The organism is Ectobacillus panaciterrae DSM 19096, assembly GCF_000430785.1.
Lineage (GTDB): Bacteria > Bacillota > Bacilli > Bacillales > Bacillaceae_G > Ectobacillus > Ectobacillus panaciterrae.
The window spans coordinates 1-57,671 of sequence record NZ_AUMR01000018.1 but is presented as its reverse complement, the minus strand read 5'-3'; the positions used below and the strand labels follow the sequence as shown (position 1 = coordinate 57,671).

The window sequence follows — 57,671 nt, the reverse complement described above, 5'->3', positions numbered from 1 at the left end:
TTCTAAGCGCTCTCACTTCTCTAAGCGTTCTTGTTTCTCCAAACGCTCTAAGCAGTCTAAACGCTCTAAGCAGTCTAAACGTTCTAAGCAGTCTAAACGTTCTAAGCAGTCTAAACGCTCTAAGCAGTCTAAACGCTCTAAGCAGTCTAAACGCTCTAAGCAGTCTAAACGCTCTAAGCAGTCTAAACGCTCTAAGCAGTCTAAACGCTCTAAACGTTCTAAGCGCTCTTGGTAGTAAAATAGACCGCCTGTTGGCGGTCTATTTTAGTAGGTAAACAACTATTTTTATATAAAATGCAAACAACCTATCTCCGCTTTACATATTTTATAGAGAAAGTGTACTTGCTAAGGCAAGTTTTATAATTAATTATTTTATGGAGGTTTTTTCATGAAGAACTATGACCAAAACCGTATCCGTCAGGCTGCAAATGATGTGCAAGAAGCCGGCATGGGTGAATTTATGAGACAGGAACCATATTCTTACAGCGGTCGTTCTCACCGTTCTCGCCGTTCTGATCGTTCTCGCCGCTCTCGCCGCTCTCGCCGCTCTCACCGTTCTGATCGTTCTCGCCGCTCTCACCGCTCTCACCGTTCTGATCGTTCTCGCCGTTCTCGCCGTTCTCGCCGTTCTCGCCGTTCTCGCCGCTCTCACCGTTCTGATCGTTCTCGCCGTTCTCGCCGTTCTCGCCGTTCTCGCCGCTCTCACCGTTCTGATCGTTCTCATCGCTCTCGCCGTTCTCATCGTTCTCACCGTTCTCACTTCTCTAAACGCTCTTGCTTCTCCAAACGTTCTCACTTCTCTAAGTGCTCTTGCTTCTCCAAACGTTCTCACTTCTCTAAGTGCTCTTGCTTCTCTAAACGTTCTCACTTCTCTAAGTGCTCTTGCTTCTCTAAACGTTCTCACTTCTCTAAGTGCTCTTGCTTCTCTAAGCGTTCTCACTTCTCTAAACGCTCTTATCCGAAAAAAAATAACCGCGTGCACTTCATCAACGTATTTCCTAATGAACCGAAACACACAAAATGCAAAGCCGAAGAGCATGTTCAATCCGATAAAACGAAACGCAGTGAACCAAAACATTCTCACAGCCCTTTCCGTTTCCCTTGGTAAGAAAAAAGCTGTCACTCGACAGCTTTTCATTTTATCATCCATTCTAAAAAAATCATGCATACGGCGCTCAAAAAGTACAGCATGACCAAGCCCGCTCCCAGCCAGCTTACAAGTCCCATACGGACAAGAATAGACGATGCTTTCGTTTGCTTCCCGTCTTTTACGAAAAACGAGCTTCCCCAAACGCTGAACCAGCCTGTATACACAAATAAAAACGCTGCAAACATCATATGAAAATACCATCGCCACGAAAACGATGAAAAGGGAAGAAAATGAATTGCGTTCCACTCCTTTTGCTTTCTAACAATGTATATGCAACCGTATGCCTATATAAGTCCACTTTGTTATTCCGACATATCCATATCTATCGTTTGCCACGTAGAACAAAAGGGAAACTGTGCTCGCTCCCTCCCGGCAAGTTGTACCGGTTTGCATAAGGTCCTTTTCCTTTTGCAATTACAAGCAAGCTGTTTTCTTTCGTACAAATGCCGTACACGCCAATATGGCAATGGAAAGATTCTTTCATAACAGTTTCTTGAAAAATAAAACACGGTCTTGCCCGCGTCCATCGTAATTTTCGTGTACTGATATGCCGTTAATAGCTTTTGTTCCTGTCCGAATTTCAAATCCCATTTTCGTATGATAAGCGATCGAGCCTTTATTAACTGGGGAAGTCACGCATCCAACCGTTTGACATCCTATATTTTGAACGGCTTCAAAAAAAGTTTCATAGAGTGCTTTCGCTATGCCCTTTGAACGGTAATCCGGATGAACGCCGACAAAATGGATGTATGCTTCGGCTTTTCTCGTCTGCGATACAAAGCCGATTACGAATCCCGCTATGTTACCATCCTTTTCACACATAAAACTCGTATTCTGGAAATGCTGAAAAAACAGCTTCGGCAGCATATCCGCCATATTGCGGCCGCCCCACCAATCGTTTAAAACCGTTATAATCGGAATATAATCTTCTTCTTGTACATTTCGAATGTTCATGGCTTCTTCTCCTATTCAAAAAACTCCATATGAGGCTTCGTGCTTTTATAATATCGGATACGATCTTTCAAATTGCCTGTATGAAACTCGAATTTATGGCCGTCAGGATCGGTGAAATAAAGGGACTCCAAGTCTCTTTCGTCACGCTCTCTGCCCTTTAAAATATATACATCATGCTGCTTCAGCTTTTTCTCTAGAGTATGCAAGTCTTCATTGTTAATTGTAAACGCAATGTGCGTATATGATTGGTGAATTTCGTTTCTCGGAATATGCTCTTCCACATTTAAAGCAATCCATATACCGCATAACTCAAAATACGCAAGCGTTCTGCCCTTTACAAGTAATTTAGCTCCTAAAATGTTCTCATAAAATGAAATCGACTCCTCCAAATCGGAAACAGATATACATATATGATTTAAGCCTTGAATCATGCTCTCCCTCCCCAACGAGAAAATTATACCATTTTATACTTTTTTACATATAAAAAGTGCGCACCCACGGGCGCGCACTTCCTATTGCATTACTTCTTCGTAATATAAGCCCACTTATAACTGTAATCGCCGCCGAAGTTATGGTCTATTACATTTTTAACAGTCGGCTTTTGCAAGTAAGCGAAGCTGCGTTGGTAAATAGGAGAAATTGCTGCATCATCAAATAGGATTTTCTCTGCATCCTGCATTGCTTTCCAGCGTTTCGCTTCATCTGTTAACAGCTCGCCTTTCGCTTTCGTTACTAACTCATCATATTTCTTGTTGGAGTAAGCCATTTCGTTGAACGCGCTGCCTGAAGTGAACATGTCGATGAACGTCATTGGATCTGGATAATCCGGACCCCACCCTGAGAAGGAGAACGCATAATCTAGTTTTTTCTCAAGATCGAGCTTTTGCTTGAACGGCTGCTGCTTGATATTAACTGTTAAGCCAGGGAGATTCTTTTCTAATTCGGATTTAATGAATTCCCCAACTTTTTTGTTAGTGTCATCATCATAGTTTAATAGCTCAAGTGTCAGTTTATCTTGACCAAGCTCTTTCTTTGCTTCTTCCCAAAGCTTTTTCGCTTTTGCCGCATTATCTTTTCCGTCACGGAAGTTGCCGTTTCCTGTACGGAAATCCTTGCCGTCCGGTCCTTTCACGAAGCTCTTCGGCACTAGGAAGAAACCAGGCTCAGAACCGTTGTTCAGGATTACATTTGCAATTCCCTTTTTATCATAAGCAAGATCAATTGCTTCCCGAACCTTTTTGTTTTGGAAAACAGGGTTCTTTTGGTTATATCGAATAAAATACAAACGGGAATCTAAGCGCGTTTTAAAGTCGGCGTTATTTCTGTATTTATCTACCAATTCTGCAGACAAGAATACGCGGTCAACTTGTCCGCTTTCATATAAGTTAACAGCAGTAGAAGTTTCTTTTACTACAGATGTATTGATTTCTTCCAATTTTACAGTATCTTTATCCCAGTAGTTCGGGTTTTTCTTCAGTTGCCAGCCTTGTTCATGCTTCCAGTCGCTCATTACGAACGGACCGTTATATAGCGTTGTATTCGCTTCCAGCGCGTACTTGTCTCCTTGCGCCTTCATGAACTTCTCATTTTGCGGGAAGTATGTCGGGAACGTGGTAAGCTCCAAGAAATACGGGACCGGATGATCCAGTTCAACCACAAGTGTTTTGTCATCCTTTGCCGTTACGCCAAGCTGATCGAGCGGAAGCTCCTTTTTATTGATTTTTTCGGCATTTTTCACATCAAACAAGATGAATGCGTATTCGGATGCTGTTGCCGGGTCTACCGCACGGCGCCAAGCGAATACGAAATCTTGCGCTTTTACAGCCTCTCCATTTGACCATTTCGCATCGCGAAGGTGGAACGTATATGTCTTTTTGTCAGAGCTGACGTCTACGCTCTTAGCCATCCCTGGAGTCGGCTTATTGTCTTTATCAAGACGGTACAAACCTTCCATGGAGTTTACGAAAACTTTAAACGATACATTGTCCGTTGACTTGGAAGTGTCCATAGATGGAATTTCCGCTGTTTCCGTAACATTCAATACTTGCTTGTCAGCCATTTGCCCAGAACCAGCCTTGTCATCCTTATTTTTTTCTGTTGTGGATGCTTTGTCACTGCTTCCGCATGCTGTTAAAAACATGCTTGTTGATAGAATTGCTGCTGTTAAAACCGTTACTTTTTTCTTCATGCCCTATGATGCCCCCTCCGATTGATTATGTACGGTAGAAGTGTTTTAAATTTTCAGATAATAAAAATACTTAAATCCGGCGGACAACTTCTACTCAATTTGTATTATACATAATATTTCGATAATTTTAAATGTTATTTTTCTAAATTTTTAAAACTTTTAAAATTTTATTTTAAAATAAAACCGTGCACCTTCACTGTACGATTTATCTATATAAGCAAATTATAATTTCAACATTTCCATGTGCTATGTGCAACCAAAAGGGAATATTGTATGCCTCTCCTCTCTGGTTTGTCCTTGCATGAACCACTGCAAAGATTTGACCGCTTCTGCACGTCTTTTAATCTCTCCCCACTATCAAAAGACAGTTTTTTATTCACTTGTATATATACTCACTTGTAGCTGTAGTTGCCGTCAAATGTATGCTTATACACATTTTTCACATATGGTTGTTTTTGAGTATTTTTAATGTCAAACATAATGTATGTATATTCGACTCCGAAATTCAGATCTACAGCGCGCTTCCATGCATATCCGAAACCCTTCGCCGTCATTGGTTCACCGTTTGACCACTTTGCATCCTGCAAATGGAGCGTATATATTTTTAACCACCCTCACTTCATAGGAGAATGCAGTTCCCAGAATCGTTTCATCATTTATTTCTTCCTTGCTAGTAATCCCGCGTTTCACACAACAGCATTACTATACAAATATTATGAATAAACATAAAATGATTATATAATGAACTTTAATTTTTTTATAAAAATACAATATAGATATTTTAATATTATAGTTATATAAGTCCAATTTGTTATTCCGACATATCTATCGTTTGCCACGCAGAACAAAAGGGAAACTGTGCTCGCTCCCTCTCTATGATTTACCCCTGTGTGGGCCACGAAAAGGGTTTGACCGCTTCTACGCTTAGTCGGATGCTCTCTCCCCCCTAAAAGAAAAGTTTTTATGTCGATTTTTTTAGTTGCATTTATATAAATAAAAAAGAGTTATTCTCAGAATAACTCTTTACATAGCTTGCTTTTCATTTTCATTCTCTAATCCATCTTTAATTTCAAAAGGATTTTCCACCTGAAATATATCATCCATGAACTGCATAAGTCGTGCTTCGTCTTGTATATTCCCATTAATTTCAAGTGTATAAGGATCGATTGCATGCAAATGGTAATCTACTAAAAACTCAATGACTACTTTATCATGCTTCCGATCCTTTGTATAACCATGAAATACAACCAATTCTAATCCGTCCGACGCACGTTCATACTCCCAATGCTGCTGCTGAAAAAAATCGTCAAATGACTCTCCAATTGTATAAAGGGGATATTTATACAAAGAGCCGTGACGTACAGACTGAATAATATCTGTGCTGGTGGGAAAGAGAAAGCGACTTAAAAAAGCGGCGCTGATAGCAGCTGCAATCATGAACGAGCAGCCGATTTTGCTTGCACCTCCCTTTTTTCGCCGGGCCAGAGGTTCCTTAGGATCAAACCCGCTCTTCGCCTGTAAGCGAATATGCCTATCATAAAGGGTATTGGCAAAAAAGCCGAAAAACAGCATACCTAAAAAAAACATGAAAAAGGTCGCTTTCTTTATATTAATAAAAGGCAGTGCATCATTCCATCCCGCATAATAAGCTGCGCCATCTGTCAGCAACAGAAGCAGTAAAAACAAAAAAGCAGGCATGTAATGCTTTCGATACCCAAACCATGCTACGTGAAACAATGCTGCCCAGCCGTTCCAGCTCAGTTTTGTTCTATAAGCGTCTTCTCTTTCATCTGCAAATGTCTGCCGTTCCTTTTCCCCTTTACCGCGATTCATGCAAATCACCTCGATTCTCTCTTTCCCGGCTTCAAGAGAGTTTTCTACTTCTTTGTTTTCGAGATGATTAACGTTTTTCCTTTATTTTGATTCCTTCATGTCTCAATAACCATTCTTTTCGCCAAAGTCCGCCTTCATAGCCTACCAGTGTTCCGTTTTTTCCAATAATGCGATGACACGGCACAATGATGGATATTGGATTGCGGCTGTTTGCACCTCCGATCGCCCGTACCGATTGCGGATTCCCGACTTCATTTGCCATATCCAAATAAGAAGCAGTTTTCCCAAATGGCACGGTCGTCAGCGCCTTCCATACTTTCTGTTGAAAACTCGTTCCCTTCGCTGCCAGAGGAACAGTGAATTCTGTTCGTTTGTTATGGAAATACTCATCCAGCTCCTGTACGCATTGCTCGACTAGCTGGTGAGGCACAGCTTCTCCTAGTTCATCCACAAACATAACAGACGTAATGCCAGTCTCTTCGCCCGTTACTTCAATCCATCCCAATTCACTTTTATAGTAAGCGCGATACATCCTATCACTCCATTTTTCGTTTGCTTTCATTTTACCACACGGCCATTTCATTCATATTTTGAAAAGAGATGTGTATTCCTCATTTTCTTTCGACAATATCTATTATGGGAACCTGTACTGCTCCTAACATAGAAAAACCGGGAAGGTGCCTTCCCGGTTTTTAACATTTGCTTTTTATATTTCCTTTTCCAAATAAGTCTTCTACTTCTTGCTTTAACAGAACATACAAAGGAAACCCCGGAATGCGTTTTCCCAACTCCGTAACAAGCGAGCAATAATACCACTTTTGCTTGTCTTTTCCTCGGTTAAAGCGGTTCCATACTGCTTCGCCGCATACTTCAAATTCTTTGACAGTAGAACGAATATTATGTAATTTGTCAGCACATGTAATCATACAGCCTTCAGCGGAAATATGCTGCAGCTTATCAATCGTGTACTGCTTTCGCTCTTCCCAGCTTTTTTCCTTATCATGCTCAGAGCATTCTTCGACAAGCCGCGCAACAGTCTCTCCAAACTCTCTCTTTACATCTTCGTATGACAGTGAAGTATCCTCCACCGTATCATGAAGAAGTCCTGCTACAACAACGTCCTGCGTGCATCCAGATTTCGCTAAAAGCATTGCTACTGTATACGGATGTGTAATATAAGGTGTTCCATTTCCCTTTCGCTGTTGCGCCTTATGCGCAACAGTTGCCACTTCCACCGCTTTGCTCCACACATCTACTGTATTCCTGTCCATTCTCTCACCTCTTCTCCTTTACAGAAAAACCAACAAAGCAGATTTGTTGGTTTTACATATTTGCCATTTCACGGGATTCATATATATGTATACCTGTTTTGTCCAAAAGAGCTGTCTCATACATTGCCTTTGCCACCTGTTTCACTTCAATAGGCTTATACTTTTCTAAAACACCCTTATATAAAAACGGCAAAACGCCTGAAATCTTTTCTGCCATTTTCTCGCCAAATCGGAACTCCTCACGGTCGCCGAGCAGAAGAGAAGGTCTGAAAATATGAATTCCCTGTATTGAGAGCTGCTTCAATTCAGCTTCCACTTTTCCTTTTACCTGTGAATAGAAAAATAATGATTTCGAATCTGCTCCCATGGAGGAAATGACAAGAAAATTGCGGACTTTGTGTTGTTCTGCTAATTTTGCAGCACGCATCGTATACTCATAGTCCACTTTCATAAAATTTTCTTTCGTTTTTGCTTTTTTAATTGTCGTCCCTAGACAGCTGTACACATCATCTGCTGCAAAGAGAGCTTCATATTGCTCCAGTATATGAAAATCAACTATTTTTTGCTGTAGTTTCTCATCTTCCCATTCCATTTCTCTTCTTACAAGGATGGTCACAGATGTATAATGCGGGGAATCCAGCAGCTGCTGTACAAGCTCCTGTCCGACCAGACCGCTTGCTCCCAATACTAATGCAGTTCGTTTTTTCATAATGATACCTCTTCATTATATACGTATTCACTTCAAGTATAATAGAAGAAAACAGCAATAGGCAACTTCTTTTCAAATATAAGGAAAAACTTCATTCGCTGCTTATGCATACTATAAATAAAAGCTCTTGCTATGCAAGAGCTTCTTTTTAATTACTCAAATGAAGGTGCCTCTTCTAAAGGGGTAACAGCACTGGCATCGCCCAAGTTACGAATCAATTCTCGTAAAAAAGCAATAACAAAACTAAGCGGAAAAACCACTGCACATATAATCATAATAGCTTCGAATAAGTAATCCATATGTTCTCCCCCCTATAACTCCTCTGTTCACTATATGAAGGAAGAAAACATTTATATGCCAAAACCTTATACAGTAGCACCGATATTTTCAAAACTTTTGGTACACATATTGTGTTTTAGGAGCGGCCACTTTTTCTATTTTCTGCAGCTGCACAATGGGCAGCAATGTATCAATATAAGTTGTCTTTCCCAATGTACCCGTTACTTGAATCCATTCTCCTTCTTGGAGTGAAGACGTATTCAGACCAACTGCCAACATGCCAAGCACAGATGCGTCTGCTACACAACACGTAATCCCATATCGTGCAATAACAATCTTGTCTTTGCCAAGGTCTTCCTCCCGATGCACAAATCCCGTGAAGCTGATCTGTTTTCCTGCAAACCCTTCTACGTCTTGTCCAATTACATCCATAGCGGAAATATAGTTATCATCATTTACCTCTATACTGCTAGACCCTAGCAATTTCCGTTCTAAATTTTCATAATAGCCTTTCGGGGGCTGCTGAATAGTTTGAGGAGGCTGTTCCTCTGTATCGGATAAGAGTCCCGCTACGCTTTTATCAGGTGCGGCAGCTTGTTGCACACCAGTAAGCGTAACCCCTCGCTTTGCTGCTACTTTCCCATCAATTGCTGCACCAGAGAATAAAAAGGCGCTGACAATCGGCAGTAAAAATAGAGCATATAAACTGATAGATCCAATCGTCGTTTTCGGTAATGAATGGTTGCCGCATTCACAATGATACTGTTTCATTTCGCCGCTCCGCAGTATTTGCATGCTCCCAAGAAGCAGAGAAACGAATAATGTAAAGCCGATAAATTTCAGCATCTTCGGCGCGATGAAATTTTCGATATCTCCTGTAATCAGAAGTTTGAACAGAAGCATGCCGAACCCGAGCATAATAATGCCCCTTATATACATATGGAAGCTTTCGCGATCTCTCATTTTGCTTCCCTCCTCATCACATTGCAATTTGAACAACGGCGTAAACTACCATGATTACTATGAAAATAAAACTCAACACAAATCGTTTCTTGAAATAAGCCAATAACATCAATGTATTTTTAAAATCGAGCATTGGTCCAAACACGAGAAATGCGAGTATAGACCTGGCAGGAAATGCATGATTGAAAGAGGCGGCAATGAAAGCATCCGCTTCCGAACAAAGGGAAAGCACATAACCGAACGCCATCATCACGAGCGGCGACAAAGCAGTATTGGAAGCAAGATGTGTCAAAGTTTCGCGATCGAAAAAAGTTTGGAACAAGCTTGCTGCAAAAGCCCCTATTAACAAGTACTTTCCTGTGTCAAAAAACTCGTCTGCCGCATGATACATCGTTCGTTTAAAACGCCCTCCATGCAGGTGCTCCGCTTGATCTTGTACTTCGTGCTCACGCAGCACTTGTTGATTTTTAAATAATACATACATCACAATACCGATTAGTACGGCAACTAAAAATGCCAATCCCATTCGATAATAAGCGATATGAGGAGTTGTCCGAAACGCAAAATAAGTAGAAGCAAATACAACCGGGTTTAAAATCGGTGCACTCACTAAAATGACTATACCTACGTGAAGCGGCATTCCTTTTTGCATTAGACGGCGCACAACCGGGATAATCACACATTCACACATCGGAAATATAACCCCTACTAAGGCAGCAGGAACGATAGCCAGAACAGGAGATTTCGGAATCAGCTTTTTAATCGTATGCTCTGATATAAAAGTTTGAATGCATGCCGATACAAAGACACCCATGAGAACGAATGGGATTGCCTCAAAAAAAATGCTTAAAAACATGACAGTAACATTACGCCAATCTGACGGAACCGCATCTTTTAACGAAGCTAGATTCGTAAAGTCTACAGCAAAAAATAAAAATAGAAACATTGCAATTAAGAGCCAGCCTATTACATCCCGTGATATACGAGAAAGAAGCACAATGATCCCCCCATAACTCTTGAATAGTAAAAATATATGCTTGTCCCCTTCTCATATACCTTTCTTTTTTACTTGTATCTTACAAACATACACATTAAAATGATATATCATGTTAAAATCGTAATAATTTCGTTTTAAAAGGAGAATGTATATGTACGAATGGATTATCGTTGGCGGCGGTATACAAGGTGCGACTGTCGCAGCATTTTTATTGAAATGCAACAAAGCTTCCGCTGATACTTTACGAATTATTGATCCGCATGACCAGCCGCTTGCAAATTGGAAGCGCGTTACAGATTATATAGAAATGCCTTACTTGCGCTCTCCTTCTGTCCATCATATTGATGTGCATCATATGAGCTTACAAAAGTATGTAAATCAACGAAACGATATCCCCTGGAACCATGCGTTTTACGGCCGGTATAAACGTCCGTCACTGAGTGTATTCAACGAGCATTGTGAACAAGTCATAGAAGAAACGCAAATATATAAAACTTGGGTGCAAGGCAGAGTAACCAATATAAGACGCGAAAGTAATGCATGGCTTGTTTCAACACCTGAACAATCTTTAAAAGCGAAGCGGGTTGTACTTGCCTTTGGTGTTACGGAGCAGCCATTGTACCCAGATTGGGCAAAGTCTATGAAGGAGCAAGTTCCGGATTCTCTATTCTACATTTTCGATTTATCTTTCACCGCACAATCAAATTTACGATTACCCGTTACCATTGTCGGCGCCGGCATTACGGCAGCGCATTTAGCTGTGAAGCTAACGGCACAATTTCCCGGTCAAGTTACTATGATTAAGCGGCATCCGTTTCGTGTTCACGATTTTGACAGCGCCCCTGGCTGGCTCGGCCCTAAGTATATGCATTCTTTTCTGAAAATACAGGATTATAAGGAACGCCGCTCGCTTATTAAGAATGCTCGCCATAAAGGTTCTATGCCGTCTGAGCTTCATTCCAAGCTGCTTCATTTGGAGCGGCGCGGTGCTTTACACATTATAAACGATGAGATTGAAGGAGCATCGCGTGAAAATGAAAAGATCTGTTTACATTTGAAAGAGAGCGGCGCGCATGCTGCATCTACAGTCATACTCGCAACAGGATTCCAGCCTGCTTTGCCGGGAAAAGAATTGCTGCAGCCTCTTATTGAGCAAGAACAGCTTCTATGTGCCGAATGCGGATATCCGATTGTATCCCCTTCTCTTGAATGGACAAAAGATTTATATGTAGCTGGCGGTCTTGCTGAGCTTGAAATCGGTCCGTCTGCACGAAACATATCCGGTGCCCGCAGCGCTGCCGAGCGAATTGTTAATAGTTTATAACTTTTAAATCGTAATAATTACTAAATATTGCGCGTATAAAAGTTTAGTAGTATACTGTACAAGTACTTTTAAATCGTAATGATTTTGTTTTATTAATTAGGGGGACTTAAACTATGAAAATACCTGTTACGGTGTTAAGCGGCTATCTCGGCGCCGGAAAAACAACATTGCTCAATCATATTCTGGCAAACCGCGAGGGTCTAAAAGTTGCCGTGATCGTAAACGATATGAGTGAAGTGAATGTGGATGCAGCGCTTGTAAAACAAGGCGGTTTCTCCCGAACAGAGGAAAAGCTTGTAGAAATGCAAAACGGTTGCATTTGCTGTACGCTCCGCGAAGATTTGATGGTTGAAGTAGAGCGCTTGGTTGATGCCGGCGATATTGACTATATCGTCATTGAATCATCAGGTATCAGCGAGCCTATACCTGTTGCCCAAACCTTTACTTACATTGATGAAGAAGTCGGGATTGATTTATCTAGGAAGTGCCGCCTGGATACAATGGCAACGGTAGTGGATGCAAATCGTTTCTGGGATGATTATGCATCTGGGGAAAGCCTGCTGGATCGCCAGCAAGGCACAGGAGAAGACGACACGCGTGAAGTAATTGATTTATTAATCGATCAAATTGAATTTGCGAACGTCATCGTGCTTAATAAGATTGATTTACTGAATGAAGAGGACGCTGCTGAACTGGAAAACCTGCTTCGCAAACTGAATCCGGAAGCAAACATTATCTGTACTGCATTTTCTCAAATAGACTTGAAAGAAATCTTAAATACTCATTTGTTTGACTTTGATCAAGCGAGTCAAGCAGCCGGCTGGATAAAAGAACTGAACGAAGAGCATACACCTGAAACAGAGGAGTACGGCATTTCTTCTTTTGTATATCGGAAAAAGCTGCCGTTTCACCCTGCCCGCCTCATGAATTGGTTAGAAAATTGGCCGATAGATGTCGTTCGCGCAAAAGGTTTTTTCTGGCTTTCATCACGTAATGATATGACAGGCCTTCTCTCCCAAGCAGGCTCTTCCATTACGATTCAAGGTGCTGGCGAGTGGGTTGCTGCTTATTCGGTAGAAGAGCAACAGCAAACGCTGGCCGAAGATCCGGACATTTTAAAACGCTGGGATACTGTATATGGCGATCGCATGACAGAGCTTGTGTTCATCGGAATTGACATGAATCAAGCGGAAATTGAAACATCTCTGGATGCTTGTTTGTTAACCGAAGAAGAAATGCAGCTGGATTGGTCTGTATTTGAAGATCCTCTTCCTGCATTTACTTACGAAAGTTAAGGAAATAGAACGTTTCACAAACCGAAATGATTCTGATATAATTCCGTATGGATGAACTTACTGCGAAGGGACGAGAACAAAAATAAAAACAGTTTCCGCTTTACTTTCTGCCAGGCTAGCGGTCTCCGTTTTCTTTGCAGGCTGCGAGTACGGATACTGTCCCGAAGAAAAGGGACGCAAACGATACGTTGCAAGTATGTACTACCATCTTTCCATTAAAAGACTATTTCAAGCTCATGCAAGAAAATATCGACGCTTTAAAACTGCCACAAATTCATGAAAAACAGTCCTCCGCGGAAGTGGAGGACTGTTTTTCATTATCGCATAAACCTTCCCAAACAGGTTACATTAAACCTATATTTAGCAAAGGAGGACTTATCATGGCAAAAGGGAAAAAGAAAAAAGCGCATCAGCATGCAGCAAATCATCAGTCAATTGATACACCTTCACCTATGACAAAGAAAGAGCAGCGCGGTGTACAAGATTCCAAACAATAGAAAAAGACGGGGCATCCCGTCTTTTTCTTTATACTTCTTGTTTTTCAACTGTCCAGCCAAATGGATCCTTCATCTGACTCCAATCCCTTTCCATTTCATCCTCTGTAAGTAGACATGCATCCAGAGAATCTGTAATTAGCAATAATAAAAAGCCTGTATCACACAGGCTCTATTCTCTCACACATTCAAGAAAATGCGTTTCAAACCACTCTTTATTTAAATTTTTTCCAATCATGACAATTTCGCTCACACGCTTTTCCCCTTCTTTCCACTCCCGATCGTAAGAAGCTGCAAATAACGTGTGAACACCTTGAAACACAACGCGCTTGTCTATTCCTTCTACGTATAAAATTCCTTTGTAGCGATATAAATGCTCTCCCAGTTCTTGAACGACAGCCGTCATCCACTCATTGATTTTCATCATATCAAGCGGTCTTTCTTCACGCAGTACAAATGATTTTACGCCTTCTAAATGGTTATCTGTATGCGTCCGGATATTCAGTTTTTCTTGTAATTGGAACGTATGAATGTGAAGCAGCTTTTCAATTTCAACCTCGCAATTTGCAGTTGGAACGATTTCCGCAGTCGGATTTATGCTTTGCAGCAGTTCAGTGATGTGTTTCTGCTGTTCTCCTGAAACAAGATCTATTTTATTAAGCAGAACCGTATCAGCAAATGCGATTTGCTCCTGCGCCTCCAAACCTTTTGTCAGATGCTTTTCAATATGATAAGCGTCGACTACCGTTACCACTCCGTTTATTTCATAAGCGCTTTGAATAATCGGGTCTAAGAAGAAGGTTTGAATAATGGGACCTGGGTTAGCGAGACCGGTTGTTTCAATGACAAGTCCCTCAAATTCTGCTTTCCCCTCTTTTTTTGCTTGCAGCAAATTCTTTAATGCGACAAGTAAATCTTCACGCACTGTACAACAAAGACAGCCGTTCGTCATTTCCATGATTTCTTCTTCTACATTTACAATCAATTGGTTATCAATTCCGACCTTGCCGATTTCATTTACGATAACAGCCAGCTTTTGATTATGCTGCTCTGACAAAATACGGTTCAGCAGCGTTGTTTTTCCTGAGCCAAGAAAACCGGTTAAAATCGTAACCGGAATTTTTTTATGCGAACGCAAGATGAATTCATCTCCTCTATGTATACTTGTCTTCCTATTATAACAGAATTGTATAATACGTAGAGATAAGCAATGTATTACCTTTTATCATGTTTTATATGCTATGATAAAAACGAAATATTACGATTTACATAATTGAAAGAGGTTATCATAAATTGCAGCTTCCAGAAGCGGCGCCCTCAATCATGCAGATGCTAAACTGATAGTGTCTTATGATGCGTATGCTTCGCTTTCTTACGTAAAAGAAAATGAAGGAGCCTAAGCGCTTGCTTAGGCTCTTCTTCTATGTGATGCTTACCAGCTGGATTTTTTAACTCCGGGAATTTGTCCTTTATGGGCTAATTCCCGAAACTTAATTCTGCTCATACCGAACTTGCGCAAATATCCGCGCGGGCGGCCTGTTACACGGCAGCGATTGTGAAGACGCGTAGGAGAAGCATTGCGCGGCAGCTTACCTAATGCCTCGTAATCTCCTTTTTCTTTCAGTTCAGCTCGTTTCGCTGCATATCGCTCGACGATTTCTTGCCGTTTCAATTCGCGGGCTACCATTGATTTTTTTGCCATTGGACTCTCCTTTCTAAACAATTATGATTTATAAAACGTAATAATTACGTTTTATAAATCATAATTTTACTCGCATCTGCATCCTGTGTCAACACTTATAGAAATCAGCTTGCGCAAAGCAATTCTCGAGCTGCTTTTAAAACCATTTCGGGTTTAAGTTGCGTCCGATTACAACCATTTCGCTTGTTCTGTTTTCATTATCCTTCCATTCGCGGTCGGCCTGCCCTGCAAACAGCATATGTATACCTTGGAACACCACGCGGCAGCTTGTTTCCGCTACTGAGCGAATGCCTTTATAGCGGGGCAAATCTTGTCCCATTTAAAATAAGAAAAGAATTGTTTCTATGAGCAATCCTTCATTTTCGAAGTAAAGCTACACAAATTTGCATATTCCCATGAAAAAACAGCAATGTATTGCTGTTTTTTTATCCAATAATTTACTTTCTCTTATCCGGCTTGCTCGTTACTAAATAATGTTTTTCAGATATATACAAATCATATTCAAGTTCACGTTTCAAGTAGGGACGGAGTTTCATTGCGCAAATTTTTTTCTCTTCAGCCCCTTCTACTGTAGGAAATGTTTCTTTCTCCATTACATATTGATCGACCGCACGCTGCGCCGCATCTATTTCTTTCACAAGCTCCAAGTTGTCATCTATATTCGCAAACACTTCTAATGTCTCTTTCGTAATCAAATATGTATTTGTAGGCAAAGCAGGCAAATACGGTTTTAGCATTTTGTAGTTAACAGTATAATCTTCATTTACAAGCACAGTATAAGCAACATTTGTATTCTGCTCTAAAAATTTTGCCATTGCCAGCTCAAGCTCTTCCTTTGTAATGTCTCTCTCTTCTTTTCCTTCTTTAAAAAAGCGGAACATAATTTCCCCCCTTTCTATTTCCATTATACCATAAAAAACTTTCAATTCTGAAAAATGTTGAGAAAGAAAAAACTCGCCAAGTTTTACTTGACGAGCGCTTTCTATTATTTCAAAAAGGCACTTAACATCCAAACATGCTTTTCAAGCGCTGTATGGATTGCTAACAACATATCAGCAGTTGTCTCGTCCTCTGCTTCATTCGCAATATCCATTCCTTCTTTCAGCTCTGAAATCAGTGCTGAGAAATCATTTACAAGCGTACGAACCATCTCTTCTGCTGATTCATTGCTTGTACTTTCTTGAATCGTAGAAGTTTCTAAGTATTCCTTCATTGTCGCAAGCGGCTGTCCTTTCAGCGCCAAAATGCGCTCAGCCAGTTCATCAACATATGTTGCAGCCTCATTGTACAACTCTTCAAATTTTACATGCAGTGTGAAGAATTGCGGTCCTTTTACATACCAATGAAAATTGTGCAGCTTTACAAATAATACGTTCCAGTTTGCTACTTGTTTATTTAGCACGTTCACTACATTTGTATCTACTCTATTATCCATTCTTCATCCACACCCTTCATTGTTTATAATAATTATTATTTAATTATTACACTTACATTATAACATCATTTTGAGAAAACTCAAGGAATACAACTATACTGTAACCAAATTTTAACAACTTTAATATTTCCCTTAACACAAGAAATTAATAAAAAAAGCGGTCAAAAACTTGACCGCTTTTCCTTATTCCTTCTCAATAGGTTTCTTCCAAACTCCGACTATAACTGCTGTTACAATAGAACCGATTAAAATTGCGAGAATATATAGAAGCGGCTTGTTCACAAGCGGGATGACGAACATTCCTCCGTGAGGTGCTGGCAACGTAATGCCAAAAGCCATTGTAATTGCTCCCGCCACTGCAGATCCCGCAACGCAGCTTATAATCACGCGGAGCGGATCCGCCGCTGCAAATGGAATCGCGCCTTCTGTAATAAAGGATGCACCCATGAAATAGTTTGTAATACCGGATTTCCGTTCTGCATCTGTAAACTTTGCTTTAAAGAAGGTTGTGGCTAAAGCGATTCCAAGCGGAGGCACCATGCCTCCTGCCATAACTGCAGCATGCGGGCCGAAGTTATGCGCTTCAATCGCCGCCAAACCGAATGTGAAGGCTGCTTTGTTGATTGGGCCGCCCATGTCCACTGCCATCATGCCGCCTAAAATGATACCTAATAAAATAGCATTTGCACCGCTAAGTCCATTCAGCCAATTTGTCAGTCCTTTGTTAAGAGCTACAACCGGGTCATTCACAACAAGAATCATAATAAGACCAGTAAACAATATACCGAACAGAGGATATAATAGTACAGGCTTGATTCCTTCAAGCTGCTCAGGTAAAACCGCGAATCCTTTTTTCAATAATACAACGATATAACCTGCCAAAAACCCTGCAATCAAACCGCCAAGAAATCCTGCGCCGGCTTGAGCGGCCAAATACCCCCCGACCATACCCGGCGCAAAGCCCGGACGATCCGCAATACTGCTTGCGATAAAGCCTGCCAGCACAGGAACGATGAAGAAGAATGCGCCTTTTCCCCCCCCGATTGCCATTAATGTTGAAGCGATTGGCCCTTTTGCTTCAATACCTCCGAAGAAAAATGCCAACGCAATTAAAATACCGCCGCCGACAACGAATGGAAGCATATTGGATACGCCATTCATCAAGTGCTTATAAAATCCGGTGCGCTTTTCTTTCGTTTCTCCTTTAGCAGCCTCTCCCGTCCCCTGATAGACAGGAGCATCTTGCTTCACTGCACGGTCAATCAGCTCTTCTGTTTTACGAATCCCAGCTGCAACAGGAACTTGAATGACATGTTTTCCTTTAAAGCGATTCATTTCCACTTGCTTATCTGCCGCTACAATAATTGCGACTGCATCACGAATCTCTTCCGGTGTCAGTTCATTTTTCACCCCGGTGGAGCCGTTTGTTTCTACTTTTATATCTACGCCCATTTCCTTCGCTTTTGCTTTTAAAGCGTCTGCAGCCATATACGTATGAGCAATCCCTGTCGGACAAGCTGTAACAGCTAATACCTTTCCTTTCGTACTTACAGGAGCGGGTTCTTCCTCTTTTGTTACTTCCTGCTCCTTTTCATCTATGAGCTGCAGTACTTCCTCTTCTGTTTGCGCTTTCATTAGCTTAGAACGGAATTCCGTATCCATGAGCAAGGTAGACAAGCGCGATAATGTCTCTAAGTGAGCGTTATTAGCGCCTTCACTAGCAGCAATCATAAAGAATAAATGAGCAGGCTGACCGTCTAACGACTCATAGTTTACGCCTGATTCTGATTTGGCAAAGCAAATGGAAGGCGTTTTTACAGCTGCTGTTTTTGCATGAGGGATTGCGATTCCTTCCCCGATGCCTGTCGTACTTTGTGCTTCACGAGCCAAAATGGCTTCTTTAAATTGTTCCTTATTATGCAGACGTCCTGCAGCTGCCAGTTTTTCTGCTAGCTCCTCGATCGCTTCAGGTTTGGATGAAGCTTGTAATTGAATAATAATTGTATCTCTTTTAAGCAATTCCGTAATTTTCATAGTTAACCCTCTCTTCTATAAGGATTGCACTTCTACTTGAGGTAACAATTCTTCTATTTTTTCTTTTGCAGCTAAATCCGAAGAAAATGCTGTAGCGCTTCCGGTTGCAACTCCGAACCGAAATGCTTCTATTACATTCTCTGTTTGTGTATATGTTCCGAGAAAACCTGCTACAAGCGAATCTCCCGCCCCTACAGAATTAATAACTTCTCCTTTTGGAACGTTGGCAAAATATGCATGTTCTTTTGTAAGCAAAAGCGCACCATCGCCTGCCATGGAAACGATAACGTGCTGAGCGCCCATTTCCGCGAGCTTTTTCCCGTACAGTACAGCGTCCTCTATGCTGCGAATTTCTGTATCAAACAGTTCTCCGAGCTCATGATGATTCGGCTTTATAAAAAACGGCTCGTGTTTTACAACATTAAGCAGTGCCTTTCCGCTCGCATCTACCGCTGCTTTAACGCCGCGTTTCCTGCACTCCTTTATTAGCTGTTCATACAACGAAGCGGGTAAAGATGAAGGAATACTGCCTGCGAGTACAAGGATATCGCCTTCATGTAAGGTACGAATTTTTCCTATTAAAATCTCCAGCTGCTCCTTCGAAATAGCCGGACCGTTTCCATTGATCTCAGTTTCTTTTCCGGTTTTTAATTTAATATTGATACGGGAATCTCCGTCGACTTCTATAAAATCTGTTTCGACCTGCTCTTTTTCTAACTCCTTTTGAATAAAGCTGCCGGTAAATCCTCCGACAAATCCAAGCGCCTTTGCAGGAACACCGATTCTCTTTAAAATCCGGGATACGTTAATCCCTTTTCCCCCGGGATATTTCGCTTCTTTTTCTATGCGATTCAGTTCATTCAGTACAAAGTCATTTACTTCAACTATATAGTCCACTGACGGATTTAACGTTACAGTGTATATCATGCTGTCACGACCTTTATCTTTGTTTTGTTGGCATAGGAAGCTCTTTCACTTTCTTCTATATTAGCTGTAATAATAGAAGCCGCTCCCAGCTCTTCAATTTTCGCGAATGAGACCTCTGAAAATTTGCTGCCATCCGCTAAAACATAGGATGTATTAGATAATTGCAAAGCAGTCTTTTTCAGCAATGCTTCTTCAGGATCCGGAGTAGTATATCCATAAGTTGCGTGTATGCCGTTTGCCCCGAGAAAGCAAAGATCAAAACGGTAGCGAAGCAATCCTTCTAAGGCAGCGCTGCCAATGAGTGCCCGCGTATTGCTCTTCATCATGCCGCCAAGCAAGTAGGCACGAATATTAGCTTGAAATAACGCTTCAATATGCATAAGTCCGTTCGTTACGACCGTTATGTCTTTCCCTTGCAAATATGGAATCATTTCATACGTCGTACTTCCCGCATCTAAGTAAATACAGTCGCCATCCTCTACAAGAGATGCTGCATATTGACCGATTATATTTTTTTCATGAAGGTTTTTGGAGGATTTTTCATTCATGCTTAGTTCTGTGCCTTTTGATTGCAGCGATGAGGCCCCTCCGTGAACCCGTTTCAAATGATTTTCGTCTTCAAGTTGTATCAAATCTCTTCGAATGGTAGATTCCGATGATCCTGTTGCGTCCATTAACTCTTGTAATTTTACGATTCCTTTTCTTTTCACCAAATCCAAAATAATTTGGTGACGTTCAGGTGTTAACAAGTCGCCACCCCCTTCTTGATTCCATCATAGCGAAAACCCTTTCAAAAATCAACCAAAAACATTCGATTTCATTCTAAAAAATTCAAAAACATTCATAAACCCTTATTATTTGGTATGCCCTTTCCCCTGTGCGTCTATTTGTCCATGCTTGGTCATATGTATATAACAGGTGAGAGGGGAGGATTCAATGGACGAACAACAATGGAAAATTGCAAAAAAAGTCGCGGCTACTTATATTGGGACAGTTGTGGGCGCGGGCTTTGCGACAGGCCGAGAAATTGTTGAATTTTTCACTGTGCACGGAACGTATGGCACAATCGGCATTTTCGCAAGCGGCTTGCTATTTGTGTGGCTCGGTACAAAAATGATGCTTCTTGCAGCCCGTATTCAAGCGTATTCGGCGCAAGAGTTTAATAAATATTTGTTCGGTGATTTTTTCGGAAATATCATAAATGTGATTCTTCTTCTTGTGCTGCTTGGCGTGACGAGCGTAATGCTCTCGGGAGCCGGAGCGGTATTTGAAGAGCAGCTTCGTCTGCCGCGGCAATTCGGCATTCTGCTTACAATCATTGCCTGCATTTTAATTTTAACGCGCGGCTTGCAAGGGGTATTCGAAGTCAACTCGCTCGTTGTGCCGATTATGATGATTTTTATTGTGGGAATGTACAGTACAACACTATTTAAAACATGGCCGCTTGTCCTCGATTCCATTCCTACAGAAAGTTGGAATACGAGGTGGATTACGAGTCCGATTACATATGTAGCCATGAATCTCGCGATGGCACAAAGCGTTCTTGTTCCCCTTTCTTATGAGGTAAAGGATGAAAAGGTAATTAAATGGGGCGGCATTTTGGGAGGATTAGGGCTGTTTCTCATCTTAATATGCAGTCAGCTTGCCATTTTAACAGTTGATCAGTTTTATCAATACAATATTCCGATGGCTGAAGTTGTACGGCGGTTTAATTCAACCTTTCATTTTTTCTTTATACTCGTTATTTTTGGAGAAGTATTCACAACATTAATCGGCAATGTGTATGGCATGAACAAGCAGCTCCAGTCTATGACGGGCTGGCGCCACAACGGCTTCATATACGGCATTCTTTTAGTCGGATACTGCGTAAGCTATGTCGGATACGGTCAGCTTCTTCATATGCTGTATCCGCTCATCGGCTGGATCAGCCTCGTTTTGCTGCCGCTCATTGCATTAAAAAAGCATCCGTAATGAACGGATGCTTTTTTCAATCACAGTCTTCGCAAACTTCCCAATACATGCTCAAATCCACTGCAAAAAACGGTTTGAGCTGGACTTTCACCATGCGGCTTGGCATACGCTCGAGTACAAACTGCAAACTCTCTTCATCCTCGTCCTTCGTCACTGCCACTTTTCCTACAGCGATATTCTGTACAGTCACGATGGGACGGCCGCCCTTATGCCAAACAAGCTTCAATTCATTTTCTTCATTATAACTTAGGGATATAGAGCTTTTAGCGGAATCTTCCGACTCGGATGCCGATTCACAAATCGCATACTTTCCATCCTCTTCAATCAGTAAGTAGCGAAAATAATTGCGCTGATCCTGTTTCGGGCTTGCCTTGAAAAAGGTTTGCAAGGTGTCATGAATCATATTATCCTCTCCTTTTCAAGTGGTTAACATATATTTGATAATAAAGACAATCCTATTGTAACATACTTGCTGTTCGCTATAACAATATGAGGGACTGAACGAAAAGCGGATACCGTAATAAGAGAAAAGCTGCCGCCTGGAAACAGACGGCTCTTAACGCTATAAACGCTCTACTTTCAACACGCGCATTGCATATTGTCTGAATTATATATGAAATTCCTATTAAACTTTGTTACAATACTTTTGTAAACGGAAACATGAGAGGAGAATCTATGAAACAATTTCGTACGCTAACACTTCTTATTACTATCCTAATACTCGCGCTTGCGGCAGGCTGCACAAAGCAGCTGAAAGATCCGTTGAACTGGGATATCGAATCCTTTACCTTTACAGATCAAAATCATAAAGCATTCGGCACAAAGAATTTACAAAATAAAGTGTGGGTTGCAGACTTCATTTTCACAAGCTGTACAACTGTATGCCCTCCCATGACAGCCAATATGGCAAGACTGCAAAATATGCTGACAAAAGAAGGAATCACCGATGTTGAATTTGTTTCCTTCAGCGTCGATCCAACCGTGGATACGCCTGAAAAGCTAAAAGAATTTATCGGCAAATACGATATGAACGCAACGAAATGGCACTTCTTGACGGGTTACAGCCAAGAGAAAATCAGCAGCTTCGCGCAAAAAAACTTCAAAACATTGGTCAATAAACCGGCAAGTACTGACCAAGTAGTGCACGGAACGTCTCTATATGTAATCGATAAAAGCGGGCATGTCGTAAAAAGCTATTCTGCTGTTCAAAACACACCGTACGAAGAAATCATAAAAGACATTAAAACGATTCGCTAGGAGGCTTATAAATGAAGAGGCAGGCATTTGCAGTTGTTATGATCATAGGACTGACCTTAGCAGGATGCTCACAAAAAGAGGAAGCAAAACCGAAGGAACATACTAGCGAAGAGCACATGCATGTATCGGGAGATATCGCGGAAAAAACAGCCGATTTACACACACTCCCTAAGTTTCTTTCTTCCCAGCCCGAGCAAGTTCAGCAAATTTATACAATAGCCGGGCAAAACTACGAGCTGCTGGCGTCTATTCCTTGCTATTGCGGCTGCGGGGAAAGCGCCGGACATACAAGCAACAAGAGCTGTTTTATCCGCGAGGTAAAAGAGAACGGTGAAGTAATTTGGGACTCTCACGCAACAACATGCGTGAACTGTATGGAGATTGCGCTGGAATCCGCTTCAATGAAGCAAAACGGCTCTTCTGCTTTGGAAATCAGAAACTATATTGATAACAAGTACAAAGAAGGATACGGGAAACCTACCCCTACCCCGATGCCCGCTTCATAGTCTGTATAACAATAAAGGAGTCTTCGAGAGAGGCTCCTTTTGACATATATAATCTTACTTTATCTCTATTTTGCATACGTATGATGCATCCCCTTCCGTCGGGCTGTAAAGGAATACACATAAACCCGGCTGAATGGATTTGCTGTGCAGTACATATTCTGCAACCGAATTCCTTTTGTAATGATAAAATGAAAAAAATGTTAGAAGGAGTTTATTTAATGCGCACCTTTTTTATAAGCGATATTCACGGACATTATCACGCCTTGATACAACTGTTGGAACATGTGAACTGGAGCCCCCTTAATGACCGGCTCATTATCGGAGGCGATTTGATTAATCGGGGACCAGACAGTGCCAAAGTGCTGGAATTCGCCCGGCATTTGAGCGTACAACACCCGCAAAACGTGCACGTTCTTTGCGGCAATCATGAGGAGATGATGATATGGTATTTCTACAATAAATCTCCCATGTGGCTGCAGCACGGCGGACTGGAAACGCTGCTCAGCTTCAAAAAACAATATGGGGAGGGATGGGCTGCTGCAGAAGAGTTTATACACTGGCTTGAAACGCTTCCTCTCACATATGAAGATGAGCATGCCGTGTATACGCACGCCGGCATTCATGCCGATTCTCTTCTTTTTGAACAGCCGCGCGATATATTATGGCTTACAATACGTGACGTGAAATTACAAAGCCGAACTGAACTCTCCAAACGCAGCGGCGGCAAGCCCATTTTCCGCGGACACAGCCCTGTACGTGAAGTGACAGCCGACGGAGCCTATATTCATTGTGATTTAGGAATGGGAGTTCTTCCTCCTGAACATAGTGCCCTCGCTCTTGTAGATGTAAAAGAGCATGTATATTGGCGCTGCCAGCTGAATGGAACCATTACAAAACATGCAATCAAAAGCTAGTGCTCAAATGAAGATCACTGGCTTTTCATGTTTACAATAAACAAAACGATACACTCCTTCCCTCTTATAATTTCATCCATGAAATCTTGTTTCATCAATATTTCTGTAAAATATAATTCTGCAATTACAAGACATATATTCTAAATTATTAGAAAATAAAAAATATTAAGTTGACTTAACATTACAGGAACGCATATAATTTTTTGTAGAAATATGGAATTATTACATAATTTTACGTAAAACATGCAGCAATAGAAAAAGTCCATTTCCACTAAGGAGGAATTTGTCTGATTGCCTTCAAGGATGTTAACAAGTATTACGGTCATTTTCATGTTTTGAAAAATATTAATCTGCAAATTAAAAAAGGCGAAGTTGTCGTTATTATCGGTCCTTCCGGCTCTGGGAAAAGCACGCTTCTTCGCTGTATGAATTATTTAGAAACAATCACAGACGGTGAGCTCATCGTAAATGATGTGAGAGTAAACGACAAAAAAACGGATATTAACAAGCTGCGCCGCAATATCGGCATGGTATTTCAACACTTTAACCTCTATCCGCACAGAACCGTTCTCGAGAATATTACGCTGGCGCCGATGAAGGCGCTTCAAGTTTCGAAATCGGAAGCGACTCAAACAGCCATGTTTTATTTGGACAAAGTAGGCATTGCCGATAAGGCTGATTCCTACCCTTCCCAATTGTCCGGCGGTCAGCAGCAGCGCGTGGCCATTGCGCGCGGTCTGGCGATGAAGCCGCAATTGATGCTGTTCGATGAACCTACTTCCGCATTGGATCCTGAAATGATCGGGGAAGTGTTGGATGTTATGAAAACATTGACGCAGGATGGCATGACGATGGTTGTCGTGACGCATGAAATGGGGTTTGCGCGCGAAGTAGCCGATCGTATTTTATTTATGGATGAAGGACGCATTGTAGAAGAAGCAACTCCGGCTGAGTTTTTTGCGAATCCGCGCGAAGAGCGCGCCCGCCAATTTCTCAGCCGTGTATTAAACCACTAAATGAGGGGGCTGACCATGTTAAAGCTAAAGAATTTTTTCTTATTCACCATTCTTTCCTGCCTGTTGATCGCACTTGTTGGTTGCGGCAGTGCGAAGGAAACATCGAAAGAGACTGCAAAAGAAACATCCGGCGAACCTAAAAATGCGCTCGAGCAAATAAAAAAACGGGGCAAGCTTGTTGTCGGGGTTAAGTATGATACGAATCTTTTCGGCTTAAAGAATCCGTCCACTGGAAAAGTAGAAGGATTTGATATCGATATCGCAAAAGCTCTGGCAAAAGAAATTTTGGGCGATGAAAGTAAAGTCGAGCTCAAGGAAGTAACATCCAAAACGCGTATTCCGATGCTGAAAAACGGTGATATCGATATGATTGTTGCTACCATGACAATTACGGAAGAGCGCAAACAAGAAGTAGACTTCTCTGATGTTTACTTTAAAGCGGGGCAGGCCCTTCTTGTAAAGAAAGGCAGCAAAATCAAAGGAGTTAACGATATTAAAAAAGGCACAAAAGTTCTTGCTGTAAAAGGTTCCACATCTGCTCAAAATATCCGTCAGAAAGCGCCTGAAGCAACAGTGCTTGAATTCGAGAACTACAGTGAAGCATTTCAAGCTTTAAAAGCAGGTCAAGGTGACGCTTTAACTACGGACAACTCTATTCTCTTAGGTATGCAAAAGCAAGATCCGAACTATGTAATTGCAGGTGATATCTTTACGGACGAGCCATACGGCATCGCTGTGAAAAAAGGTGAAACTGAGCTTCAAAAAGCGGTCAACGATTTCTTGAAGAAATATAATACGAGCGGTCAGTACGACAAGCTGTATGAAAAATGGATGGGTGAAAAGCCGAAAAAATAGCACTGTGCAAACAGGATGATTAGCTCATCCTGTTTGCTTTCATGTTCAGAAAGGAGCGGCAGCCATGTTCGATTTCTCCATTTTAACAGAAAACATAGATATGTACTTAATGGGCTTTAAGAATACAGTGATTGCAAGCCTCATCGCTTTAGGAGGCAGCTTCGCGATTGGAACAATCATAGCAGTCATGCGAATTGCGCCTTCCCGCCCGTTAAACTGGATTGGTACGGCATATGTTGAATTCATTCGAAATATTCCTCTTATTCTCATTACGTTTATCTTTTACTTCGGATTGCCCACTTTAAATATTCGTTTGGATGGTTTCGTTGCCGGGACAATCGGCTTGGCTGTATATACGGCTGCATTTATCGCGGAAGCCGTCCGTGCCGGTATTCAATCTGTTTCGAGCGGTCAAATGGAAGCCGCACGTTCATCGGGTCTCACCTACGTACAAGCGATGTATTACGTCATTTTGCCCCAAGCTGTCAAAATCGTAATTCCGCCGCTTGGCAATCAATTTATCAATCTTGTAAAAAACTCTTCTATACTTGGTGTAGTTGCCGGACTCGACTTAATGTATTTTGGCGACTTAGTTGCATCTAAAACATTCGTTACATTTGATGTGTATATTTTCGTTGCGATTTTCTATCTCGTTTTGACAGTACCGTTAAGTCTCAGCGTCGGCTATTTAGAAAAACGTCTGGCAAGAAGCTACTAAAGGAGGGAACGTCTTGGATTTTGCAGGTGCTTATACAGGAGATCACGTCAAATTTTTGCTAGAAGGCTTTCTCGTTACATTGCAAGTAGCTTTCATTTCCATTATTTTAAGCTTCTTGATCGGCAGCGTAATCGGGATTTTGCGGTACGCAAAAATACCGGTTCTTTCTCAGGTGCTGATGCTGCTGGTGGAAACAATCCGAAATTTACCGCTTCTTCTTATCATCTTCTTTACGTATTTCGCGCTTCCGGAAATGGGCATGAAGCTGGAAATTAAAACAGCCGCCATCACAGCCCTTACTATTTTTGAAGCAGCTATGCTTTCTGAAATCGTTCGAAGCGGTCTTCTTTCCATTGAAAAAGGTCAAATCGAAGCTGCTCGTTCATCGGGACTCACTTATTTACAAACACTGCAGTATGTCATCTTGCCGCAAGCGCTCCGCCGCATGGTTCCGCCGATTGTGAGTCAATTCATTTCCTTGCTCAAGGATACGTCATTGGCTGTTATCATCGCGCTTCCGGAGCTTACACACAATGCGCAAATTATTAACGGACAGAATATAAACTATACGATTCCGACCTTCCTGCTCATCGCTGTCATGTATTTTGTTGTAAATTTCGGTTTATCTCTTGCAGCCAGAGGATTGGAAGCAAAGCAGGCTTCCGGTAAAAAGAAGACTGAAATACAAAAGCTCAAAACGCAAAGCTTACAAGCGTAGTGAACTACCACGAACCTAAAGGTATCGTGGCTTCTGAAAAGAAGCTACATAGTCTTTAGTTTCGTCCCTTCGGGGTAAGTTCACCAGACTCAGTTAGGAGAAATCCCAGCTACGTTCATGAGGTCATGACACCTTCGGTTGACGCACCAGACCGTTGCTCTGTCGTCCATGTTTAAGTAGGGCTGAGGCAAGGCTCGGTGACATGGATGTAAAAAGCCTTTTTAACTTTGTCGAGGTATCGAAAAAAGTTGTTGATTCAACTTGGAAATGATGTGAAACAACTCATGCACGATATAGCCAATAGATACTATTTTAGAATAGTCGAAATAGAAGTAGCTAAGGATCCTATCCATTTGCTTATTCATTATGAACCTAAGATGAGTATTCTTGAAATCGTAAGACTACGCAAGCAAATGACTACGTTTCACATTTGGAAACAACATGAAACGTATCTTTCCAAACATTTTTGGAAGGAACGAACCTTTTGGAGTGACGGATGTTTCGCTTGTTCCATTGGAAATGTCAGCAAAGAAACGATTCAAACATACATGCAAGAACAAGGATGAAAACCGTGGGCTTACATCCACGAACCTAAAGGTATCGTGGTTTTACGCCCACAAGTATACAAAGTCGAGACAGCCCGAATGCCGGGCTGTCTCGACTTTGTATACTTGCTTATCTTTTGAAAAAGCATTGTCTATTCGTTAGACAATGCTTTCGCTTTACAATCTATGTTGAATGCGTTGATAGGATTCGTATACTTGCTCCAGCTCACTTAACGTCTTTTCATACAAATGCCCATCTGCTGCTTTATAAACCCCTGCTTCAAGCAGCTTCTCAATATAAAATTGTTTTTGCCTTTCAATAATTTTCCTCAACAAATTTGCCACCGCACATACCCCTTTCTCATTAGCGGTTTTGTATTGCCCTTAATAAATCAAAAGCATGATTGCCGGCCAACACTATCAGTTCTTCCAATAACTCGTCACGAAGTAAATCCAGCTCAATAATTTTTTCTGCCAGCTGTATAGATTCATGATTGATCTTCATCTCTTTCCCTCCCCTTTTACAAAAGAATAATCTCCTGTATTAATCCGTATATTCATTTTTATACTCCTATTGTATGAAAGTTCTATACGATTCTCTTCACTTACGTCAGATAATCTCACACGTTTTTTATTAATCTCATATTCTTTGTAAGAAAATCTTACAAAGAGGTCGCATATAAGTGATAATTTACGTATAGTAGTACATATATGGAGAGCGAGGAGTGAAACTCATTGTCAGCAAAGGATGAATCCTATAAGCATAAAAAGGTCATCTCCATTGGTACTGTGAGCGAGATAACGGGCTTAACAGAAAGACAAATCCGATATTATGAAGAACGGAAACTTATTTTTCCGGAACGGACACAGAAGGGAACGAGAAAATATTCTTTTAATGATATCGAACAGCTGATGGAAATCGTTGAAAAGATGGAGGATGGCGTACAAACGTTTGAAATTCGTCAGGAAATGCTGAAGAAGGAGAAGAAAATCGACGAGAAAAAGATACGGGATGAGATGATTCGAGGACAGCTGAATGCAAGATTCGGGGTTCATAAATCCCCTTAGCTTTCTTCTGGTGCAAGAAAAAAAGCGCCGCTCTGCCTTAGCAGCGCTTAAAAATGTATTAAGATAACGAGCGGATATAAGTATCTACAACTGCATTAAAATGATCCGCTTCTTCTAAAAACGGGCAATGGCAGCTGTTTTCAAAGATAACAAGCTGAGAATGGGGAATATGTTTCTTCAAATGTTCTCCTGCAGCAACAGGTATAAGCTTTTCTTCCCTGCCAAAGCAAAGCAAGGTCGGAACTGTAATTTTCGGAAGAAACTCCCTATAGTCCACTACAGACTGGTCAAACAGGATCGCGCTCGCAACTGATTCCGACAGCCTTGTTACCTCTTCCATCATCCAGGAAAAATCCTGTTCTGACAGCGGTTCTTTAAACATAAGAGGAACAAACCCTTGTAAAAAACCAGCTCGATTTGTTTGTACTTCTCTCATAATATGAACGAGGGCAGAAAAGTCAAAAGCGCCAATAGGAAAATCAGGCCACTTAAAATCTGAAGCTAACTCATCTACAATGACAGAGGCTTTTATATTTTCTTCTCCAAACTGCTGGAGATATTCCCATACAACGAAGGCACCCATAGACCAGCCGACCAACACCACATCTTTTAGCCCGAGCCTATTTACAAACTCATGCAAATCTTGAGCATAGCCTACAATTGTGTGACCATCCTGCACATGAGAAGATTGCCCGTGTCCTCGGAAGTCTAGTAAAATCGTTCGGTAGTTCTCGCGAAAATAAGGAAGCTGCTTCGAGAAAAAACGGCTGCTCATCCACACGCCATGAAGAAAAATAACGGGAGTGCCTTCTCCTTCATCTTCATAGTAAAGTTTTACACCCTCATCGAGTTTCATATACGGCATAGTTAGCCCCCCTTTCCTACTCCGAAAATATGCTTCTTTTTTGCTGTCTATTCAATACTTGAAAGAATTTTATATTCATAAGGAAGAAATAGAAAGAGCCCGAAATTTCAGTTTGCTTTTTAATATCCATTACATTCCCCTCCTTTTGGATGAAAACCAAAAAAGCCATGCGGGTATAAAAATACCCACATGGCTTCGCAACGCGGGTAAACAGGAATAGCCCTGCATGTACCCACGAAAATAAACGTGAGAACGCAGAGCTTAAAAATGATGATGTGCAGTTGTCATAAACTGAATTTTTTTCGCAATCATCGCAATCACCTTTGCATTAATATTGTGTACAAATTATCACACTACAAAGAAAATGGAAAATTTTTCATACTGAATGACGAAAAAGAATTTCGTAAAAACGCACTGCGTACTTCATCTGCTGAGCTTGCGATTCAAGACTTGCGTCAAAGACAGGAAGCCGACGGACAGCCCTACTATCGTCAGCACCCAAGCCCAGGCCAGATGCATATTCCCTGCATCGATTGCCATATAAATGGCCGTAGGCATCGTCTGTGTTTTTCCGGGAATATTTCCCGCAAACATCAATGTCGCGCCAAATTCGCCGAGCGCACGGACGAAGCTTAATAAAGCGCCGCTCAGCAACGATGGGAACGCTAGCGGCAGTGTCACATATAAAAATACCTGCAGTTCATTTGCTCCCAAATCACGAGCCCCGTCTTCTATGGCAGCGTTCGCCTGCAGAAACCCTGCTTTAGCCGACTGATACATAAGAGGAAACGCTACAACAGAGGATGCAATCACCGCAGCCCACCATGTAAACATGATGGACTGCTGGAACACGGACTCTATTGCCCAGCCTATGAAGCCGTTTCTCCCGAATGTTACAATCAGAAAAAAACCTACAACTGTAGGAGGCAGCACCATCGGACTTAGAAATAGGGTATCTATAAATACCTTGCCCCGAAATTCGGAGCGAGCCATAAGACGGCCGGCAATAGTCCCGAGCAAGATAACGATGAGCCCGGACATAGCGGCCACTTCAATTGATAATCGAATCGGTGTAAAGAAATGTTGATTCATATGCTGCACCTGCAAAATTCATATATTTTATATATGTAAACAACTGTTTACCTTTATACCTTTTTTCAACAAATACTTCATTTATTATACCTGATTTCCGGCTTATGTCATGAATTTTTCACCGCTTGTCAAGTTTCTCTTCATTTCTGATGCTTTCACTTTTTCTATATGTTCGACCGTTCGTTTTTCATTCTAGAGAACGGTCGAAGCTGTATTTGATGTTACTTCTCTTTCAGCCCTTCTCCAACACCTTTTAATAGATTCAGACCAAACCCGACTGCTCTGTTGATGTCGGGATCTTTCAGTGCTTTCATTATATCCAATATGCCTACCTTCGTATCTGCCTGCAGTCCCTCCTCCGCTTTTTGCAGGCCATTCGCTACGCTGCGCGTCAGCTTTTTTGTCATTTGCGGATCCAGCTCTGTCAGCACTCCGGCTGCTGCCACCGCATTATTGATAGCGTTTGTAACAGGCGGCCGCGTCATTTGTCCAACGGCAATTTTTGCGACATCCTCTTTCGCCTTAAGAAGGCTATTCAGTCCTTCTAATACACCGCTCTCATGCAATTCTTGCAAAAGCTGAATGGTTTCTCTGATCCCATCCGCATTTTGAGCCAAGTCTTGCACAACATGATCAAGAGATTGCTGCTGTTTCTCTTTTTCGCTCATTATAGGCTTAACAACATTTGTAATAGGCTTTGCCATTATTTCTTCCCTCCTGCTGCGTCCGCAATCGGTACGTAATCTGCTCTTTTCCATTTCCGTTCTACCTGCACGCCAAGCTGCGGATTGCGTACGGCATAGCGCGGATTGTACATCGGAAGCGGTCTCGTTCCCTTCTCTTCCAGCACTTCCATGCACACCTTCGTTTGTTTATATGCTGGTGTTTGCGTGCGAACGTCCACCGCATTTCCTGTCAGCATATTAATTGCATTTTCGTGACTGACGGAATGCATCGGCACATACAGTTCGTTTGCCTGCACGCGGTCTGTCACAACAGCACGAAGCTTAATTGCACCGTACGGCGAAGCGAGCCGCACTAAAGTACCGTCTTTTACGCCTCTTTCTTTCGCAAGTTCACGAGAAACTTCCACGAAGACATCCGGCACTTTATATTGAATTCCTTTTGATTTATTCGTCAAATTACCTTCATGGAAATGCTCCAATAACCGGCCGTTGTTTAAAATAAGATCGAATTCCTTCAGATACTCAACAGGCGGCACATATTCGACAAGGGAGAAACGCGCTTTGCCGTCAGGGAAATTGAAGCGCTCTGTGTAAAGAAGCGGTTCGTCCGTACCATTCTTTTGCACCGGCCAAATCAAGCTCTTCCATCCTTCCAGACGTTCATAGGAGACACCTGCAAATATCGGAGACAGGCTTGCGATTTCGTCCATGATTTCGCTCGGATGCGCATAATTCCAATCCGCCCCCATACGCTTGGCGATTTCTTGAATGATTTGCCAATCAGGCTTGGAATCTGCAAGCGGCTCGAATACCTCATACAAACGCTGAATGCGGCGCTCCGTATTTGTAAAAGTTCCGTCTTTCTCAAGAGATGGAGCGGCCGGAAGAATCACATCCGCAAATTGGGCCGTTTTTGTGAAGAATATATCTTGCACGACGAAGAAATCCAACTGACTCAGCGCTTCATGCACATGCGTTGCATTGGCATCAATCCATGCCATATCCTCACCCATAAGATACATCGCTTTTAACTCGCCTCTTAATACAGCCCTCAGCATATCGATATTTGTCATGCCCGGCTTATTCGAGATTATCACGCCATACGCTTTCTCAAAGCGAGCACGCGCTGCATCATCCGCGACCTTTTGGTTTCCCGGAAGCAAGTGAGGAAGACTTCCCATATCGCATGCACCTTGTACGTTATTGTGACCGCGAAGGGGATATGCTCCGGTCCCCGTACGGCCGTAGTTCCCTGTCACAAGGAGAAGGTTGGAAATAGCGGCGGACGTGTGAGAGCCTGCCACATTTTGCGTAACTCCCATTCCCCACAGCACGCACGTACTACCTGCTTCATGAATCATTTTTGCTGTTTGGATAAGCTGCTCTTTCGGAAGACCCGTCACCTCTTCTGCATATGTAAGCGGATACTTTTCTAATAGCTTCATATACTCCTCGAAGTCATTCACGCGAGCTCTAATAAATGCTTCATCGTGCCATCCTTGGTCTATTATATATTTGGCAACGGCGGTGAGCCAAACAAAATCCGTACCCTGCTTCGGATGCAGGAACAAATCCGAGCGCTCCGCCATTTCATGCTTGCGAAGATCGGAAACAACCAATTTTTGACCATGCAGTTTCTTGGCGCGCTTCACGCGCGTCGCCAGAACGGGATGACCTTCAGTAGGGTTCGCCCCCACGATTATTACAAGGTCTGCACTTTCAATATCTTGTATCGTACCAGAATCTCCGCCGTAGCCGACTGTAGAAAGCAGGGCGTCTGTGGCCGGAGATTGACAGTATCGGGAGCAGTTGTCGACATTGTTAGTTTCAAAGATTTGACGTGCCAGCTTTTGCATCAAATATGCTTCTTCGTTAGTAGTTTTAGAAGAGCTTACAAACCCAAGTGCATTGCTGCCGTATGTTTCCTTGATATATCCCATTTTTTCAGCAATCAACGTCAGCGCTTCATCCCAAGTCGCCGGAACGAACGCTTCTCCCTTTCGAACAAGGGGAGTCGTTAAGCGCTGATCGCTATTTACGAAATCCCAGCCGAATTTGCCTTTTATGCAGGTGGAAATGCTGTTAACAGGCGCATCTTCAGTCGGCTCAATCTTCAAGATATGACGTCCTTTCGTCCATACTTCGAAGGAGCAGCCTACACCGCAGAATGTACAGACTGTTTTCGTTTTTTTCGTGCGCGTATCACGCATTGCCGCCTCAACCTCGGAAACTGCAAAAATACCGCTGTATCCAGGTTCGACCTCTTTAACAAAGTTAATCATTGGATTCAGCAAATCCTTGTCGATGCCGCTCATGAATCCAGCTTCCCCAAGCATCGATTTTTCCATCAGCGCATTGCACGGACAAACCGTTACGCATTGTCCGCAGGATACACAAGAGGAATCATTGATTTTCGTATCTTTATCCCAAATGACGCGCGGCATGCTGCGCTCCCAATCAATCGTCAGCGTTTCGTTTACTTGCACGTCTTGACAAACCTCAACGCAGCGTCCACATAAAATACATTGATCGGGATCGTATCGATAAAACGGATGAGATGTATCCGTGTCATAACCCTTTTCGCGAAACGGGCGCGTTTGGTGCTCTACCTCTAGAAGCTCGGCTGTATTATGCACCCGGCAATTTCCGTTATTGTTATCGCACACCGTACAATACAGCATATGGTTTTCCAATATTCGATCCATAGCTTCCGTCTGGGCAGCCTTCGCTCTTTCTGAAGCAGTCCGGATACTCATTCCATTTTCTATGTATGTCGAACATGCTCTCATAATCTTACCGTCAATCTCACACATGCACGTATCACAAGTTTGCACAGGTCCCAGCGCAGGTGAGTAGCAAATATGCGGATGTTCAATTTCTTGCCCGAGCAGATAGTCTAAAATTCTCGTTCCCTGCTCTGTTTCATGCGTTGTTCCATTGATTTGAACACTCACTTTTTCCCTCAACACAGCTCCCCCTTTGATAAAGACGAAAAACCCCACCACAAAACAGCTGTAAAAGAATTTTACATAAACCGTTTCACGGTGGGGCGTTGCGAATACTTGTTATCTATCCTGCAGGAAGCACAGGATGCGAAAGCAATCTATGCGTTATCCTATATCAATGAACTTCTCTTTTCACAATATAAATATATCATATTTTGGGTAAATCTAGCTATATACTGTTTTTCCGGTATATGCTTTATATAAGTCCCCTTTGTTATTCCGACATATCTATCGTTTGCCACGTAGAACAAAGGGAAAACTCCCTTTTGGTTGCACATAGCACATGGAAATGTCGAAATTATCATTCACTCATATATAGACCAAACATTGCAGCCTTAATCATGCTTTCTTCCCTTTACATACTCCTCAATCCACAACAAATATGCTTCTTCATTTTGTACGAAAAATACATTTTCCCGATGTTCTATCGGAATCCATGATATAACCGCAATAACGTTAGTCAGTTCTTCTAATAGAACCGTATCTTCTTCGTTTCTGATGCATACGATTTTTTTGTACGGTTTTCTTTTGTATCCTTCTATGATAAGAATATCGACTCCAAGCTGTTTATATATATCAATCCAATTCCCATCTCCATTTACAGAGAGAAGAAACAGCCCTTCTCCCTCTACGCCGGCTGCTGCAGCTCCAGCCTCTAAATGCCGTGTTGAATCTTTTCCGCCCGGCATGTCCGGTGTTCCGCCATGACCATGATGTTTCAAGGCGCCGACCTTGTACCCTTTCTGGCTTAAACGGCGAATCACTTTCTCGGTCACTGTTGTTTTTCCGCTGTTTTGGTAACCGACAATCTGCAAAATAAACGGTTCTACTCCCATATCGCCATACCTTCTTGATCATCAAGCAATAATACATCCACGATGCTGCCAGCTTCCCAGCCTCTTGTACCGCCAGGCAAAACAGCAAGGCAATTCGCCCCGGCAAGCGAAGATACCATATTGGACTTGTCTCTTCCCGAAGGCTCGACATACGTGCGCCCTTCCGAAAAAGAAAGCTTGCTGCGAACATATCGGTTGAACGGATTTGCCTTTACAATATCTGTTTTGAGCATGGCTTGTATCTTTTGAAGATAAGGCTTATCCATGTTGAGCATCGTGCGGATGACAGGTCTGGCAAACAGTTCGAATCCGACATAGCATGCAGAAGGATTTCCGGAAAGGCCAAATAGCAGCTTATCCCCTGCCGTCGCTGCGGAAGTCACACTGCCGGGCCGCATCGCGATTTTATTGAACAGCAGCTTTGCCCCCAGCGCTTCATATGCTTTTGGAATGTAGTCGAAGTCTCCTACAGAAACGCCTCCTGTCGTCAGCACAAGATCTGTTTCCTTCATAGCCTTTTCCATAACTTGCACCGTGCTTTCAAATGTGTCTCCCACTTTCCCGAAGTACACAGGTTCCGCACCGCTTCGAATCACTTGCGCCTGCAGCATATAAGCGTTGCTGTTGCGGATTTTTCCCGGCTGCAGCTCCTCTCCCAGATTTAGCAGCTCATTTCCTGTCGCGATGATTCCGACTCGCGGCTTTTTGCAAACAGGCACAGTTTCATATCCGAATGTAGCAAGCAAAGCAGCAACGCCCGCATTGATGAATGTGCCCTTATGTACAAGAAGCTGCCCTTCTTTCATATCCTCGCCGATTTGACTCACGTTTTCCCCGTCCTTTAAGCGCCGCTTAATCCGGACATATGTTTTGCCTTCTCGTACCTCTTCCAGCGTCAGCTCCCGCATGATGATAGCAGTTGCACCTTTTGGCACAGCGGCACCTGTCATGATTTTTACAGCTTGATTGATTTCTACCGTTCCTTCCCATACATCTCCGGCACCGATTGTCCCCAATACCTCAAGCCAAATCGGACTGTTTTCTCCTGCAGCTTTTGTCGCTTCAGCATTTACCGCGTAACCATCATAAGGCGAACGAAGAAACCATGGTACAGGATGAGGCGCATACATATCCTTGGCAAGCACTCTCCCTGCGCTTTCTTCGAGCGTTACCATTTCTTCCTTTGTAATCTGCTGCACTTCCATTCCCCTTTTGACAGCTTCTTCAACAGGGATAGGCTTACGAAACAATGTCATAGAAGATTCCCCTTTCAAGTTGTTTATTCACAATCCTTATACAATATAAAATAGCGCTTCTATTTGAAATTTGAAAATATTATATCATAAAGCGATAACAAACTCTTATTATCAACGAGGCGGACATAATGATTATAAAGAATAAAAAGAAAGTATTAAATCAGGAGTTTTATATTCTCTCATGAATTTTTTGTGTACATTTGTTCTGCCTTATTAGTGCTCGCAAAAACAGCCTCTCTAGAATATGAAAGAGCGGCTGTTTTCATATTTTATTTCATTGGCGGTTCAATTCCCATACAACGTGTCTGAGCTCAGGAAGAATGAGCTTCGTCATAGCCAAACGGACTGCTCCGCTTGAACCCGGTGTAGAAAACACCGCTTTATTTCCGATTGTTCCTGCAATTGCTCTGCTTAAAATCGCAGCGCTTCCGATATCTTCCGTATAACTCAACATGCGGAACAATTCCCCGAACCCGACAATTTCTTTATCAATTAATTCCTTCACAGCTTCAATGGTCACATCTCTTTTTGTAATACCCGTTCCGCCGTTTGTCAGCACTACGTCTACATCCGAGCGGTCACACCCTGATACAATGGCTTCTTGAATGGACGCTTGGTCGTCTTTTACGATTTCATACGAAGTTACTTCATAACCGTGCTCCTCTAAAAGCGAAATCATAAGCGCTCCGCTTTTATCCGTTTCCTTTGTGCGCGTATCAGAAATTGTTACAACCTTACAGCGCACATGCTGCTTCGCTTTTTGCTTATGCTCTTGGACACTCATATTTTATCCTCCGATATATGACATTTCGATGCGCTCTTTCTGTTTTCCGCTTTCGTAGAATTGAGAACGCAATTCGGAATAGCGGTCATCCCGTTTATTCCAAGTTGAATCAATCACTGATAAAATTTCATCGTCTGCGGCATGAGAACGAACAAGCTCCCGAAACGGAACGCCTTTTCCAGCAAACAAACATGTATACAAACGGCCATCGGCTGATAAACGCGCTCTTGTACAAGATGAGCAAAATGCGGCGGAAACGGAGGAAATAAAACCGATTTCCGTATCCGTTCCGGCATACCGATAGCGCTTTGCCACCTCTCCGAAATAATTCGGGTCCACCGGCTCAAGCGGCATCTCACGATGAATAGCAGCGTGAATTTCTTTACTCGTGACAACCTCATCCATTTTCCAGCCGTTTGTCGCACCTACATCCATGAACTCGATAAAGCGGAGTGTAATCCCCTTTTCCCGGAAGACACGCGCCATCGGCAAAATCTCCGTATCATTCATGCCTTTCTTCACTACCATATTCACTTTAACAGTCAGTCCGCTTTCTTTTGCTGCATCAATACCGGACAAAACAGACTCGGAGCGCACATTCACACCGTTCATTTTCGTAAAAATCTCATTATCGAGAGCATCTAAGCTTACATTCACGCGATGAACGCCCGCCTCCTTCAATATCGGCGCAAATTTACGCAGCAGCAACCCATTCGTAGTTACGGACAAATCTTTCAGTCCGTCAATCTGCGAAAGCATGGATACCAAGACAGGGAAATTCTTGCGCAGCAGTGGCTCACCACCCGTTAAACGGATTTTCTCCACGCCGCGATTCACAAACAAACGCGCTAATCGTACAATCTCCTCAAACGTCAATAGCTCTTCTCTTGGCATAAAGCTGTAATCCGGTCCGAATATATCGCTCGGCATACAGTATACACACCGAAAGTTGCAGCGATCGGTGACAGAAATGCGCAAATCCCGGAGCGGACGGCTGTATGCATCCTGGAGTTTGATTTCATTCATGCTGCGTACCCCTTCCTTGTAAAGAGCTAAAAAATTCCTTTAACTCTTCTTGCAATCTCTCTTTATGATAATACCAGCTCCAGCCCATGTAAACGATTTGATGCAGCGAGACTCGCTTTCATACAAAATATCTTTATTTTCCCTATTTATATTAAAAAAATGACTATCATCAAGATATGCAGTTCATCACATTACAAAAAGCATAGTCACAAATACTTTCGCAATCCTTTGTGACTATGCTATGGAAGAACCGCAGCCGCTTGCATTGATGTTATATGCTTCTGTTTTTATGCTTTCTTGATTGCCTGCTGAATCTATGCTGAAAAATTTCAGTGTAGCAGTAGTGCTGATGAGGATTGGCGCTGTATAACGAGTGGAATGAATTGTCGGGATACTCCCATCGGTTGTATAGTATGTAGCAGCTGATTCATTTACAGATAAAGTGACATTGACAGCACTTGCATAAGTACCTCCATCCGGTGCTGCAATTGTTACTGGAAGCGTTGCGCCTCTACTTTCATTCATTGGATGATGTTTAAAGAAATTCCAGATAATTTGCGTTGCATTCGGCCCCCTAGGATCGGTGTAAGACCCGCTGCTGCTTCCGCCCGACCAAGCATGCCCCATTCTATCAATCATATACTTCTCCATAATGGCTGCTCCACTACTGTCTTTATATACATAGCGCGTATAAGAGCGGCCTCCCGGTATAGATCCTGTAATGGTTTCATCTGCAACATCAGCAATGTTATTATTATCTTCACTGTCTAAAGCGCAATTATTCGTTTGAGCCCATTGAGAAATGACTTGATGAGCATTTACCGAATATACGGTGTAATCCGATGTTCCATGGAACACGATTACGGGTACCGCTCTTTTTGCGCTTCCCATAGCTGTATAAGCGGCATTTCCTTGCTGAACGGGATTCGGTCCTCCGCTATTCATTGCTGTATACGCGTTCGTTAAGCTCGTTGCCGCTTTATACTCCAGTCCTGCTCCCACTCCTATAGCAGCAAATATATCCGGATAAGTTGCCCCCATGATGACGCTCATGGCCGCACCAGCTGACAGACCGCTGACAAAAACGCGATTACTGTCGATAGAATACGTACTTTTCACTTGATTGACCATGCCGGCTATGAGAGCAGGCTCCCCGCTCCCTCGCGATTGATGCGCGGGAGCAAACCAGTTCCAGCATTTGTTTGAATTTGCAGAGGATGTCTGTTCCGGATACATGACAATGAAATTCTCCGTTTCCGCAAGGTTGTTCATTTGTGTTCCAGCGGCAAACTGATCTGGATCTTGCGTACATCCATGCAGCATCACAACTAACGGAACTGCACTTCCGGCTTGATAGCCGCTTGGTATATAAAGCTTATAATTTCTGCCGTTATAAGTTTCCGTTATAAAGCTGCCAGTTGCATTTACAGTCGGTAATAACCAAATGAAACTTGAGATAATAAAACCTGCAATAGTCAATTTTTATAATCTCCTCACGCTGTTTTATCTCCCCTGAATCTTGTAATGAGAAATTTGAAGGACAGATGTGTATGCGCTTTTTATAAAACGCTTTCAAATATGTAAGCACATACTCTCCTCCTTTACCTGAAATGTGCTTCTATTAAACTTACAAGCAAATTTCATTCCAATTTTTCACATTATAAATTCTCAGAAGGAGTCTTAACTGCTAAAGCAATATTTGTATATACTTACTGCTTTTATAAATATATTTATGATTTAAAGAAGTATGCGAAAGGATCCATATGTTTCCACATTTACGGAACTAACGTTGGTTTTTTTCCGGAAAAACGTAATTTTTCCGTCCTGACGGAAAGAGAAGATACAGCCCATGAGAAAAACCGTCCGATCCTTTTTAAATGAGCGTAGAGCGGTCTATATACAACTGAATAAAAAAACCGTTTTATAATGGGGAAAGAGCATCCGGCGGAGCATAGAAGCGGTCAAACCCTTTTCCTGCCCCATACAAGGGCAAACCATAGAGAGAAAGCGCGTGCAGGCTTTGGTTCTGTATAGCAGCGTTTCCTATGTCGAAATTATAAATCATTTATATATAGTATAGTAGCTCCCCTATGTCTTTTTACTAAGCACATAGGCTTGTGTTGCATACTGCGAACAGAAAGATAAAATGGAAAAAGCACGAAATTTTATAAATTCTGGTCTTTAAATAAAAAACGCCTCTTCCTAAAGAAGAAGCGTTACTCAGCTTATTCAATCATAGAAGATCGCAAATAATGCCACAACAAATGCGCTGTATGCTTCAAAGCGCTCACATGTGTACGTTCGAAAGCATGGGAAGCATCAATGCCTGGTCCGATCAATCCGTGCACGATATCATACCCTGCTCGAATCGCAGCGGAAGCATCGGAGCCGTAGAACGGATAAATATCGACTTTGTATCCGATATCGTTCGCTTTCGCCAGCTCCACCAAATGCTGACGCAGCTTATAATGATACGGTCCGCTGGAGTCTTTCGCACAAATAGATACAGTATATTCATCAGTCGCTTGACCGTCTCCAATCGCTCCCATATCGACAGCTAAATATTCCACTGTTTCCGCCGGAATGTTGGAGTTTCCGCCGTATCCGATTTCTTCGTTGTTGGAAATCAAAAAATGCGTCGTATACGGAAGCGTGATGTTTTCCTCTTTCATGACTTGAATAAGATGCATGAGAATCCCTACGCTTGCTTTATCATCCAAATGTCTGGATTTGACGAACCCGCTGTCTGAGACTTCGAATCTCGGTTCGAATGATACGAAATCCCCTACGGAGATGCCGAGCTTTTCTGCATCCTCTTTTGATTTAACAGTTTCATCGACGCGTACCTCAATATGATCATCATCTCGCTTAACTTCTTCGGCATTTTTGTATACATGAACGGATGTTTGATGGATCAAGATGGTCCCTGTGTAAGCTTTTCCGTCTGCCGTATGTATTTTGCAGTATTCCCCTTCCACGGAGTTCCAGCGAAAACCGCCCACCATCGTGAGCTTCAGGCGTCCATCCCCTTTGATTTCTTTGACCATTGCCCCCAATGTGTCCACATGGGCGGTCAACAGCCGGTGCTTTGTATCATCTTTTCCTTTAATAGTCGCAAGCAGCGCGCCTTTACGCGTAATTTCGTAAGACACTCCTAATTTCTCCATGAAAGATACCGCGTGAGAAATCACTTCCTCCGTATAACCGGAAGGGCTCGGAATGGATACGAGTTCTTTTATGTATTGTACGATTTGGTTTTCCTGAATCGGTATGCTCATGAATCCGCCTCCTTTTTTGTTCTAATCTTATCATATCATTGTTTTCTCCATCTCTTTTACGATATTATATTTTCGGAAGGATTTCATCTATATATAAGTGAATGATAATTTCGACATTTCCATGTGCTATGTGCAGCCAAAAGAGAATATTGCATGCTTCTTCTCTCTGGTTTACCCTTGCATGAAGCAAAGGTTTGACCACTTCTGCACGTCGCCGGATGATCTCTCCCCACTATCAAAAGACGGTTTTTTATTCACTTGTATATAAGTTGTATCTCTTGACTTAAAATATAAAGGAGTTCAAGCAATGGACAGATATGTAATCTGCAGAGTGGAAGAGGACGGGTATTTCATCTATTCCTACGCCCAAACATTTGAAGAAGCGGTCCAAAAAGCGGAAGAGTGCAGCATGAGAAGCGGCGACCGGTTTGTAGCGATTCCGGAAGAAAAGCTGAAGGAATACCGGATAAAGTAGTAAAAAATGAAAGAGACCCTCCAATTGAAAAGAGCGTCTCTTTTATTTTTTCTACTCATACCGGCTTTTTCTGTCTTACAAGCATCTTTCTTTTCTGAATTGTCCGCTTCATGATTTCTTCATATGCCCCCGACCCTAACACAACACCGAATATAATGAATACAAATCCAAGCAATTTTTCATTCTATAATTTACAATCCAAGTCATAAAATCTTCTCAATCACTTTACTAATAGAACGTCATGCAGTAAAATATTCAAAATATCAAATTCACAAAACGTGTATGTTCCGCTTATATTGAATAAAACAACCATCTTTATTGTGCTTTATGGTTTTTCAAGAACTGTAAGTAAAAAAAGGAGGCGGTCTTTATGCGCAATGTAACATTAGAACAAATTTTCCAACACCCGATTGCTCAAAAGTATGTAAAGCGGTCCGGTATGGTGCATGCCATCGCCGTGGCGTATCACGCCTTCCGCTTGGCGAAAAAGCACGGTATCCCAGTCGATTTGGCTGCTAAAGCCGGCTTCCTTCACGATATCGGACATTACACATGGTACCGCGACGGAAAATGGGATTATGAATTATATAAAAAGAATGATATTCACGCGATCAAAGGGGCAGAACGCGCGCATAAGCTGCTCATTCGTTTAGGAGAACATCCAAAAACCGCAAAAGAAATTTCTCTCGCGATTTTATTCCACACCGATTCTTTTTTACCTACTAAAACGATTGAACGCAACTCCCTCCAGCAGCTGATCAAGCTCGCGGACGAAATGGATGAAGAACCGGGCGGCCAGCATCATTACCGGGCGATTTCCTATGATAAAGCTTTAAAGGCAATGCAGCGTTTAGATAAGATGATTGACAACGAACTGCAGAATGTCTCCTCTGCGACCGAGAGAAAAGAAGGCTAGTGTTCCTAGCCTTCTTTAATCGTTCACATTGCCTGATCATTTATTGTCTTCCCTTTCGTTTCCTTCCCACACCTTCACTGCCTCATAAAACATCATTTTCCTATCCCTTCACGATTCACACTTCAATGGCTCTAAAGGCACCATCTTTTCAATATTTGTTGACTGCATTGATATAAAGAGAAGAAATTGATAAGTAAGGCATTCGGTTTGATGAAACGAAGCTTACGCGGTTGAAAATTAACTGTACTGGAAGGCGTAACGAAGGAACACCGCCATATTTCCAGGCGGTGTTCCTCTTTACCTATCAATTTTTATGAAAAAACGTGTCGCTGTACGCGTGAATAATCTCGATGATCTGATATCCCCAAAGAGTAATTGCCGTTAATGAGAAAAAACCGATGAAAATGAAACGTATCCACATGCTTGGTCTCCTCCTTATTATGGGCTAACTGTTCACGACATAACATGAAGAGGAGCAATGTGCATCATTTCCATCCTTTTTTCTTACAATAGCGGCTATATAACGAATCAAAAAAAGTACAGCAAGCGGAAGAGTCTGATGCTTTAAACCAGCGGTCTCCGGCGGTGACTGGACTTGTGTAGAAGCGGAATGAGAAGAATAATATAGAAGAACGCTGTCATGAGAGATCGCCTGGTGAATGCTCAGAAGGAACACAACAAAAGTCAGCATGTCCATCCAATCGTTCAAATGCAAGAAGCTAAACCAATCCAGCAAATACGGCAGCATCGGCATCTCCCCTTCCTTTTCAATCATTCTCCTAAAAGAGGGAAAAAAAGTCAAGTGTTATTTTTCCTGTATGCACGATGCTTATGTTTCCTGCGCAGAAGTTTACAAGGTTTCAGCTTTTTATCTGCATATATATTACGATTACACTTTATGTTGCTTTTATATCACGAAATGATGAAGCAGTCTGTCATTGTTTTCATATCATCTTCCTGATAATAAAAAAAGCGGCTGTGCGGACGAATCATGACATGAACCGGGATGACCAATTCACTGCATGCATACTCTATAAGTCCACAACTCGGAGCCAAACCGCCTTCCACGATGATACACGTCATCAAGCTCTGTTCAATGATGCGCGTCCCATATGCTTCGTTCTATTTTCGTGCCTCTCTTCAAGCCTCCTTTCAATTTTTTCCAATTCCAACTTATCCTTCATAATCTCTTGCTTGAATTTCTCCGTCAATCCTTTTAATGAACTTTTCATTTTTCTCATACTTGTTTTCCTCCTATGGTTTCTGAATTTGTTAAAGTATACTGTATCACTATGTACGATACATGCATGAAAACAAAAAGACCTTTACCGCGTGCGGCAAAGGTCTTGAACAAATAAAGCCTCTACCAACACAACAGGTAAAGGTCTCGCTAACAACCGTAAGTTGCCAACAAAGCCGAGAGCGTATGCTCTGTATTGACGACTTTGCTGTAAAAGCTACTCCCCTTTAGGAGTTATTGAATTTACAGCTTTATCATATGCAATGCGAAAATGGATGTCAATGAAATGATCTTACAAAACTACTGTCTTATGTTTTCTTTTTTGTCTATATAAGAAGATTTATAATTTGATTTTGAACAAAGTTTTTATTTAGGCATCCGCGATGAAGCCGACCGCCGCGTCGTATGGCTGCAGCTGACGGAAGAAGGATACAACTTCATTGAAACGATCGTTACAAACAGAGATGAGTTCTTATGTGAAATATTGTCCGTTCTTTCTGCCGAGGAACGAACCCAGTTTTTGCATCTTTTAGGTAAAATAGCAGAGGGTATAGATGAAAAATGAAACGAAACACCATTTAGCACAATAATCAGCAAATACGAAAAAGGAAAACACTTCTGTACGAGGCGTTTTCCTTTTTACTTTATCCTTGCAATCATTCATCTTATGATCTCGTTACATTTATGCAAGGTTTTCAATTTACTGAAAGCTGCCATCATCAAAATCAAAAGTTCTGCATATTCATCACATTCTCGTTTAACCGTTTTGTTGAACGGGAACGAAACACTGCGTAGGTAATTGTAATGAAAAGATAAATGCCGGCTGTTACAGATGTCACTGCAATGGAGGAAGTAAGAACGACTCCTACTAATACAGCAAACAAAGAAATGAGCGCTAACCAAGTGGTAAAAGGAAATAATCGGACATAATAACGTGCTTGCTGTTTCTGATTTTTGCGGCACTTTAAATGAGACAGCGCAATAATAATCCAGATAAATAAAACCGTATATCCCAGAGAACCCATTAGGTATTCGAATGTTTTGCTTCCCGCAAACAAGGAAATCATTACACCTATATATAACGAAGTTGTACAAGCCAATATGGCGTAGACGGGCACATGCTTTTTGGAAAGTTTAGAAAAAAGTTTTGGAATCCGTCCATCCATAGCTTGTGTATAAAGGACACGTGAAGCTGCATACAAGCCAGAATTCATGGAAGAGATGATTGCCAACAATATGACTGCATTCATAATATGATCTGCATATGGAATTCCCACGGTTTTAAATACAGTCACAAATGGACTCTGCTGAACAGAATTGACTTGCTTCCAAGGGATAAGGCTCACAATGACGAAAAACGGCAAAATATAAAAAGAAATAATACGGGTCAAAGTGCCCCTTACTGCCTTTGGCACAACTTTTTCAGGATCTTTCGTCTCTGCCAACGTAACGCCGATCATTTCAGTTCCGCCATAAGAATAAATAACGACCAGCATAGCGGTAACCAATCCGCTCATCCCGTTCGGAAAGAAGCCTCCGTGATTTGTAAGATTTGACAAGCCTGGAGCTGTATGACCTTGAAACGAAACTGACAAGGTGATAATGCCGAATAAGATAAAAAGTACGATGACACTGATTTTAAGTAATGCCAGCCAATACTCCGTCTCTGCAAAGAGTTTAACCGACAACACGTTCACAACAGTAACGACGACTGAAACGATTAAAGCCAGCACCCAAATAGGGATATTTGGAACCCAATATTGCAAGAAAACGGCAGCGACTACCGCTTCAGCAGCTATATTTAAAACCCACATCTTCCAATAAATCCAGTCAAGAAAATAAGCAGCATAGTTTCCTAAAAGAGGCTGAACCAAGTCGCGAAATGTTCGTGCTTCTCTATTTCGCACTGCCATTTCGGCCAATCCTTGCATAATGAAAAGTAATATAATCCCTCCGATAAGATATGCGATAATGACCGACGGGCCGGCCATATCAATGGCTGTGCTGCTTCCTTTAAACAACCCTGCTCCTATGGCCCCTCCAAGCGCCATCATCATGATATGTCTCGATTGCATGGTTCTCTCTAACTGTTTCCCATTTTTACTCATAATCATTAATTCCCCCTAATCCTTGATGTACATACAAAAAGGCCCGTCGTCTCTTAATAAGAGACGACGGGCCTTTTTGCCTGCCGCGGTACCACTCTTGTTGATTCTCACTCAGAATCCACCTCATTGCATAGGACCTTATAACGTAAGTCAGCCGTTAAAACATATGAAATCTGAATCTATTTCATTCCGCCTTACCACTCCCGGGCGAGTTCAAAGTTCCATTCGACTGCGTTCCACCACCCCGCAGCTCTCTGTATACCATGGCAAGTCTTCTACTACTCCCGTTCCTCGTGTTTGATTTTTTCGTATGATGCTCTTGATTAATATAGTTCTATAATATACGCCTCTCTTTCTCGTATGTCAATAAAATAATATGAATTTAGAATATTCCACCGCAAAGTAGTTCACTGTATATGGAAAATAAACAAGATTTCAGTTACTAATCATTACTAAAAAAATTGTTTAGCTAGTCTTTTCTGTGAAAAGATGGTCGTCATCTTGTTATTTGTTGAAAACAAATTCAGGATTAATGGCTACAGGATTTTTCATGACAAATAGCTTTTTCTGGATCATTGAAAAAAGCGGAGTTTTGAAAGCAGCAGATAGGATGTATGGTCGTATCCCTTTTATAAATTTTGACGAAGTAAAAAATAGCTTTCCCATTCGCTTTTGAATTTGGTGAATTTCCTCAATCTCCTCACTTCGAATTTCTTGGACTCTACCGAGAACTTTAGCTGAGACATCATGTTTTTGCAATGCGTCCCAAATAACATCAGCCGCTACAACTGCTGTCGTTACTGCTAATGAAACTCCTATTGCTCCTACAGGAGATGAACAATGAGCAGCATCACCGATCAGTAAGCAGCCATTCTTTGCCCACGTTTTAACCATATGATTTTTGGCTTGGAGCGGTACGAATGGTTTAAAGTTAACCAAAGATTCAGCGAAATCATAAAACTCTTTGTTCGTATGCATAATTTCTTTACGAAAAGTTTCTATTCCTTGACGCTGTGTTTCTTTCCATTCACCTCGTGGTAAAGCGACGCCGACTTGAAGTAAATCAGGGTATTTGGGAAGTGTTATATAGCTATGCCCCTCTGTAATTTTAAATTGTAATTCTTCTCCCCAATGAGGCGGCCGTTTTACACTAAACCAAATCAAATCACCTGGATAATATTCATATTCTAATTCAAAACCTCCTAAACGACGAATAGTGGAAAACCGTCCATCAGCCCCGACTGTTATCTTTGCCTGAATTTCCAGCAATTCTTTATTTTCTTGCTCAACAACTACTCCTGTCACCGTTCCATCTTTTTCAATCAGTTTTTTCACCGGAGCATGAAACAACATATCAAAAGTTGGATATTCCTTTGCTTTTGCGTACAGTGCTTGAAGTAAGATAGGTTGAGGAATCCATAGCGCATATGGTACTCCTGCAATCATAGAAGCAAAATCAAAGTTTCCTTTCTTTTTATCATAATGATAAAAGGCACCTTTCTTTAACTTAGAATGAGGCAATTGTTCAATATACGTACGTAATTGCAATTGATCAAGCAATTGAACAAAACGAGGCTGAAGCACTTCTCCACGATATTCACGGTCAAAATTATCGTGACTCTCAAGGACGATTACTTGAACTCCAACCTTTGCAAGTAATAAGCCGAGCATCATACCCGCCGGTCCTCCACCAACAACAATGACATCTTTTTGTAATTGTTTACCGAGCATTTCACATCTATCCTCCTTTATATTCGAACGTCGACATGGAATTATATGTAAAACATTTTAGTGTAATGCTTGCTTAAAGTGAAACGTTGTTGTGAACTGACAATAATGTTCTTTACGAGGTCCCGACCCCTACTATCAAGTTAAAAATAAAAACACTCCAAAACGAAAATTTTGAAATCAATTAAAAATATTCCGAATTTTATTTACTACAAGGGATTAATATTGTATAATCACATAAAAATACTCGGATTTAATTTAGGGGGCACCAAAATGAATCTCAGCATCACAATTATGGGATTAGTAGTAGGACTTTTAGTAGGATTAACAGGAGTAGGAGGCGCAGCACTTTTGACTCCGCTTTTAATAGTATTAGGTATTAATCCTTCCATCGCAGTAGGAACAGATCTTGTCTATAATTCTATTACAAAGTTATTCGGAGTAACTCAGCACTGGAAACAAAGTACCATTAATGTTAAAATGGTGAAATATTTAGCGTTGGGCAGTATTCCAAGTGCAACTCTTGCCATTGGAACTCTTCATCTTTTTCCAACATTTCATCAGCATCAGGAGCAAATTATTAAACATGCACTTGGCTATGTCATGACTCTAGTAGCTGTTTCTATTATTCTTCGAGTCTTTTTCGATAAGAAGATACGCCCTAATCGTTGGCAGCTGCAACCTCTTGAAAAAAAGCGAGCACTAACCATTCTCATTGGTGTAATCTTTGGTTTTATAGTTGGACTAACTTCAATTGGCTCTGGATCTTTATTTGCTATTGCCATGTTGTATTTATATCGAATGAACACTTCTGAGTTAGTGGGAACAGATATTGCACATGCCTTTTTGTTAGTAACCGTTGCGGGTATATTAAATGCCAGCTTTGGCCGTGTGGACTATATGCTGACAGCTAATTTGCTAATAGGGTCAATCCCGGGCGTGCTGATAGGCAGTAGGCTAACTACTAAAGTTTCCGCTAAACCACTCCAAACTGTAATGGCGACAATTATTTTAATTAGTGGATTAAAGCTCATTTGAATCATTTAATGTTTATACAAAAAGAGCAACTTTCTCATTATGAGAAAATTGCTCTTTTTGTATAACATGTACTTATCGGAAATTAAAAAAACAAACGCACATACAGAGAAATTATAAAACCTGGCAAGCTAAAATTGCCCATTTATTTTATGCGGAAAACCATGTCATAATTTGTTGTTGTTCCTTTCTTGACTTCTCTTTATTATGGCTTTAAACTCATTATTATTAACAAAGTTAATTTTTCCAAAATGAACAGTCTTTCAAAGAACTGTTTCATAATGAACTGAATAGAGGTGACACAGATGGAAAAGAAAGAGGAACAATTGAAGCAAACACTCAACGTGCTTCGATCCTTTTGGCGCATTCAGCGGCGGTTCGGCAAATGGGGCCAGGCAACAATGATGAACAGCGATTTAAGTATGCCGCAGTTTTTAATATTGCAAACGATACCTTCAGGGAAAATCGTTCCGCAAAAGTATTTGGGCGAACGGCTCTTGTTTCCGAAAAGCACGCTGAGTACAGGTGTGGATGGATTGGTTTCGCTTGGTTTATTGGAGCGCATCATTTCCGAAGAAAACCGCCGGGAAGTGCAGCTTCGCTTGACCGAAGCTGGAGAGCGGCAAGTGCAGCTCATATATGACGACCCGAACGGAATGTACCAGAAAATGGATCGTGTATTGGCAGAGCTTCCTCAAGAATCAATCGACACTTTATTAAGCATCCACCAGCAGGTGTACGAATTGATGATGGAAGAAGAAACGATGCAGGATGGAGGCGCAGAACGGTGTTAAAGCTATTTCGTGATTTAAAACCATTTGCTTGGATTATTGCGGGCGTACTCGTATTTGTTTTTGTTCAATCCATGTCTGATCTGTATTTACCGACGTTGATGTCGGACATCATTGATACTGGTGTCGTAAAAGGCGACACGAACTACATTTTGAAAATCGGTGCTTTCATGCTGCTGATTACTGCTGTCGGAGCGGTTTGTTCGGTATTCGCAAGCTATCTCTCATCCAAAACGGCGATGGGCTTCGGCAAAAACTTGCGCGAGAAAGTATTTTCTCGTGTAGAGGGATTTTCTCTTTATGAATTCGACAAGGTTGGAACCGCTTCATTGATTACACGTACGACCAACGATATTACACAAGTCCAGCAAGTGCTGATCATGATGATGCGCATGGTGCTCAGCGCGCCATTCATGTTAGTCGGCGGCATTATCATGGCGGTTTCGAAGGACGCGAAGCTTTCGCTCGTGATTGTGGCCATCTCCCCTATTCTGGTCCTTACCATCTTCTTGATTATGTATAAGGCTTTACCGCTCTTTAAAGCCATGCAGGTCAAACTAGATAAATTGAACCTTATTCTCCGTGAAAGCTTGACGGGCGTTCGCGTCATTCGTGCATTCAATCGCGATCCTTATGAACAAACACGTTTTGAAAAAGCAAATTATGATTTAATGGACGTTTCCATTAAAGTGAACAAAATTATGGCATTCATGATGCCGATGATGATGCTGATTCTGAACTTGACCACTGTAGCCATTCTCTGGTTCGGCGGTCTGCGCATTGACAGCGGAAGTATGCAAATCGGTGATTTGATCGCTTTTATCCAATACGTTTCACAAATTATGTTTGCGCTTATTATGGCATCAGTCATGTTTGTCATGGTGCCGCGTGCCTCTGCTTCTGCAGCCCGCATTAACGAAGTGCTTGAAATGGAACCTAGTATTGTCGATGCAAAAGTAACCGTAACAGCTGATAAAAACCGCGGGTATGTCGAGTTTGATCATGTATCATTCAGCTATCCGGGAGCAGAAAGGCCCGCGTTATCACATATTTCGTTTCAAACAAAGCCTGGTCAAGTAACAGCGATTATCGGCGGAACGGGTTCAGGTAAATCGACGCTCGTAAACTTGATTCCGCGTTTTTATGATATTAACGCTGGAGCTATTCGTATAAACGGCGTTGATATTCAGCAGATGTCTCAAACGGATTTACGTGCAAAAATCGGTTTCGTTCCGCAAAAAGCTATTTTATTTTCAGGTACAATCAATGAAAACATTCGCTATGGCAAAGAGGACGCCACAGCTGAAGAAATTATGCATGCCGCTCGAATTGCGCAGGCTGCTGACTTCGTTGAACAAATGAAAGACGGCTATGAATCGGAAATCACGCAAGGCGGAACCAATCTTTCCGGCGGTCAAAAACAGCGCTTATCCATTGCTCGCGCTTTAGTCCGCAAACCGGATATTTATGTATTCGATGACAGCTTTTCCGCACTGGATTTTAAAACCGATGCGAAGCTGCGCGCCGCCCTGAAGGAAGAAACGGCGGATGCCACAGTGCTCCTTGTCGCCCAGCGTGTCAGCACCGTACTGGATGCCGATCAAATCATCGTGCTCGACGCCGGAAAAATAGAAGGTATCGGAACGCATCAGCAGTTGATGGAAACATGCGCTGTATACCGTGAAATCGTTGAATCGCAATTGTCTGAGGAGGAGATCGCATGAGAAACCAACAGTCGCAGCAAGGACGCGGTTTCGGGCATGGCCCTGGCGCTAACATGATGATACAAGGCGCAAAGGTAAAGGATTTTAAGGGCACGCTTCGCCGTCTTCTTACCTACTTACAACCGCGGCGTTTCAATTTAATTGCTGTATTCTTTACCGCGATTCTAAGTACTATTTTCTTAATTGCCGGGCCGAAATTAATGGGGAAAGTAACTACAAAGCTGTTTGAAGGCGCGATGATGAAGTTTAAAGGCGTGCCTGGAGCTAAAATCGACTTTCATTCTATCGGAGAAATACTGCTTCTGTTAGTCGGGCTCTATATCATAAGCGCATTATTCAGCTACCTCCAGCAATACATCATGTCGGATGTCGCTCAAAAAACCGTCTACGATTTACGCACAGAAGTGAACGAAAAGCTGGCACGGCTTCCGCTGAAATATTACGATGAACATCCCCATGGCGACACGCTCAGCCGGGTGACAAATGATATTGATACAATCGGAAGCACGCTTCAGCAAAGCATCACGCAATTTATCACATCAATTGTCACTATCGTGGGAATCATCATCATGATGTTAACAATCAGCCCTACGCTCACATTCATCAGCATTGTGACAATAGCCCTTTCAATTTTCGTCTTAAAACCGATTATGATGCGCTCGCAAAAATATTTTGCCGCACAGCAAAAATCGCTTGGACAATTAAACGGTCATATTGAAGAAATGTATACAGGACATCAAATTATTAAAGCGTTCGGTCATGAAGAAAAAGCAAAATTGGAATTCAATGAAGTAAATGAGAAGTTGTATAATGCCGGGTGGCGCGCACAGTTCATCTCCGGCATCATCATGCCGCTCATGTCATTCGTCAGCAATCTCGGCTACGTATTGATTGCCGTAGTCGGCGGTATTTACGTTACGAAAGGCTTCATCACGATTGGCGATATTCAAGCGTTCATCCAGTATTCCAGACAATTTTCCCAGCCGATCGCTCAAACGGCGAACATCGCCAACATCATCCAAGCGACGATCGCTGCGGCAGAACGCGTCTTTGAGCTGCTTGATGAACAAGAAGAAGTAAAAGCAGCCGTAAACAGAGTGAACTTGCCGGTAATAAAAGGTGAAGTGAGCTTCGAACATGTCGACTTCGGTTATAAACCCGATGCATTGCTTATTAAAGATATGAATATCCAAGTGAAACCTGGTCAAACAGCAGCGATTGTCGGACCAACAGGTGCAGGTAAAACAACATTGATCAATCTGCTTATGCGTTTTTATGAACTAAACGGCGGCGCTATTAAAATTGACGGTGCCGATACGCGGGATATGTCCCGCGAAGACTTGCGAAAAATGTTCGGGATGGTGCTGCAGGATACGTGGCTCTTTAATGGCACTATTAAAGATAATATCGCTTACGGCCGCCTTGAGGCAACGGACGAAGAAATAATTGCAGCGGCCAAAGCAGCTCATGCCGATCAATTCATCCGGACGTTGCCCGATGGTTATGACACAGTATTAAATGAAGATGCGTCCAACATTTCGCAAGGACAGCGCCAATTGTTGACGATTGCCCGAGCCCTGTTGGCAGACCCGGCGATTATGATTTTGGATGAAGCGACAAGCAGCGTCGATACACGAACAGAAGTGTATATCCAAAAAGCGATGACAGCCCTGATGCAGGGGCGAACCAGCTTTGTCATCGCCCACCGTTTATCTACAATTAAGGATGCCGATTTAATTCTTGTTATGAATCAAGGTGCGGTCATTGAACAAGGAAATCATAATGAATTGCTTGCGCAAAACGGTTTTTATGCCGAATTGTACAATAGTCAGTTCGGCGAAGAAGCATCGGCTGTGTAATGAAGAAATGGATTTGTCCGCAGCAGCGGGTGAATCCTTTTTTTCATTTATTGAAAGAAATTTAAAACACTTTCATACCGATTCGTAGCATTACTCCAAAAACAAAGCATACGAAGCAAATATGCCGGATCTCCACGTGATTCCGTTCTCTAAATCTCCTGCTGCAACTTTCAATCAATGGTTTCCATGCAAACTCTTTACTTATGCTATATAATACAAGTAAAATGATAAAATATAGAAAATGAAAGAGGTTGAAATAAGTGGAACATAGCTCGTCTAATTTTATCAGAAATATTGTGAAAGAAGATTTAGAAACGAGAAAACACGACCATGTCATTACTCGTTTTCCTCCGGAGCCAAACGGCTATTTACATATCGGACACGCAAAATCTATCGTACTGAATTTTGAATTGGCAGATGAGTTTAAAGGAAAAACGAATCTGCGCTTTGATGATACGAACCCGTTAAAGGAAGATATTGAATACGTAAATTCAATTAAAGAAGATGTAAAATGGCTTGGATTCGATTGGGACGGCTTATTCTTCGCTTCTGACTATTTCGAGGAAATGTATAACCGTGCAGTGCTGCTGATTAAAAAAGGACTGGCATACGTAGATGACTTAACAGCCGAAGAAATTCGTGAGTATCGCGGAACATTAACAGCGCCTGGAAAAGAAAGCCCTTATCGCGAGCGCTCTGCAGAAGAAAATTTGGATTTATTTGAGCGTATGCGCAGCGGAGAATTTGGCGACGGCGAAAAAGTATTGCGTGCAAAGATTGATATGTCTTCTCCTAACATTAACTTACGTGATCCTATTTTATACCGCATCGCTCACGCAACTCATCATAATACAGGAGACAAATGGTGTATTTATCCAATGTACGCTTTTGCCCACCCTATTGAAGATGCTATTGAAGATGTTACGCATTCCATCTGTACGTTAGAATTTGAAGATCAACGCCCTCTTTATAATTGGGTTATTGAACAATGTGAAATGGAAAGCAAACCGCAGCAAATCGAATTCGGCCGATTGAATTTGACAAATACGGTTATGAGCAAACGCAAGCTCAAGCAATTGGTTGACGAAGAATACGTAGACGGCTGGGACGACCCTCGCATGCCTACTATTTCAGGCTTGAGAAGAAGAGGCTATACGCCTGAAGCGATTCGCGCGTTCTGCCGTGAAATCGGGGTAGCAAAAACGACTGGCACCGTCGATACAGCAATGCTTGAGCACTTTGTAAGAGAAGATTTAAAATTAAAAGCTCCTCGTACAATGGGTGTTGTAAAGCCTCTGAAAGTTGTAATCACCAACTATCCGGAAGGTCAAGTTGAAATGCTGGATGCAGAAATCAATCCGGAAAATCCGGAAATGGGAATACGGCAAATTCCGTTCTCAAGAGAAATTTACATCGAGCAGGACGATTTCATGGAGAATCCTCCGAAGAAGTATTTCCGCCTATTCCCTGGCAATGAAGTACGCTTAAAACACGCATACTTCATTAAATGCGAAGAGGTCATCAAAGACGAAAACGGAAATGTAATTGAGCTTCACTGCACATACGATCCGGAAACAAAAAGCGGTACAGGCTTTACAGGACGTAAAGTGAAAGGAACAATTCACTGGGTAGATGCTGCTCATGCCGTACCTGCGGAGTTCCGCTTATATGAGCCGCTTATTCTTGATAATGAGAACGAAGAAGAAGGAACAACCTTCCTTGACCACGTAAACCCAAATTCATTGGAAATTTTACACGGCTTCGTTGAACCAAACATGAAAGAAGTAAATCCGCAAGACAAATTCCAGTTCTTCAGACACGGCTACTTTAATGTAGATCCGAAACACCTAACAAAAGACCATATCACCTTCAATCTAATTGTTTCATTGAAAAGTTCGTTTAAACTGTAATTTCAATGATATGAACTGAATGAGAAAGGCCAAAAATTCCTTCAGCAATAGAGGGAGTTTTTGGTCTTTTGTACTTTATACGGCATCTTTTCTCTCTCCCCTCCCTTTACATTTCCAAATGAACTATGTATACATACAAAATTTTGAATGGGAGAAGGAAAAAGACCATCATGCACAGTAAAGTAATAGTAATAATCTTGATGGAGGTTACAGAAATATGACTACACATAAAGATATTGCGATATTCGTCACACATTCATTTGAAGTTAACGGAATAAGCAAAGCTAACCAAGAAAACAAAACCTTTGTGTTTGAAACAGGAGAAATCTATCCTCTATTAAGAACATCTGTAAGTCTGCTTGATAACGGAGACGGTTCTTACAATGGCATTCCGTCCTATCTTGTGGATTACGGAAAACACGACACTCGCATTCCTGTCTATATTCAGGCGCGCTCTGAGGTAAAAGTTATTAACGTGAATGAATTTGATAAAAATCAATACTTTGCAAGCAAAAGAGGCACAGCTTACGAGGAATCAGGCCATGTATATGCTCATGTAGAGGATGGCATTGACTTATATGCAGCTGAAGACGATGATGCATACGACATTTCACCTGCAACTCCCTTTGTACCGCAAGAATTTTTCTTCGACGGAAAAACAGTTAAGGCCACTACAAACTTTTTACATGTTAAGCCCGTTTCTCTTTTTCCATTTGATATTCCAATAAAAGTGTTAGATGGAGAATGGGGACATCACACGCACAATATTGCAATATCTTTTGTTTTTTACTTAATAAGCAACAAAGAGATTAACATTTCATTCGAAGCAAGAAGCTCTCACAAACGTTGGGATGACATTTGTTCGTATGATGATTACATAAAAAATATGAGAGAAGTAGTCGAGGAATACCCTTATTTAATTATAGAGGACTTTCAAGATAACGGCGTTTGCACGAACCTTACATTCTCTTACACTTACGAGATGCCAGAAGAAGATAAAACATTCGAGAATGTAATGGATTGGGCATACGGCATTGCTGATGACGTTAGAAAGTTTACAGACAAAAGAGTGAAACAGTCGTTGCAGGCAATGGAAGCGTCTAATGCAGAAACATCTAAATAATCATAATTTTCAAACATAAAGAAATATAAAAAAGAACTCCTAGTAGGAGTTCTTTTTTACAATTACTTTTGAACGTTAGCAGCTTGTGCTCCGCGAGGACCTTGTGTAATTTCAAATGTAACTGTTTGGCCTTCTTCTAAAGATTTGAAGCCGTCGCCTTGGATAGCGGAGAAGTGAACGAAAACATCGTCTTGACCTTCTACTTCAATGAAACCGAAACCTTTTTCTGCATTAAACCATTTTACTTTACCTTGTAACATGTTGTTCCTCCTGTGTGGATTTCTCCACGTTATATTACCATTCTTGCTCTACATACTCTTTCAAGACGATTGTTTAAACATTCCTTCTATCAGTCATATACCGAACAAAAATAATTAACCTTAGTATATCATACTTATTAAGAAAATGATACAAATATATACAAAATTTATTTACAGAGTTTGATAGATTTCCTGCACCAGAAGAAAATGAACTAAGAACTGGATTATTCAAGGTGTTTTTTATATTTGTGGGCGTAAAACCACGATACCTTTAGGTTCGTGGATGTAAGCCCACGATACCTTTAGGTTCGTGGATGTAAGCCCACGGTTTTCATCCTTGTTCTTGCATGTATGTTTGAATCGTTTCTTTGCTGACATTTCCAATGGAACAAGCGAAATATCCGTCACTCCAAAAGGTTCGTTCCTTCCAAAAATGTTTGGAAAGATACTTTTCATGTTGTTTCCAAATGTGAAACGTAGTCATTTGCTTGCGTAGTCTTACGATTTCAAGAATACTCATCTTAGGTTCATAATGAATAAGCAAATGGATA

At 41.8% G+C, this 57,671-nt stretch carries 63 protein-coding genes and 1 other annotated feature (1 of these 64 running past the window's edge); of the genes, 21 read left to right on the top strand and 42 right to left on the bottom strand.

Annotation, left to right across the window (positions count from 1 at the left end; translation table 11 throughout):
• Positions 1-235, top strand: partial view of a CotG/ExsB N-terminal domain-containing protein gene (locus H540_RS33015; protein WP_155890967.1) — the 3' portion only. Its footprint begins 320 nt before the window's first position; only the last 235 of its 555 coding nucleotides appear in the window; its start codon lies beyond the left edge, outside the window; it ends in the stop codon at positions 233-235.
• 132 nt (positions 236-367) lie between these two features.
• Here the strand turns inward: H540_RS33015 and H540_RS34305 are convergent, their stop codons facing one another.
• From H540_RS34305 to H540_RS0106855, 14 genes are all read right to left on the bottom strand, one after another.
• Positions 368-1,078 (bottom strand): hypothetical protein, encoded by a 711-nt coding sequence (locus H540_RS34305; protein ID WP_213083526.1) that lies wholly within the window; start codon positions 1,076-1,078, stop codon positions 368-370.
• Between the two features lie 56 nt (positions 1,079-1,134).
• Positions 1,135-1,338 (bottom strand): hypothetical protein, encoded by a 204-nt coding sequence (locus H540_RS0106915; protein ID WP_028400011.1) that lies wholly within the window; start codon positions 1,336-1,338, stop codon positions 1,135-1,137.
• A 134-nt stretch (positions 1,339-1,472) separates the two neighbouring features.
• Positions 1,473-1,634: an NUDIX hydrolase gene (locus H540_RS33010; RefSeq protein WP_155890966.1), complete on the bottom strand. Its 162-nt coding sequence runs from the start codon at positions 1,632-1,634 to the stop codon at positions 1,473-1,475.
• Positions 1,631-2,104 (bottom strand): GNAT family N-acetyltransferase, encoded by a 474-nt coding sequence (locus tag H540_RS0106905; protein WP_028400010.1) that lies wholly within the window; start codon positions 2,102-2,104, stop codon positions 1,631-1,633. The genes H540_RS33010 and H540_RS0106905 overlap by 4 nt, the downstream gene beginning before the upstream one ends.
• A gap of 11 nt (positions 2,105-2,115) precedes the next feature.
• Positions 2,116-2,535, bottom strand: a complete 420-nt coding sequence (fosB, locus tag H540_RS0106900) for a metallothiol transferase FosB (protein ID WP_028400009.1) — start codon at positions 2,533-2,535, stop codon at positions 2,116-2,118.
• Positions 2,536-2,624: 89 nt separating this feature from the next.
• A complete protein-coding gene (locus H540_RS0106895; RefSeq protein ID WP_028400008.1) occupies positions 2,625-4,292 on the bottom strand; it encodes a peptide ABC transporter substrate-binding protein in 1,668 nt (555 codons plus the stop codon).
• 392 nt (positions 4,293-4,684) lie between these two features.
• On the bottom strand, positions 4,685-4,894 hold the full coding sequence (locus H540_RS33005; RefSeq protein WP_155890970.1) for an ABC transporter substrate-binding protein: 210 nt from the start codon (positions 4,892-4,894) through the stop codon (positions 4,685-4,687).
• A gap of 421 nt (positions 4,895-5,315) precedes the next feature.
• On the bottom strand, positions 5,316-6,125 hold the full coding sequence (locus H540_RS29115) for a DUF2628 domain-containing protein (RefSeq protein ID WP_051317012.1): 810 nt from the start codon (positions 6,123-6,125) through the stop codon (positions 5,316-5,318).
• A gap of 67 nt (positions 6,126-6,192) precedes the next feature.
• Positions 6,193-6,657: a methylated-DNA--[protein]-cysteine S-methyltransferase gene (locus H540_RS0106880; RefSeq protein WP_028400006.1), complete on the bottom strand. Its 465-nt coding sequence runs from the start codon at positions 6,655-6,657 to the stop codon at positions 6,193-6,195.
• A gap of 160 nt (positions 6,658-6,817) precedes the next feature.
• The gene (locus tag H540_RS0106875; protein ID WP_034670492.1) at positions 6,818-7,396 is read right to left on the bottom strand and encodes an HD domain-containing protein; all 579 of its coding nucleotides are present in this window, start codon (positions 7,394-7,396) and stop codon (positions 6,818-6,820) included.
• Positions 7,397-7,448: 52 nt separating this feature from the next.
• Positions 7,449-8,105 carry an oxidoreductase gene (locus H540_RS0106870; protein WP_028400004.1) on the bottom strand — a complete coding sequence of 219 codons (657 nt, stop codon included), beginning with the start codon at positions 8,103-8,105 and terminating at the stop codon, positions 7,449-7,451.
• Between the two features lie 152 nt (positions 8,106-8,257).
• Complete coding sequence (locus tag H540_RS34010) at positions 8,258-8,404, bottom strand: hypothetical protein (RefSeq protein ID WP_169729571.1); 147 nt, start codon at positions 8,402-8,404, stop codon at positions 8,258-8,260.
• 88 nt (positions 8,405-8,492) lie between these two features.
• Positions 8,493-9,347 carry a TIGR03943 family putative permease subunit gene (locus H540_RS0106860; protein ID WP_028400003.1) on the bottom strand — a complete coding sequence of 285 codons (855 nt, stop codon included), beginning with the start codon at positions 9,345-9,347 and terminating at the stop codon, positions 8,493-8,495.
• A gap of 16 nt (positions 9,348-9,363) precedes the next feature.
• A complete protein-coding gene (locus H540_RS0106855) occupies positions 9,364-10,344 on the bottom strand; it encodes a permease (RefSeq protein ID WP_028400002.1) in 981 nt (326 codons plus the stop codon).
• 151 nt (positions 10,345-10,495) lie between these two features.
• Between H540_RS0106855 and H540_RS0106850 the strand changes: the two genes are divergently transcribed.
• Together H540_RS0106850 and H540_RS0106845 are read left to right on the top strand one after the other, a co-directional pair.
• Entirely contained in the window at positions 10,496-11,668 is a 1,173-nt protein-coding gene (locus H540_RS0106850) for an FAD/NAD(P)-binding protein (RefSeq protein WP_028400001.1), read from the top strand.
• 113 nt (positions 11,669-11,781) lie between these two features.
• A complete protein-coding gene (locus H540_RS0106845) occupies positions 11,782-12,963 on the top strand; it encodes a GTP-binding protein (protein WP_028400000.1) in 1,182 nt (393 codons plus the stop codon).
• A 666-nt stretch (positions 12,964-13,629) separates the two neighbouring features.
• Here H540_RS0106845 and H540_RS0106835 read toward each other — a convergent pair.
• From H540_RS0106835 to H540_RS0106800, 8 genes are all read right to left on the bottom strand, one after another.
• Positions 13,630-14,577, bottom strand: a complete 948-nt coding sequence (locus H540_RS0106835) for a CobW family GTP-binding protein (protein WP_034670502.1) — start codon at positions 14,575-14,577, stop codon at positions 13,630-13,632.
• A 312-nt stretch (positions 14,578-14,889) separates the two neighbouring features.
• Positions 14,890-15,159 (bottom strand): 30S ribosomal protein S14, encoded by a 270-nt coding sequence (gene rpsN / locus H540_RS0106830; RefSeq protein WP_028399997.1) that lies wholly within the window; start codon positions 15,157-15,159, stop codon positions 14,890-14,892.
• A 136-nt stretch (positions 15,160-15,295) separates the two neighbouring features.
• On the bottom strand, positions 15,296-15,466 hold the full coding sequence (locus tag H540_RS0106825; RefSeq protein ID WP_162144527.1) for a CobW C-terminal domain-containing protein: 171 nt from the start codon (positions 15,464-15,466) through the stop codon (positions 15,296-15,298).
• A 130-nt stretch (positions 15,467-15,596) separates the two neighbouring features.
• A complete protein-coding gene (locus H540_RS0106820) occupies positions 15,597-16,040 on the bottom strand; it encodes a DUF3939 domain-containing protein (protein WP_028399995.1) in 444 nt (147 codons plus the stop codon).
• Between the two features lie 104 nt (positions 16,041-16,144).
• Positions 16,145-16,594 (bottom strand): Dps family protein, encoded by a 450-nt coding sequence (locus H540_RS0106815; protein WP_028399994.1) that lies wholly within the window; start codon positions 16,592-16,594, stop codon positions 16,145-16,147.
• 183 nt (positions 16,595-16,777) lie between these two features.
• Complete coding sequence (locus H540_RS0106810; protein ID WP_028399993.1) at positions 16,778-18,628, bottom strand: PTS fructose transporter subunit IIABC; 1,851 nt, start codon at positions 18,626-18,628, stop codon at positions 16,778-16,780.
• A gap of 15 nt (positions 18,629-18,643) precedes the next feature.
• Entirely contained in the window at positions 18,644-19,555 is a 912-nt protein-coding gene (gene pfkB, locus H540_RS0106805; protein ID WP_028399992.1) for a 1-phosphofructokinase, read from the bottom strand.
• Positions 19,552-20,304, bottom strand: a complete 753-nt coding sequence (locus tag H540_RS0106800) for a DeoR/GlpR family DNA-binding transcription regulator (RefSeq protein WP_028399991.1) — start codon at positions 20,302-20,304, stop codon at positions 19,552-19,554. Before H540_RS0106800 ends, pfkB begins: the two co-directional genes overlap by 4 nt.
• A 187-nt stretch (positions 20,305-20,491) precedes the next feature.
• Here H540_RS0106800 and H540_RS0106795 point away from each other — a divergent pair, with 187 nt between their 5' ends.
• The gene (locus H540_RS0106795) at positions 20,492-21,526 is read left to right on the top strand and encodes a YkvI family membrane protein (RefSeq protein ID WP_028399990.1); all 1,035 of its coding nucleotides are present in this window, start codon (positions 20,492-20,494) and stop codon (positions 21,524-21,526) included.
• 16 nt (positions 21,527-21,542) lie between these two features.
• On the opposite strand, the gene H540_RS0106790 is transcribed toward H540_RS0106795, so the two are convergent.
• On the bottom strand, positions 21,543-21,929 hold the full coding sequence (locus H540_RS0106790) for a DUF3979 family protein (protein ID WP_028399989.1): 387 nt from the start codon (positions 21,927-21,929) through the stop codon (positions 21,543-21,545).
• A 272-nt stretch (positions 21,930-22,201) separates the two neighbouring features.
• On the opposite strand from H540_RS0106790, the gene H540_RS0106785 reads away from it, so the two are divergent.
• The 8 genes from H540_RS0106785 (at position 22,202) to tnpA (H540_RS0106750) (ending at position 28,076) form a co-directional block, all read left to right on the top strand.
• A complete protein-coding gene (locus H540_RS0106785) occupies positions 22,202-22,783 on the top strand; it encodes an SCO family protein (RefSeq protein WP_028399988.1) in 582 nt (193 codons plus the stop codon).
• A gap of 11 nt (positions 22,784-22,794) precedes the next feature.
• On the top strand, positions 22,795-23,289 hold the full coding sequence (locus H540_RS0106780) for a PCYCGC motif-containing (lipo)protein (protein WP_028399987.1): 495 nt from the start codon (positions 22,795-22,797) through the stop codon (positions 23,287-23,289).
• Between the two features lie 218 nt (positions 23,290-23,507).
• Positions 23,508-24,203 (top strand): metallophosphoesterase family protein, encoded by a 696-nt coding sequence (locus H540_RS0106775; RefSeq protein ID WP_028399986.1) that lies wholly within the window; start codon positions 23,508-23,510, stop codon positions 24,201-24,203.
• 287 nt (positions 24,204-24,490) lie between these two features.
• Positions 24,491-25,219: an amino acid ABC transporter ATP-binding protein gene (locus H540_RS0106770; RefSeq protein ID WP_028399985.1), complete on the top strand. Its 729-nt coding sequence runs from the start codon at positions 24,491-24,493 to the stop codon at positions 25,217-25,219.
• Positions 25,220-25,234: 15 nt separating this feature from the next.
• Positions 25,235-26,074, top strand: coding sequence for a transporter substrate-binding domain-containing protein (locus H540_RS0106765; protein ID WP_028399984.1), 840 nt, complete (start codon positions 25,235-25,237; stop codon positions 26,072-26,074).
• Between the two features lie 64 nt (positions 26,075-26,138).
• Entirely contained in the window at positions 26,139-26,792 is a 654-nt protein-coding gene (locus H540_RS0106760) for an amino acid ABC transporter permease (protein WP_028399983.1), read from the top strand.
• Positions 26,793-26,805: 13 nt separating this feature from the next.
• Positions 26,806-27,510, top strand: coding sequence for an amino acid ABC transporter permease (locus H540_RS29110; RefSeq protein ID WP_051317011.1), 705 nt, complete (start codon positions 26,806-26,808; stop codon positions 27,508-27,510).
• Between the two features lie 227 nt (positions 27,511-27,737).
• A complete protein-coding gene (tnpA, locus tag H540_RS0106750) occupies positions 27,738-28,076 on the top strand; it encodes an IS200/IS605 family transposase (protein ID WP_028399982.1) in 339 nt (112 codons plus the stop codon).
• A 156-nt stretch (positions 28,077-28,232) separates the two neighbouring features.
• Here tnpA (H540_RS0106750) and H540_RS31870 read toward each other — a convergent pair whose 3' ends face one another.
• Positions 28,233-28,400, bottom strand: coding sequence for a Fur-regulated basic protein FbpA (locus tag H540_RS31870; protein WP_081415043.1), 168 nt, complete (start codon positions 28,398-28,400; stop codon positions 28,233-28,235).
• Positions 28,401-28,419: 19 nt separating this feature from the next.
• Positions 28,420-28,560, bottom strand: coding sequence for a hypothetical protein (locus H540_RS34005; RefSeq protein ID WP_169729570.1), 141 nt, complete (start codon positions 28,558-28,560; stop codon positions 28,420-28,422).
• A gap of 230 nt (positions 28,561-28,790) precedes the next feature.
• On the opposite strand from H540_RS34005, the gene H540_RS0106735 reads away from it, so the two are divergent.
• Entirely contained in the window at positions 28,791-29,123 is a 333-nt protein-coding gene (locus H540_RS0106735) for a MerR family transcriptional regulator (RefSeq protein WP_028399981.1), read from the top strand.
• Between the two features lie 58 nt (positions 29,124-29,181).
• Here the strand turns inward: H540_RS0106735 and H540_RS0106730 are convergent, their stop codons facing one another.
• The 10 genes from H540_RS0106730 to H540_RS0106680 all read right to left on the bottom strand — a co-directional run bounded on the left by H540_RS0106730 (position 29,182) and on the right by H540_RS0106680 (position 41,951).
• Positions 29,182-29,988 carry an alpha/beta fold hydrolase gene (locus H540_RS0106730; protein WP_028399980.1) on the bottom strand — a complete coding sequence of 269 codons (807 nt, stop codon included), beginning with the start codon at positions 29,986-29,988 and terminating at the stop codon, positions 29,182-29,184.
• Between the two features lie 423 nt (positions 29,989-30,411).
• Complete coding sequence (gene modB, locus H540_RS0106720) at positions 30,412-31,080, bottom strand: molybdate ABC transporter permease subunit (protein ID WP_028399979.1); 669 nt, start codon at positions 31,078-31,080, stop codon at positions 30,412-30,414.
• 221 nt (positions 31,081-31,301) lie between these two features.
• On the bottom strand, positions 31,302-31,784 hold the full coding sequence (locus H540_RS0106715) for a helical membrane plugin domain-containing protein (protein WP_028399978.1): 483 nt from the start codon (positions 31,782-31,784) through the stop codon (positions 31,302-31,304).
• Positions 31,784-34,732, bottom strand: coding sequence for a formate dehydrogenase subunit alpha (gene fdhF / locus H540_RS0106710; RefSeq protein ID WP_028399977.1), 2,949 nt, complete (start codon positions 34,730-34,732; stop codon positions 31,784-31,786). The genes H540_RS0106715 and fdhF overlap by 1 nt, the downstream gene beginning before the upstream one ends.
• A gap of 374 nt (positions 34,733-35,106) precedes the next feature.
• Entirely contained in the window at positions 35,107-35,607 is a 501-nt protein-coding gene (gene mobB, locus H540_RS0106705; RefSeq protein WP_028399976.1) for a molybdopterin-guanine dinucleotide biosynthesis protein B, read from the bottom strand.
• Entirely contained in the window at positions 35,598-36,863 is a 1,266-nt protein-coding gene (locus H540_RS0106700; protein WP_028399975.1) for a molybdopterin molybdotransferase MoeA, read from the bottom strand. Before H540_RS0106700 ends, mobB begins: the two co-directional genes overlap by 10 nt.
• 274 nt (positions 36,864-37,137) lie before the next feature.
• Positions 37,138-37,647, bottom strand: coding sequence for a MogA/MoaB family molybdenum cofactor biosynthesis protein (locus tag H540_RS0106695; RefSeq protein ID WP_028399974.1), 510 nt, complete (start codon positions 37,645-37,647; stop codon positions 37,138-37,140).
• Positions 37,648-37,650: 3 nt separating this feature from the next.
• Positions 37,651-38,673 carry a GTP 3',8-cyclase MoaA gene (gene moaA, locus H540_RS0106690; RefSeq protein ID WP_028399973.1) on the bottom strand — a complete coding sequence of 341 codons (1,023 nt, stop codon included), beginning with the start codon at positions 38,671-38,673 and terminating at the stop codon, positions 37,651-37,653.
• 234 nt (positions 38,674-38,907) lie between these two features.
• Positions 38,908-40,152 carry an extracellular catalytic domain type 1 short-chain-length polyhydroxyalkanoate depolymerase gene (locus tag H540_RS29105; RefSeq protein WP_081415042.1) on the bottom strand — a complete coding sequence of 415 codons (1,245 nt, stop codon included), beginning with the start codon at positions 40,150-40,152 and terminating at the stop codon, positions 38,908-38,910.
• A gap of 746 nt (positions 40,153-40,898) precedes the next feature.
• On the bottom strand, positions 40,899-41,951 hold the full coding sequence (locus tag H540_RS0106680) for a M42 family metallopeptidase (protein WP_028399972.1): 1,053 nt from the start codon (positions 41,949-41,951) through the stop codon (positions 40,899-40,901).
• 307 nt (positions 41,952-42,258) lie between these two features.
• On the opposite strand from H540_RS0106680, the gene H540_RS33000 reads away from it, so the two are divergent.
• Together H540_RS33000 and H540_RS0106665 are read left to right on the top strand one after the other, a co-directional pair.
• Positions 42,259-42,426, top strand: a complete 168-nt coding sequence (locus tag H540_RS33000; protein ID WP_155890965.1) for a DUF3933 family protein — start codon at positions 42,259-42,261, stop codon at positions 42,424-42,426.
• Between the two features lie 370 nt (positions 42,427-42,796).
• On the top strand, positions 42,797-43,342 hold the full coding sequence (locus tag H540_RS0106665; RefSeq protein WP_028399971.1) for an HD domain-containing protein: 546 nt from the start codon (positions 42,797-42,799) through the stop codon (positions 43,340-43,342).
• Positions 43,343-43,787: 445 nt separating this feature from the next.
• On the opposite strand, the gene H540_RS0106655 is transcribed toward H540_RS0106665, so the two are convergent.
• The 5 genes from H540_RS0106655 to H540_RS0106635 form a co-directional block, all read right to left on the bottom strand.
• Positions 43,788-44,117: a hypothetical protein gene (locus H540_RS0106655; protein ID WP_028399970.1), complete on the bottom strand. Its 330-nt coding sequence runs from the start codon at positions 44,115-44,117 to the stop codon at positions 43,788-43,790.
• A gap of 137 nt (positions 44,118-44,254) precedes the next feature.
• Positions 44,255-44,425 (bottom strand): copper homeostasis protein CutC, encoded by a 171-nt coding sequence (locus H540_RS31865; RefSeq protein WP_081415041.1) that lies wholly within the window; start codon positions 44,423-44,425, stop codon positions 44,255-44,257.
• The gene (locus H540_RS32995) at positions 44,425-44,583 is read right to left on the bottom strand and encodes an FbpB family small basic protein (protein WP_155890964.1); all 159 of its coding nucleotides are present in this window, start codon (positions 44,581-44,583) and stop codon (positions 44,425-44,427) included. The genes H540_RS31865 and H540_RS32995 overlap by 1 nt, the downstream gene beginning before the upstream one ends.
• Positions 44,584-45,307: 724 nt before the next feature.
• Positions 45,308-46,690: an amino acid permease gene (locus H540_RS29100; protein ID WP_051317016.1), complete on the bottom strand. Its 1,383-nt coding sequence runs from the start codon at positions 46,688-46,690 to the stop codon at positions 45,308-45,310.
• A gap of 56 nt (positions 46,691-46,746) precedes the next feature.
• Positions 46,747-46,991, bottom strand: a binding site (T-box leader).
• A 203-nt stretch (positions 46,992-47,194) separates the two neighbouring features.
• Positions 47,195-48,421 carry an FAD-dependent monooxygenase gene (locus H540_RS0106635; RefSeq protein WP_028399969.1) on the bottom strand — a complete coding sequence of 409 codons (1,227 nt, stop codon included), beginning with the start codon at positions 48,419-48,421 and terminating at the stop codon, positions 47,195-47,197.
• Positions 48,422-48,691: 270 nt separating this feature from the next.
• Here H540_RS0106635 and H540_RS0106630 point away from each other — a divergent pair, with 270 nt between their 5' ends.
• From H540_RS0106630 to H540_RS0106605, 6 genes are all read left to right on the top strand, one after another.
• Positions 48,692-49,456 (top strand): sulfite exporter TauE/SafE family protein, encoded by a 765-nt coding sequence (locus H540_RS0106630; RefSeq protein ID WP_028399968.1) that lies wholly within the window; start codon positions 48,692-48,694, stop codon positions 49,454-49,456.
• A gap of 302 nt (positions 49,457-49,758) precedes the next feature.
• Complete coding sequence (locus H540_RS0106625; RefSeq protein WP_028399967.1) at positions 49,759-50,247, top strand: MarR family winged helix-turn-helix transcriptional regulator; 489 nt, start codon at positions 49,759-49,761, stop codon at positions 50,245-50,247.
• Positions 50,241-51,968, top strand: coding sequence for an ABC transporter ATP-binding protein (locus tag H540_RS0106620; RefSeq protein WP_028399966.1), 1,728 nt, complete (start codon positions 50,241-50,243; stop codon positions 51,966-51,968). Before H540_RS0106625 ends, H540_RS0106620 begins: the two co-directional genes overlap by 7 nt.
• Positions 51,965-53,827 carry an ABC transporter ATP-binding protein gene (locus tag H540_RS0106615; RefSeq protein WP_028399965.1) on the top strand — a complete coding sequence of 621 codons (1,863 nt, stop codon included), beginning with the start codon at positions 51,965-51,967 and terminating at the stop codon, positions 53,825-53,827. The genes H540_RS0106620 and H540_RS0106615 overlap by 4 nt, the downstream gene beginning before the upstream one ends.
• A 260-nt stretch (positions 53,828-54,087) precedes the next feature.
• Positions 54,088-55,737: a glutamine--tRNA ligase/YqeY domain fusion protein gene (locus H540_RS0106610; RefSeq protein WP_028399964.1), complete on the top strand. Its 1,650-nt coding sequence runs from the start codon at positions 54,088-54,090 to the stop codon at positions 55,735-55,737.
• A gap of 217 nt (positions 55,738-55,954) precedes the next feature.
• On the top strand, positions 55,955-56,860 hold the full coding sequence (locus tag H540_RS0106605) for a hypothetical protein (protein WP_028399963.1): 906 nt from the start codon (positions 55,955-55,957) through the stop codon (positions 56,858-56,860).
• A 62-nt stretch (positions 56,861-56,922) separates the two neighbouring features.
• Here the strand turns inward: H540_RS0106605 and H540_RS0106600 are convergent, their stop codons facing one another.
• Together H540_RS0106600 and tnpA (H540_RS0106595) are read right to left on the bottom strand one after the other, a co-directional pair.
• The gene (locus tag H540_RS0106600) at positions 56,923-57,120 is read right to left on the bottom strand and encodes a cold-shock protein (RefSeq protein ID WP_028399962.1); all 198 of its coding nucleotides are present in this window, start codon (positions 57,118-57,120) and stop codon (positions 56,923-56,925) included.
• Between the two features lie 331 nt (positions 57,121-57,451).
• The coding region (tnpA, locus tag H540_RS0106595; protein ID WP_028399961.1) for an IS200/IS605 family transposase at positions 57,452-57,671 on the bottom strand (220 nt) is incomplete at its 5' end.

Coding starts and splice junctions, on each gene's coding strand:
- H540_RS34305 (WP_213083526.1), bottom strand. CDS start 1,078: ATGTTTTGGTTCACTGCGTTTCGTTTTATCGGATTGAACATGCTCTTC.
- H540_RS0106915 (WP_028400011.1), bottom strand. CDS start 1,338: ATGATGTTTGCAGCGTTTTTATTTGTGTATACAGGCTGGTTCAGCGTT.
- H540_RS33010 (WP_155890966.1), bottom strand. CDS start 1,634: ATGAAAGAATCTTTCCATTGCCATATTGGCGTGTACGGCATTTGTACG.
- H540_RS0106905 (WP_028400010.1), bottom strand. CDS start 2,104: ATGAACATTCGAAATGTACAAGAAGAAGATTATATTCCGATTATAACG.
- fosB (WP_028400009.1), bottom strand. CDS start 2,535: ATGATTCAAGGCTTAAATCATATATGTATATCTGTTTCCGATTTGGAG.
- H540_RS0106895 (WP_028400008.1), bottom strand. CDS start 4,292: ATGAAGAAAAAAGTAACGGTTTTAACAGCAGCAATTCTATCAACAAGC.
- H540_RS29115 (WP_051317012.1), bottom strand. CDS start 6,125: ATGAATCGCGGTAAAGGGGAAAAGGAACGGCAGACATTTGCAGATGAA.
- H540_RS0106880 (WP_028400006.1), bottom strand. CDS start 6,657: ATGTATCGCGCTTACTATAAAAGTGAATTGGGATGGATTGAAGTAACG.
- H540_RS0106875 (WP_034670492.1), bottom strand. CDS start 7,396: ATGGACAGGAATACAGTAGATGTGTGGAGCAAAGCGGTGGAAGTGGCA.
- H540_RS0106870 (WP_028400004.1), bottom strand. CDS start 8,105: ATGAAAAAACGAACTGCATTAGTATTGGGAGCAAGCGGTCTGGTCGGA.
- H540_RS34010 (WP_169729571.1), bottom strand. CDS start 8,404: ATGGATTACTTATTCGAAGCTATTATGATTATATGTGCAGTGGTTTTT.
- H540_RS0106860 (WP_028400003.1), bottom strand. CDS start 9,347: ATGAGAGATCGCGAAAGCTTCCATATGTATATAAGGGGCATTATTATG.
- H540_RS0106850 (WP_028400001.1), top strand. CDS start 10,496: ATGTACGAATGGATTATCGTTGGCGGCGGTATACAAGGTGCGACTGTC.
- H540_RS0106845 (WP_028400000.1), top strand. CDS start 11,782: ATGAAAATACCTGTTACGGTGTTAAGCGGCTATCTCGGCGCCGGAAAA.
- rpsN (WP_028399997.1), bottom strand. CDS start 15,159: ATGGCAAAAAAATCAATGGTAGCCCGCGAATTGAAACGGCAAGAAATC.
- H540_RS0106820 (WP_028399995.1), bottom strand. CDS start 16,040: ATGTTCCGCTTTTTTAAAGAAGGAAAAGAAGAGAGAGACATTACAAAG.
- H540_RS0106815 (WP_028399994.1), bottom strand. CDS start 16,594: ATGGATAATAGAGTAGATACAAATGTAGTGAACGTGCTAAATAAACAA.
- H540_RS0106810 (WP_028399993.1), bottom strand. CDS start 18,628: ATGAAAATTACGGAATTGCTTAAAAGAGATACAATTATTATTCAATTA.
- pfkB (WP_028399992.1), bottom strand. CDS start 19,555: ATGATATACACTGTAACGTTAAATCCGTCAGTGGACTATATAGTTGAA.
- H540_RS0106795 (WP_028399990.1), top strand. CDS start 20,492: ATGGACGAACAACAATGGAAAATTGCAAAAAAAGTCGCGGCTACTTAT.
- H540_RS0106790 (WP_028399989.1), bottom strand. CDS start 21,929: ATGATTCATGACACCTTGCAAACCTTTTTCAAGGCAAGCCCGAAACAG.
- H540_RS0106785 (WP_028399988.1), top strand. CDS start 22,202: ATGAAACAATTTCGTACGCTAACACTTCTTATTACTATCCTAATACTC.
- H540_RS0106780 (WP_028399987.1), top strand. CDS start 22,795: ATGAAGAGGCAGGCATTTGCAGTTGTTATGATCATAGGACTGACCTTA.
- H540_RS0106775 (WP_028399986.1), top strand. CDS start 23,508: ATGCGCACCTTTTTTATAAGCGATATTCACGGACATTATCACGCCTTG.
- H540_RS0106765 (WP_028399984.1), top strand. CDS start 25,235: ATGTTAAAGCTAAAGAATTTTTTCTTATTCACCATTCTTTCCTGCCTG.
- H540_RS0106760 (WP_028399983.1), top strand. CDS start 26,139: ATGTTCGATTTCTCCATTTTAACAGAAAACATAGATATGTACTTAATG.
- H540_RS34005 (WP_169729570.1), bottom strand. CDS start 28,560: ATGAAGATCAATCATGAATCTATACAGCTGGCAGAAAAAATTATTGAG.
- H540_RS0106730 (WP_028399980.1), bottom strand. CDS start 29,988: ATGCCGTATATGAAACTCGATGAGGGTGTAAAACTTTACTATGAAGAT.
- modB (WP_028399979.1), bottom strand. CDS start 31,080: ATGAATCAACATTTCTTTACACCGATTCGATTATCAATTGAAGTGGCC.
- H540_RS0106715 (WP_028399978.1), bottom strand. CDS start 31,784: ATGGCAAAGCCTATTACAAATGTTGTTAAGCCTATAATGAGCGAAAAA.
- mobB (WP_028399976.1), bottom strand. CDS start 35,607: ATGGGAGTAGAACCGTTTATTTTGCAGATTGTCGGTTACCAAAACAGC.
- H540_RS0106700 (WP_028399975.1), bottom strand. CDS start 36,863: ATGACATTGTTTCGTAAGCCTATCCCTGTTGAAGAAGCTGTCAAAAGG.
- H540_RS0106695 (WP_028399974.1), bottom strand. CDS start 37,647: ATGAGTGTCCAAGAGCATAAGCAAAAAGCGAAGCAGCATGTGCGCTGT.
- moaA (WP_028399973.1), bottom strand. CDS start 38,673: ATGAATGAAATCAAACTCCAGGATGCATACAGCCGTCCGCTCCGGGAT.
- H540_RS0106680 (WP_028399972.1), bottom strand. CDS start 41,951: ATGAGCATACCGATTCAGGAAAACCAAATCGTACAATACATAAAAGAA.
- H540_RS33000 (WP_155890965.1), top strand. CDS start 42,259: ATGGACAGATATGTAATCTGCAGAGTGGAAGAGGACGGGTATTTCATC.
- H540_RS0106665 (WP_028399971.1), top strand. CDS start 42,797: ATGCGCAATGTAACATTAGAACAAATTTTCCAACACCCGATTGCTCAA.
- H540_RS0106655 (WP_028399970.1), bottom strand. CDS start 44,117: ATGATTGAAAAGGAAGGGGAGATGCCGATGCTGCCGTATTTGCTGGAT.
- H540_RS31865 (WP_081415041.1), bottom strand. CDS start 44,425: ATGACGTGTATCATCGTGGAAGGCGGTTTGGCTCCGAGTTGTGGACTT.
- H540_RS32995 (WP_155890964.1), bottom strand. CDS start 44,583: ATGAGAAAAATGAAAAGTTCATTAAAAGGATTGACGGAGAAATTCAAG.
- H540_RS29100 (WP_051317016.1), bottom strand. CDS start 46,690: ATGAGTAAAAATGGGAAACAGTTAGAGAGAACCATGCAATCGAGACAT.
- H540_RS0106635 (WP_028399969.1), bottom strand. CDS start 48,421: ATGCTCGGTAAACAATTACAAAAAGATGTCATTGTTGTTGGTGGAGGA.
- H540_RS0106630 (WP_028399968.1), top strand. CDS start 48,692: ATGAATCTCAGCATCACAATTATGGGATTAGTAGTAGGACTTTTAGTA.
- H540_RS0106625 (WP_028399967.1), top strand. CDS start 49,759: ATGGAAAAGAAAGAGGAACAATTGAAGCAAACACTCAACGTGCTTCGA.
- H540_RS0106615 (WP_028399965.1), top strand. CDS start 51,965: ATGAGAAACCAACAGTCGCAGCAAGGACGCGGTTTCGGGCATGGCCCT.
- H540_RS0106605 (WP_028399963.1), top strand. CDS start 55,955: ATGACTACACATAAAGATATTGCGATATTCGTCACACATTCATTTGAA.
- H540_RS0106600 (WP_028399962.1), bottom strand. CDS start 57,120: ATGTTACAAGGTAAAGTAAAATGGTTTAATGCAGAAAAAGGTTTCGGT.